Annotated in this window: 38 protein-coding genes and 2 tRNA genes (2 of these 40 only partly in view); 19 read left to right on the top strand and 21 right to left on the bottom strand. The window is 42.8% G+C overall.

Annotation, left to right across the window (positions count from 1 at the left end):
* Positions 1-566, bottom strand: the beginning of a protein-coding gene (locus EO130_RS04745; RefSeq protein ID WP_127140377.1) for a DUF4175 family protein. It extends 2,860 nt beyond the left edge of the window; only the first 566 of its 3,426 coding nucleotides appear in the window; its start codon is at positions 564-566; the stop codon falls past the left edge of the window.
* Positions 567-707: 141 nt separating this feature from the next.
* Here EO130_RS04745 and gltX point away from each other — a divergent pair, with 141 nt between their 5' ends.
* Together gltX and EO130_RS04735 are read left to right on the top strand one after the other, a co-directional pair.
* Positions 708-2,204, top strand: a complete 1,497-nt coding sequence (gene gltX, locus EO130_RS04740) for a glutamate--tRNA ligase (protein WP_127140376.1) — start codon at positions 708-710, stop codon at positions 2,202-2,204.
* A 92-nt stretch (positions 2,205-2,296) separates the two neighbouring features.
* Complete coding sequence (locus EO130_RS04735) at positions 2,297-3,235, top strand: SPFH domain-containing protein (protein WP_127140375.1); 939 nt, start codon at positions 2,297-2,299, stop codon at positions 3,233-3,235.
* Between the two features lie 69 nt (positions 3,236-3,304).
* On the opposite strand, the gene EO130_RS04730 is transcribed toward EO130_RS04735, so the two are convergent.
* The 4 genes from EO130_RS04730 to EO130_RS04715 all read right to left on the bottom strand — a co-directional run bounded on the left by EO130_RS04730 (position 3,305) and on the right by EO130_RS04715 (position 6,202).
* Positions 3,305-3,520: a DUF6327 family protein gene (locus EO130_RS04730; protein ID WP_127140374.1), complete on the bottom strand. Its 216-nt coding sequence runs from the start codon at positions 3,518-3,520 to the stop codon at positions 3,305-3,307.
* Positions 3,517-3,867, bottom strand: a complete 351-nt coding sequence (locus EO130_RS04725; protein ID WP_127140373.1) for a phage holin family protein — start codon at positions 3,865-3,867, stop codon at positions 3,517-3,519. Before EO130_RS04725 ends, EO130_RS04730 begins: the two co-directional genes overlap by 4 nt.
* Before the next feature lie 3 nt (positions 3,868-3,870).
* The gene (locus EO130_RS04720; RefSeq protein WP_127140372.1) at positions 3,871-4,200 is read right to left on the bottom strand and encodes a YtxH domain-containing protein; all 330 of its coding nucleotides are present in this window, start codon (positions 4,198-4,200) and stop codon (positions 3,871-3,873) included.
* A 316-nt stretch (positions 4,201-4,516) separates the two neighbouring features.
* Entirely contained in the window at positions 4,517-6,202 is a 1,686-nt protein-coding gene (locus EO130_RS04715) for a glutamine--tRNA ligase/YqeY domain fusion protein (RefSeq protein ID WP_127140371.1), read from the bottom strand.
* Between the two features lie 275 nt (positions 6,203-6,477).
* Between EO130_RS04715 and EO130_RS04710 the strand changes: the two genes are divergently transcribed.
* The 6 genes from EO130_RS04710 (at position 6,478) to EO130_RS04685 (ending at position 26,588) form a co-directional block, all read left to right on the top strand.
* Complete coding sequence (locus tag EO130_RS04710; RefSeq protein WP_127140370.1) at positions 6,478-8,736, top strand: T9SS type B sorting domain-containing protein; 2,259 nt, start codon at positions 6,478-6,480, stop codon at positions 8,734-8,736.
* Between the two features lie 6 nt (positions 8,737-8,742).
* The gene (locus EO130_RS04705) at positions 8,743-10,818 is read left to right on the top strand and encodes a PorP/SprF family type IX secretion system membrane protein (protein ID WP_127140369.1); all 2,076 of its coding nucleotides are present in this window, start codon (positions 8,743-8,745) and stop codon (positions 10,816-10,818) included.
* A gap of 2 nt (positions 10,819-10,820) precedes the next feature.
* Positions 10,821-25,070: a T9SS type B sorting domain-containing protein gene (locus EO130_RS04700; protein WP_127140368.1), complete on the top strand. Its 14,250-nt coding sequence runs from the start codon at positions 10,821-10,823 to the stop codon at positions 25,068-25,070.
* Positions 25,071-25,094: 24 nt separating this feature from the next.
* Positions 25,095-26,054 (top strand): PorP/SprF family type IX secretion system membrane protein, encoded by a 960-nt coding sequence (locus EO130_RS04695; RefSeq protein ID WP_127140367.1) that lies wholly within the window; start codon positions 25,095-25,097, stop codon positions 26,052-26,054.
* Positions 26,055-26,099: 45 nt separating this feature from the next.
* Positions 26,100-26,456, top strand: coding sequence for a dihydroneopterin aldolase (folB, locus tag EO130_RS04690; RefSeq protein WP_127140366.1), 357 nt, complete (start codon positions 26,100-26,102; stop codon positions 26,454-26,456).
* Positions 26,457-26,517: 61 nt separating this feature from the next.
* A tRNA-Cys gene (locus tag EO130_RS04685) sits at positions 26,518-26,588 on the top strand.
* Between the two features lie 33 nt (positions 26,589-26,621).
* On the opposite strand, the gene EO130_RS04680 is transcribed toward EO130_RS04685, so the two are convergent.
* The 3 genes from EO130_RS04680 to rnr are packed head-to-tail and all read right to left on the bottom strand — an operon-like array spanning position 26,622 to position 30,204.
* Positions 26,622-27,284, bottom strand: a complete 663-nt coding sequence (locus EO130_RS04680; RefSeq protein ID WP_127140365.1) for a LysE family translocator — start codon at positions 27,282-27,284, stop codon at positions 26,622-26,624.
* 3 nt (positions 27,285-27,287) lie between these two features.
* On the bottom strand, positions 27,288-27,968 hold the full coding sequence (locus EO130_RS04675; RefSeq protein ID WP_127140364.1) for a head GIN domain-containing protein: 681 nt from the start codon (positions 27,966-27,968) through the stop codon (positions 27,288-27,290).
* 52 nt (positions 27,969-28,020) lie between these two features.
* Complete coding sequence (gene rnr / locus EO130_RS04670; RefSeq protein ID WP_127140363.1) at positions 28,021-30,204, bottom strand: ribonuclease R; 2,184 nt, start codon at positions 30,202-30,204, stop codon at positions 28,021-28,023.
* 595 nt (positions 30,205-30,799) lie between these two features.
* On the opposite strand from rnr, the gene rpiB reads away from it, so the two are divergent.
* The 3 genes from rpiB to EO130_RS04655 are packed head-to-tail and all read left to right on the top strand — an operon-like array spanning position 30,800 to position 32,600.
* Complete coding sequence (rpiB, locus tag EO130_RS04665; protein WP_127140362.1) at positions 30,800-31,231, top strand: ribose 5-phosphate isomerase B; 432 nt, start codon at positions 30,800-30,802, stop codon at positions 31,229-31,231.
* Positions 31,232-31,236: 5 nt separating this feature from the next.
* Positions 31,237-32,160: a cation diffusion facilitator family transporter gene (locus EO130_RS04660; protein ID WP_127140361.1), complete on the top strand. Its 924-nt coding sequence runs from the start codon at positions 31,237-31,239 to the stop codon at positions 32,158-32,160.
* Complete coding sequence (locus EO130_RS04655; RefSeq protein WP_127140360.1) at positions 32,160-32,600, top strand: GNAT family N-acetyltransferase; 441 nt, start codon at positions 32,160-32,162, stop codon at positions 32,598-32,600. Before EO130_RS04660 ends, EO130_RS04655 begins: the two co-directional genes overlap by 1 nt.
* An 81-nt stretch (positions 32,601-32,681) precedes the next feature.
* Here EO130_RS04655 and EO130_RS04650 read toward each other — a convergent pair whose 3' ends face one another.
* The 9 genes from EO130_RS04650 to EO130_RS04610 form a co-directional block, all read right to left on the bottom strand.
* Positions 32,682-33,548, bottom strand: coding sequence for a hypothetical protein (locus EO130_RS04650; protein ID WP_241244297.1), 867 nt, complete (start codon positions 33,546-33,548; stop codon positions 32,682-32,684).
* A gap of 25 nt (positions 33,549-33,573) precedes the next feature.
* Entirely contained in the window at positions 33,574-34,182 is a 609-nt protein-coding gene (locus EO130_RS04645) for a hypothetical protein (RefSeq protein ID WP_127140359.1), read from the bottom strand.
* Complete coding sequence (dcm, locus tag EO130_RS04640) at positions 34,160-35,407, bottom strand: DNA (cytosine-5-)-methyltransferase (RefSeq protein ID WP_127140358.1); 1,248 nt, start codon at positions 35,405-35,407, stop codon at positions 34,160-34,162. The genes EO130_RS04645 and dcm overlap by 23 nt, the downstream gene beginning before the upstream one ends.
* Before the next feature lie 29 nt (positions 35,408-35,436).
* Positions 35,437-36,402 carry a hypothetical protein gene (locus EO130_RS04635; RefSeq protein WP_127140357.1) on the bottom strand — a complete coding sequence of 322 codons (966 nt, stop codon included), beginning with the start codon at positions 36,400-36,402 and terminating at the stop codon, positions 35,437-35,439.
* Positions 36,403-36,538: 136 nt separating this feature from the next.
* Positions 36,539-38,164, bottom strand: coding sequence for a S41 family peptidase (locus EO130_RS04630; protein WP_127140356.1), 1,626 nt, complete (start codon positions 38,162-38,164; stop codon positions 36,539-36,541).
* Positions 38,148-38,945 (bottom strand): ribonuclease P protein component, encoded by a 798-nt coding sequence (rnpA, locus tag EO130_RS04625; protein WP_127140355.1) that lies wholly within the window; start codon positions 38,943-38,945, stop codon positions 38,148-38,150. Before rnpA ends, EO130_RS04630 begins: the two co-directional genes overlap by 17 nt.
* A 141-nt stretch (positions 38,946-39,086) precedes the next feature.
* Entirely contained in the window at positions 39,087-40,940 is a 1,854-nt protein-coding gene (locus tag EO130_RS04620) for a M1 family metallopeptidase (RefSeq protein ID WP_127140354.1), read from the bottom strand.
* Between the two features lie 3 nt (positions 40,941-40,943).
* Positions 40,944-42,593: a S8 family peptidase gene (locus tag EO130_RS04615; protein WP_127140353.1), complete on the bottom strand. Its 1,650-nt coding sequence runs from the start codon at positions 42,591-42,593 to the stop codon at positions 40,944-40,946.
* Positions 42,594-42,617: 24 nt separating this feature from the next.
* Positions 42,618-43,484: an MBL fold metallo-hydrolase gene (locus EO130_RS04610; RefSeq protein ID WP_127140352.1), complete on the bottom strand. Its 867-nt coding sequence runs from the start codon at positions 43,482-43,484 to the stop codon at positions 42,618-42,620.
* A gap of 218 nt (positions 43,485-43,702) precedes the next feature.
* On the opposite strand from EO130_RS04610, the gene EO130_RS04605 reads away from it, so the two are divergent.
* On the top strand, positions 43,703-45,559 hold the full coding sequence (locus EO130_RS04605) for a cation:proton antiporter (RefSeq protein WP_127140351.1): 1,857 nt from the start codon (positions 43,703-43,705) through the stop codon (positions 45,557-45,559).
* Here EO130_RS04605 and lepA read toward each other — a convergent pair.
* Entirely contained in the window at positions 45,556-47,352 is a 1,797-nt protein-coding gene (gene lepA / locus EO130_RS04600; RefSeq protein WP_127140350.1) for a translation elongation factor 4, read from the bottom strand. The two genes, EO130_RS04605 and lepA, sit on opposite strands and share 4 nt — an antisense overlap.
* Before the next feature lie 151 nt (positions 47,353-47,503).
* Between lepA and EO130_RS04595 the strand changes: the two genes are divergently transcribed.
* Positions 47,504-49,924 (top strand): TonB-dependent receptor, encoded by a 2,421-nt coding sequence (locus EO130_RS04595; protein WP_127140349.1) that lies wholly within the window; start codon positions 47,504-47,506, stop codon positions 49,922-49,924.
* A gap of 51 nt (positions 49,925-49,975) precedes the next feature.
* Positions 49,976-50,968 (top strand): tRNA dihydrouridine synthase DusB, encoded by a 993-nt coding sequence (gene dusB / locus EO130_RS04590; RefSeq protein ID WP_127140348.1) that lies wholly within the window; start codon positions 49,976-49,978, stop codon positions 50,966-50,968.
* On the opposite strand, the gene EO130_RS04585 is transcribed toward dusB, so the two are convergent.
* Together EO130_RS04585 and rbfA are read right to left on the bottom strand one after the other, a co-directional pair.
* Entirely contained in the window at positions 50,965-52,170 is a 1,206-nt protein-coding gene (locus EO130_RS04585; protein WP_127140347.1) for an ABC transporter permease, read from the bottom strand. The genes dusB and EO130_RS04585 overlap by 4 nt on opposite strands.
* A gap of 2 nt (positions 52,171-52,172) precedes the next feature.
* A complete protein-coding gene (gene rbfA, locus EO130_RS04580; protein ID WP_127140346.1) occupies positions 52,173-52,568 on the bottom strand; it encodes a 30S ribosome-binding factor RbfA in 396 nt (131 codons plus the stop codon).
* A 101-nt stretch (positions 52,569-52,669) separates the two neighbouring features.
* Here rbfA and mce point away from each other — a divergent pair, with 101 nt between their 5' ends.
* Both mce and EO130_RS04570 read left to right on the top strand, forming a co-directional pair.
* Entirely contained in the window at positions 52,670-53,077 is a 408-nt protein-coding gene (gene mce / locus EO130_RS04575; protein WP_127140345.1) for a methylmalonyl-CoA epimerase, read from the top strand.
* Between the two features lie 56 nt (positions 53,078-53,133).
* Positions 53,134-53,207 (top strand) — tRNA-Ile (locus EO130_RS04570).
* 321 nt (positions 53,208-53,528) lie between these two features.
* Here EO130_RS04570 and EO130_RS04565 read toward each other — a convergent pair.
* Positions 53,529-54,659 carry an XRE family transcriptional regulator gene (locus EO130_RS04565; RefSeq protein WP_127140344.1) on the bottom strand — a complete coding sequence of 377 codons (1,131 nt, stop codon included), beginning with the start codon at positions 54,657-54,659 and terminating at the stop codon, positions 53,529-53,531.
* 587 nt (positions 54,660-55,246) lie between these two features.
* On the opposite strand from EO130_RS04565, the gene EO130_RS04560 reads away from it, so the two are divergent.
* The 3 genes in view from EO130_RS04560 to EO130_RS15715 are tightly spaced (at most 5 nt apart) and all read left to right on the top strand, a layout consistent with a single transcriptional unit that may run on beyond the window.
* The gene (locus tag EO130_RS04560; RefSeq protein WP_127140343.1) at positions 55,247-56,209 is read left to right on the top strand and encodes a multiubiquitin domain-containing protein; all 963 of its coding nucleotides are present in this window, start codon (positions 55,247-55,249) and stop codon (positions 56,207-56,209) included.
* 5 nt (positions 56,210-56,214) lie between these two features.
* Positions 56,215-57,609, top strand: coding sequence for a HesA/MoeB/ThiF family protein (locus tag EO130_RS04555; protein ID WP_127140342.1), 1,395 nt, complete (start codon positions 56,215-56,217; stop codon positions 57,607-57,609).
* Positions 57,575-57,671 carry the start of a ubiquitination-like system serine protease family protein gene (locus EO130_RS15715; RefSeq protein WP_417935510.1) on the top strand. The gene runs 239 nt beyond the window's last position, so only the first 97 of its 336 coding nucleotides appear in the window; the start codon lies at positions 57,575-57,577; its stop codon lies beyond the right edge, outside the window. Before EO130_RS04555 ends, EO130_RS15715 begins: the two co-directional genes overlap by 35 nt.

The following is a 57,671-nucleotide window of genomic DNA, read 5'->3' as shown; positions in this document are numbered from 1 at the left end:
TAGGCAATATCGTAATTCATTACCCTTTTATGGGAATTAAAAAAGGAAACTACATCTCCGGTAACCCAAATCACCAAAAACAAACCGATTGGTATCAAAATGTATTTTGCGTACCGATAACTCTCCTTTATGTTTACCGCATCCACGAAAGAAACGCCTTGTAAATTACGGGATCGCTGTTCAATACTGGCCACTAACAAATCCGATTTCACCGGATGTTCGGACAACTCCAACAAGTTGAGTAATTGATCATCCACGTCAGGAAAATGTTTCCCAATCAACCGCGAAGCCAACTTGTGGTCCATCCCACCTCGAATCTTAAAAAGATATAGCAACGGTATGACGATATACCTGTACAACAAAAATAGCTCTACGGCCACGAAAAGCATAAAAAGTGCCAATCGCCATGACTCATTGAGCCAAAGCAGGTATTCGAAATACATAATCCCTATCCATAAAACAGAGCCGAGGGTCAAAAACAAGAACATCCCTTTGATCAATTGCTTCGTATAGAAGCGCCTGATAAAATGCTCCAGTTTGTCCAAAATGTTATCGTACGTGCTCACAAGTTCTTGTAATTACCACCAAATTACCCGATCCATGTCAATTGGAAAGAAAAAATTTGTTAAACCTTGGCGTAAGCTGGCAGCCCTTTCTTTTCTCTTCTTTTACATCCATGTATCTTTGCAGCCTAATCAACAAGGATTATGAGTCAGAAAGTACGAGTTCGATTTGCGCCCAGCCCCACAGGTCCATTACATATTGGTGGATTGCGAACAGCGCTTTTCAACTATTTGTTTGCTAAGAAACATGGGGGCGACTTCGTGTTGCGTGTAGAAGATACCGACCAAAACCGCTTTGTGGACGGAGCTGAGGATTACATTATTGCGGCATTGAACTGGAGCGGCATCCCATTTGATGAAGGTCCCGGCAAAGAAGGTGACTTTGGGCCTTACCGCCAAAGTGAGCGCAAACAATTGTATCAGGCCTATGCACAAGAACTCGTAGAAAAAGGAAAGGCCTATTATGCCTTTGATACTCCTGAAATATTGGAGCACCATAGAAAAGACCATGAGTCCAAGGGAAAAACCTTTATCTACAATTGGCATAACCGACTAAAGTTGACGAATTCCCTATCGCTTTCCAACGAGGAGGTTCGGGCCAAAATTGATGCAGGTGAAGACTATGTTATTAGATTCAGATCACCAGAAAATGAGAAAATCGTATTGAACGATATTATCCGAGGTGAAATTCATATTGACACCAATGTTTTGGATGATAAGGTTTTGTTCAAAAGTGATGGAATGCCTACTTATCATTTAGCCAATATCGTTGATGATCACCTAATGCAAATTACCCACGTTATCCGAGGTGAAGAGTGGTTGCCCTCCTTAGCATTACATACTCTGTTGTACGATGCATTTGGGTGGGAAGCCCCGGCATTTGCACACCTTCCACTCATTATGAAGCCCGTTGGCAAAGGAAAATTGAGCAAAAGGGACGGCGAAAAAGGGGGATTCCCCATATTTCCGCTCACATGGAACCAATCCCAAGGGTATCGTGAAGCTGGATTCTTTCCAGAAGCAGTTGTCAATTTCTTGGCACTATTAGGTTGGAACCCTGGTACCGAACAGGAGATTTTTACACTAGATGAACTCATCGAAAGCTTTACCTTGGAGCGGGTGAACAAATCAGGGGCGCGCTTTGACCCAGAAAAAAACAACTGGTACAATCAACAGTGGCTTCAGAAAAAAAGTGATGCCGAGTTGGCCCACCTGTTTGCTTCCGAGCTAACCCAAAAAGGGATAGCGACCGAAACCGATTATATCGAAAAAGTGGTCTCTTCCATCAAAGAACGCGCTTCATTTGTAACCGATTTTTGGGAACTTTCAGATTACTTCTTTCAAGCCCCTTCCTCTTATAACGACAAAGCCGTTAAAAAACAATGGAAGGAGGACACCCCCGAAATTATGCAGCAGGTAATCACCTTCCTTGAAACTTTGGAAGATTTTGAATCGGCGAACATTGAGGAACTGGTAAAAACATGGATTTCAGAGCAAGGGCTATCATTTGGAAAGGTTATGCCCCCATTGCGTCTGGTCATTGTTGGGGATATGAAGGGACCCCATTTGTTCGATATCATGGAACTTATTGGCAAAAACGAAAGTATTTCCCGTATAAAAACTGCCATAGATAAGCTTTAAGTCTGTTGGAGGTGTAACATAATTTGACACTTGGCTACTAATTATGTAGTCAAGTTTTGTAATTTCCATTTCTAACATAAATTCTAAACACTATGGGCAACTATTATCTAATACCGATTGCGTTTATAGCGCTGATTATCCTATTTAAGTTCTTTTTTATTGTAAAGCAACAAACCGCAGTAGCGGTAGAACGTTTTGGTCGTTTTCACAGCATCCGTAACTCAGGGCTACAAATGAAAATCCCGATTGTGGACCGTATTGCGGGCCGATTGAGCTTAAAAATCCAACAGTTGGATGTAATTGTTGAAACCAAGACTAAAGATGATGTTTTTGTAAAACTAAAAGTTTCTGTACAGTACGTAGTAATAAGGGATAAGGTCTATGATGCGTTTTACAAGCTGGAATATCCCCACGACCAAATCACTTCTTACGTATTTGATGTGGTTCGTGCCGAGGTTCCGAAAATGAAATTGGACGATGTCTTCGTTAAAAAAGACGACATTGCCATTGCTGTTAAGGCAGAACTCCAAGATGCCATGCTGGATTATGGATTCGATATCATCAAAACTTTGGTGACGGATATTGACCCCGATGCCCAGGTAAAAGCGGCAATGAACCGTATCAATGCATCAGAACGTGAAAAAATCGCTGCACAGTTTGAAGGTGATGCCCAACGAATCCTCATCGTGGAAAAAGCGAAGGCCGAAGCGGAGAGCAAGCGTTTGCAGGGACAAGGTATTGCGGACCAACGGCGGGAAATTGCCCGTGGTTTGGAAGAATCCGTGGAGGTCTTGAACAAGGTGGGAATCAATTCCCAAGAAGCTTCTGCCCTCATTGTGGTTACCCAGCACTACGATACATTGCAGGCCATTGGGGAGGAAACCAATACCAACCTGATTTTGTTGCCGAACTCACCACAGGCGGGTAGCGACATGCTCAACAATATGGTAGCCTCCTTCACGGCAAGTAATCAAATTGGGGAAGCTATGAAGCGCAGTAAAAACGAAAAGGGCTCTGACCAAGACTCATAACCCTTTATGGTATAAACTAAAAAAAGGCTCCGGGTTCGGAGCCTTTCTCTTTAATGTTGCTATGCAACCTTAATCCAATTTTTTCAATAGCTTTTTGGCGACCAAGGATATCGCCACTTTCTGTAGCAAAGGGGCCAAGCCTCCCAAAATATTGGTCGGGTAAAGTTCATTCTTGGTGTTTTGTACAGCAAGCTTCACCTTTTCTTCCTCAATTTGCCTTTGCAATTTGAGAATTTTTAAGTCTCTGTCTATTTCGTCAAATGATGTATAAATTCCTTGTATCATATCTCGTCAAAATAAAATTTAGAAAAACTCTTCAGTAGTGGCTTTTCAAACTTTTTGCGAATGAACCATAGCACTAATCCTATCACTACATAAATTCCACCGACCAATAAAAAACCTTGGGCCGTGTTGTTTAACAGCGTCGCAAACCAAAAGGCCAAACTTATTGAAAGAAATAAAAGAGCCATTGAGACTACCCCTCCGATGACCAATACTTTGGTGGCCATCGTTATTCCCTTCATCATAGACTTGAAACTCTGGAGCCGGTAAAAGTCCAAACTGTTCTTTACATAGGACTTGACACCGTCCTCCACGTCGCCTATCTGTTCTTTAATTTCTTCAAATGCCATGGATTACTTCTGCAATTGGGCGTTCTTACTTCTCAAGTCTTCCAATTTTTTTTCTAGAGCCACCAAAATGTCATCGGCCTTATAGCTCATATTCGATAAGGTGTCTTCCAACTTTTCCTCAAATTCCTCTTTTTTGGCATCGGCTGTTTTGGTAAATTCCTCTTTTGCATTGCTCAGACTTTGCGATATATCATCTTTCGCCTTTACTGCACTCTTCTTTATTTTCTTTCTGGTTTTTTTTCCTTTGTCCGGAGCATACAGAATTCCAATTCCTGCTCCTACTAAAGCTCCGGTTAACAATGCGGTTAATACGTTTCCAGTGTTATTTGACATAATGTTATTGATTTTTGATTAAACTTCAGTTACCTCTGATTGGATTGTGTTTTCATTATTAGGTAAGCACCTTCCCTTTTCAGATTTAACCAAATGTAAGGTCACTGTGTTGTATAGATCAATGCAAACGGTGGAAACGTTAACGCGTTAGCTAAATTTTCAACAAATTAAGAATAAGGCTCCCTATTAGCATTTTGAAGCCTTTACCATAAGATTGATTGGTCAAAAAAAATTAAGCAAAAGAAACCCGCCTAATGATGTCGTTTTTAATAAGGACAATCAATGGCGGGAACGTATTTAATAAGAAAATACTATACTACTCTTTCTGCTCTAATTTGGCCCAAGTGTCACGCAAAGTCGCTGTCCGATTGAACACCAATTGCTCGGGAGTAGAATCTTTGTCCACATTAAAATAGCCCATTCGCTGGAACTGCATTTGGTCACCTATTTTGGCATCTTTCAAACTCGGCTCCAAATAACCAGTTACCTTTTCCAAAGAATCTGGATTTATGAAATCCAAAAAGTCCTTGTCCTTATGACTGTCAGGTGTTGCATCGGTAAACAACCTATCGTACAATCGGACTTCGGCCGTAATCGCGTGCGCAATGGAAACCCAGTGCAAGGTCCCCTTTACTTTTCGCAAACTTTCCTCAGTACCAGAACCGCTCTTACTTATTGGGTCATAGGTACACTGTACCTCTGTAATCCTTCCGTCCGCATCTTTAGTACAGCTCTCGGCTTTAATAATGTAACCATTTTTTAGTCGGACCTCTCCACCAAGCTTTAACCTAAAGAATTTACGGTTGGCCTCTTCTCGAAAGTCCTCTTGCTCTATGTACAGTTCTCGTGAAAAAGGCACTTTTCGGCTTCCTGCTAAAGGATCTTCTGGATTATTCTCTGCCTCCAACCATTCTTCTTTTCCTTCTTCATAATTGGTAATGACCAATTTTAAAGGATTCAGTACCGCCATCACCCTCGGCGCAATTTTGTTCAAATGTTCCCTTACGTGAAAATCCAACAAGGACACATCGACCACATTGTCACGCTTTGCAATTCCGATGGTATCGGCAAAATTTCTGATGGATTCGGGCGTAAACCCTCTTCTTCGCAACCCAGAAATGGTGGGCATACGGGGATCGTCCCATCCCGTAACAATTCCATTTTGTACCAGTTGAAGTAGCTTGCGTTTGCTCACCACGGTATGGCTTAGGTTTCTCCTCGCAAACTCCCGCTGTTTAGGACGTAATTTATCTGAAGATACCACTTGGTCTAAAAACCAATCATATAGTTCGCGATGGGGTAAAAACTCCAGTGTACATAATGAATGCGACACTTGTTCGATATAATCGCTTTCCCCATGAGTCCAATCGTACATAGGATAAATACACCAATCGGTATTTGTGCGGTGGTGTGCTTTGTGCAAAATTCGATACATAACAGGATCACGCATAAGCATGTTCGAGGAAGCCATGTTGATCTTGGCCCTAAGCACATGGGCTCCATCCTTAAACTCCCCATTTTTCATACCCTCAAAAAGGCGCAAATTCTCTTCCACGGACCGATTCCGGTAAGGGCTTTCCTTCCCAGGTTCCGTTGGTGTCCCTTTTTGGCTGGCAATCTCTTCGGACGATTGACTGTCCACATAGGCCTTTCCATCTTTAATGAGCTGCACCGCCCAATCGTATAATTGTTGGAAGTAATCGGATGCATAGCATTCGGTAGCCCATTCAAAGCCAAGCCAACGAACATCTTCCTTGATGGCCTCCACATACTCCTTCTCCTCCTTGGCCGGGTTTGTATCATCAAAACGGAGGTTCACCGGGGCATTATAACGCAGTCCTAGTCCAAAATTTAAGCAAATGGAACTGGCATGACCTATGTGTAGGTAGCCGTTTGGCTCCGGTGGAAAACGGAACCGAAGGTCGTTTTTGGAATAATCCTTTTTGAGGTCATCCTCAATAATGTGTTCTATAAAGTTGAGCGATCTAGCTTCTTCTGCCATACCAATAATTTGATGCGCAAATGTAGTAAAATCCCCTGTTGATAGCTATTTTTCCTGCTCCCGTGTATACAAAGTAGGCCATTTCACAACAGATTTCCTATGGGCTACAACAATATCTTTCCGTTCGTCGAAAATAGCGACATATTTGTTATTGGAATACTATATGAAAAGGAGACGCCTGAACACCGTCTCTCCGAAGGAATTACGATTATTACAATTAAGGGGCACAAACTAACAGGGCTATATGGCCCATAACCTCTTAAATACTAACGGTGATGAGAAAAAGTAATTCAACCTATAGCGTTCTTGTTCTGGCCTTGGCTTTTGTGCTACTTGGTACCCTTACTTCGCAAGCCCAGATTCTTCACAAGCCCGTGCCCGCTGACAACCCCAACCTTGCTGGTAATTCAGCGTGGACCGCTGTCTGTGCCTCTGCTGGCTTCAATGAATATTTCGTAAACTTTACGTGGGACCCGCCTTTAGTGAATAGCAACAACGAGTTTGTTTTGGAGTTATCGGACGCCAATGGCTTTTTCTCCGACCCCACCGAACTGGCCCGGGTGAGTGACAAAAACACAACTTTCGATTTTGAGTTTCAATTCGCCCTTCCTTCAGATATGCGCGGAAACAGCTATAAAATGCGGGTTCGAAGCACGAGCCCCGCAAAGACCAGCCCTGCTTCCGATGCATTTTCCATGTACTTTATCGATTATAATTCACCTTTGTTGATTAGCGAAAACGGTAGTGGAACCATTCCTTCCGGGGGTCTTATTCAAATTTGTGGTGGGGGGTCAGTTACCCTAAAACCTCACAATATCCCAAGTGCCTCAACGTACATTTATAATTGGTACCGCAGTGGTACATTGCTCTCTACCAAATCAGAAAGCATCACCGTTTCTGAGCCTGGCATGTACTACGTGGAACTGGATTATGGAGATTGTTCAGGGTCGGCCAACACCTTGTCCAACACCATTGAAATATCCACTGGGACCAGTACAGGATTGGCGATTAATGGGCCGAACAGTATTGCCATTTGTCCAGGAGAATCACAAATACTGGAAGCCAGTATTTCTGGAATGGGACTAAAATACACATGGTACAAAGATGGAGTCGTTGTAAATGGCCCAACCATTGATGCCAGCAGCTATACCGTAAATTCAAGCATCTCTGGTTTTGAGGGGTCGTATGAGGTCGAAATCTCGGGAACAGGAGTCTGTACCGAACGTTCGGCCCCGGTTTCCATTACCAGGACCGGTTCGTTTGACATCACGGTGAACAACAGCGAAAACATTGTACTGCTTCCTTCGCAGACGAAAACCCTGTCCGTGTCAACCTCAGCCACAAGTGCCAATTATCAATGGTATAGAAATGGAGTTGCCCTTGCAGACGCAACCAGCAACAGTCTACTCATCAGTGAGGTGGGCGAATACTACGTGGAAGTAACGGACAATGGCGGTCCATGTACCCCCGAACCTATTGCCTCCACGACAACTACAGTAGTATCGCCAGATTCTTTTGAGTTTGTGGTTGATTATGTTGGTAATTATACTTCCTGTGAGAGCGTTGACGCTACATTGACCTTGACCGCTATCAATGCGGTAAGTGACAATGGTGCCAAAACCGATGTAACCGCAGACCTGCAAAACTCATTTGATTACCAATGGAAGTTAAATGGAGTCGACGTTTCAGGGGAAACTTCAAAGACCATTACCATATCCGATCAAGAGGATAATGGCGAATATACCTTAATGGGAACGGTCGACGCTTTTGAGGCCTTATCAAACAGTCTAGATATTACCTTGACTTCCAATGAAACCTTGCAAATTACAACCAACGGCAACGTTCTTTGTGAAGGAGGGGAAGCCATTGTTTTGGAAACTTCAACAGATTTAACGGACAAGTCATTCCAGTGGAAAAAAGACGGCGCCGTTGTTGATGCCTCTTCAGAAAACTTTACGGTAAGTGAAACTGGTGTCTATCAACTTGTTATCACCTCCAACGCATGTCCGTTGGTATCCAACGATATTACCATTAGCGCTTTTGACGAATCGCTTTTGGTGCTCGATAAACCCAAAGACCTCATCTTAATTGAGGGAGAAACCCAAACCCTTACCGCTAGCGGTGCAGATTCCTATGAATGGTACGATGCGGGGAACAACCTTATTTCTTCAGGAAGCTTTTACGACTTTACCGAAGAAGGGGAGTACCTCCTTGTAGCCTATTTTGGTACCTGTACTGTGAGCAAAGTCATTACTGTAACCTACAGGGATATGTTCAACATACCTAACGTTATTACCACCAATGGCGACGGTATTAACGATTTATGGGTATTGCCCAACACCTATTCCAGAGATCCGAACGTGCTTGTGACCATCTTTAACGAAAGAGGGGAACAGGTATTTAGCCAAGCCGGCTACGAAAACAATTGGCCGCAGTCCACCACAACCTTCAACAAGCAAAATATGATTTTCTATTACAAGATTACCCGTGGTGGCAGAAGCCTGAAACAAGGAACCATCACTGTTATTAAATAAGCAGCAATGCAAACCAAAAAACCTCTACTATTACTTGCCTTCTTGCTACTTGCCCTTTCCGGAATACGCGGACAGGAAGAAGAAGCCTATGTACCCTATAACGTACCATCACAGAACCTTTTAAAGTTCAACAGGTTTCTGCTCAACCCTACCTTTTCGACGGTGAGGGAAGACAAATCTTACATTAACCTGTTTCACAGAAACCAGTCGGTATCTTTTGATGACAACAACCAAGTGTACTTCTTGAGTTATAGTGGTAGAGTAAGCGATAGAAGTGGCGTTGGTCTTAGTTTGTTCACTAACCGTGAAGGCTTGTTCAATAATTTCGGAGTACATGCCAACTACGCTTATGGCGTGCGCTTGAGTCCTAAAAGCACTTTTACCTTTGGTGCCAATGTGAGCTACTATCAAAGTGCCTTTAATCAGGATAGGGTAAATTCCGTAGAGGTAGATCCTCTTTTGAATACACTGGAAAGCAGCTCCTTGGTTAGTTTTCAACCAGGATTCAACTTCTCTATTGGCAAGTTTGATATTGGAGGTTTTGCCGAAAACTTGTTCGATTACAACCTAAAAACCAGTGAATCCGTCACTGATTTTAATGAAAAGACCTATTCTGGTCACTTACAATATACCCATCAGTTTGAAAACGGAACTGGAATCATGGAAAAAGCCCGTTTGATGCCATTGGCACGAGTCCGTAAAGTTGGGGAAGAAAATCTCACATTGGGAGGAAACCTTATTCTTGACCTCCCAAAATTGGGGTGGGTACAAGCAGGTTACGACGATTTTTACGGTGCTTCCGCAGGACTTGGTTTTAACCTTACCAAGAACATCTCTTTGGGATATACCGTCGAGAAAGGATTGTCCAACCAATTTGAAAACTTTGGGGTAACCCATGAAATCTCATTGGCCTACTCCTTTACGCCCAACCTCACGGAAGACAGGGTAATGTTGGAAAAAGAAGGTGAAGAACTGGTTTCCAACGAGGATGATGTACCACAAGATAGTTTGAGTCTTACCGATAAAGACTTGGAAATAGCCCGCTTACAAGACAAATTGGCCGAAAACGATGCCATTTTGGATGAGTTGCTGATGCGCCAAGACTCCATTGAATCCACACGAAAAAAAGACCTTGAAAGACGCTTCGAAACAGTAATGAAAATGGTTCAGCGGGAAACACGCGGTCAGAACCCAGCGTTGGAACAAAAAGCCAAAGAAGTCTATTTCGCCAACATGGATAGTGCAGACATTGTAACCCGCAAAACACAGCCATTGGCCAACCATGGGCTATCCAACAGCACGGCGACCAAAAAGGTTATCAAAATCAACGAAACTAAAGCGAATACAGGCACTGCCTACGCTTCCAATACTTCCTCAAAAAAGGACAACACCTACAGGTCGGTTAAAAGCAAAAAAACAACAGGGTTTAAATCCCATGCTGTTCCAAATGTAGAGAGCGGTCACTATTTGATTGCCAATGTATTTAGAGATACCAAAAACCTAAACGCTTTTATTGAAAAACTACGTGCCCAAGGCATTCAAGCTGATTATTTTGAAAATCCTAAAAACGGCCTCAACTACGTCTATATAGGTGATTTCAACAACAAAAATGAAGCTCTGGAAGCTTACCGTACCAAAATGAACGGCACCTACCAAGGCGACGCTTGGGTCATGAACGTCAACAATAGCGGTTCACCCATTGCGGGCTACGATGCAACTTTGGCCGCAAAGTCCAAGTACAACAATAATGTGCTCTCAAAAAATGTCTCGAAAAATACCATTGCAAAAGGCAACAAGCATGTAGTGCTTAGAACACAATCCGGCGAAGGATTGCCAGAAGGCTATTACATCATTGCCAATGTTTTTGACAACTCGGCCAGCGCAAAAGCCTTTGTAAAAGAGCTGAACGCCAAAGGGTTGCACGCGAGCTACTTCGTAAGCCCTGCCGACAAAAACCGATATGTCTACTTGAAAAAGCATGAAACTTGGAACAATGCTTTGACCTCTTATTACACCAAACTAAACGCTTCGTATGATGACGATATGTGGATCATGCGCATCAAACCAAACACTAATAGCTAACCATGACCAAAGTCTTATTCAAATCCATTGTTTGCCTTTTAGGCATAGGGCTTCTAGGCTCCACACTTAATGCTCAAGTGGAGGTGCCTTTTACCCCAAGGCTGGACAATTCCTATATAAACATCAAGGGTGATTATACCTTTTTGGCCAACTCTATTTTAAATAGAGTGGATGGTAGCAATACGGCCAATGATCCCTATAACGGCAATAACAACAACAATGGTTTTCACCGTGATTATATTGATATTGATGGTGATCCATCAACCTTTAGTTCCAGTAGCTCCACTCTAACGTTGCCTGATTGTTCCAGAATTTATTGGGCCGGACTGTACTGGTCGGCCAATTACCAACAAGAAGTGTTGAACAATAGCCAAATTTCAAGTCTTCCTTCAAACGATTCGAGAAGACTGGATTTTAGGGAAATAAAGTTTAAGGTTCCTGGTGGTAGTTATATTGATATTGTCGCCGACAACAATCCTGATCCCGTAGGGGAGGAGGATGCCGTAATCCACGATGATGTCAACTTTAAGGATTCCCCCTATACCTGTTTTGCCAACGTTACGAACCAGCTTCAAGCCTTGGCCAATCCTGCTGGGGAATACACGGTGGCCAATGTTAGGGCGACCAGAGGTAGAAGTGTTGGCGGCGCTGGTGGATGGACATTGGTTGTTATCTATGAAAACCCAACCTTGACCGGTAAATACATCTCCGTTTTTGATGGTTATGCGGGTGTTTCCGGTACATCAAGTGCAGATATCAATGTGTCTGGATTCAATACCATTCCATCCGGACCGGTAAGGGCCCGTTTGGGGGCAAGTGTCGTAGAGGGAGATAGAAGCATCACTGGTGATGCCTTCCGCATCCAAACTCCAATGAACCCCGGTTTTACCAACCTATCCAACGGTTCCAACCCTGCGAATAACTTCTTTAATTCAAACATTACCATTGATGGTGCAGATGTTACCAACAGGAACATATATGCGACAAACACCCTTGGTTACGATGCGGATATTTTCGAAATCAGTAACCCCTCCAACAGTATTATTGACAATGGAGAAACCGATGCCACCTTGCGTCTTTACACGCAAGGAGATGGCTTTGGCGCTTTCTTGGTAACTTTTGGTGTCGAAGTAATCGAACCCAACATTGTCCTTGAAAAAACCGTAGAGGATATCGGAGGAAATGATATTACTGGGGCCGGGGTAAACCTTGGCCAAACCTTGGATTATGTGCTTTCTTTCCAAAATACAGGAAACGACGATGGCACCAATTATACCATAAGGGACATATTGCCCGTCAACGTTACGCTGGATGAATCTTCCATCACTATGCCAGCAGGGGTTACTTATACCTACGACGCTGCTACAAGAGAGGTGATGTTCAACATTCCCGATAACCTAATTGAAATCGGAGACCCCTTCTCCCAGATCAGAATGCGGGTACAGGTGGCCCAAAACTGTTTCGATTTTATTGATGCCTGTACGGATGTCATCCAAAACTTGGCCTATTCCACCTATCAGGGAGTTATAAATCCCAACCAAATTACGGACGACCCCAGCGTTTATGATTTTGATGATTGTGGTTTTGGTACACCGGGTGCCACCAACTTTCTGTTGGATGACCTAAGTGCGTGTAACTTTACCAGAACCGTACAATTGTGTGGTGATGACGTATTACTGGATGCAGGTGACAATTTTGATAATTATGTTTGGTACCGCGATGAAAATGGGAACAATACCATTGATGTTGGCACCGACACCGTAATCACTGATGGGGATGGGGACAATGACCCAAGTACCCTTTTGGTAAGCGAAATCGGCACATATTTGGTAGACAAGCAGGTAGCAGACCCCTGTAAGGATTTTCAAGAAATTATTGTGGTGGAACTGTTTGGCTCTGTGCAGTCCAACCCCATAACTGCTTTGATCAACGACACCTCAAACACCATTGATGGTGACATAGAAATATGCCCAAATGACGGTAGCGAACTTCCCGAGATTTTCCTTTGTGGTCTAAACGACACAGAACTTATCCAAATCAATATTCCCGATGCCACGAGCATTGTTTGGGAGCAATTGGATGAGGCCAGCTGTGGTGCTTCCGTAGATGGTTGTGCCAACACCAATACTGGCTGTACCTGGAACACCGTGGACACCGGAAACGACTTTTTGGCCGAAAACACAGGCCAATATCGATTGGTCATCAACTATCAAAATGGATGTTTTAGTCGCTTTTACTTCAATATTTACAAAAACCCGTTAGACCCTCAGTATACTTCCAGTGATATTATTTGTGACACGCCCGGTAATATTACCGTGACCAATATGCCGTTAACTTATGAGTTCCAACTTGTAAACCAGGCCACAGGTAACGTTATTGTGCCCTATCAGTCCAGCCCAAGCTTTGACATCACCAACAACGGCGCCTACATGGTAGAAATGAGACAACAAGGCGTAACCGATGGTTGTGTTTTTGTGTTGGATAACATTGGTATACTCGATAGGGATTTCCAAGTGGATGTAGTTCCCCAAGACACCGATTGTAATGGTCTGGGCGAGATAGCTATCTCTGTGCTCAATGTAGAAGCTCAGTATTATTATGAAATATCCCAAGGAGGAACCGTAGTCGATACACATGGCCCTACGAACGACAACAATTATACTTTTGTAAACCTGAACGATGGCATTTACGACGTATCCGTAACCACTGACGATGGTTGTGATTACACCGAACAAGTAACCATACAAGATCTTACAGACCTAGAACTTACTGCCAGGATTTCTCAACATATTACTTGTAGAGAAGGTAATATTCTTATGGAGTCGTCAGGAGGAAGAACACCACACACCTATGCCATTTGGTCCTTTGTAGATGAAAGCGGGGTTACCCAAATTTCATATCCTACTGTTAACGACGTCCCTGCTTCTGCCTATCAAACCAGTCAAATATTTGATATCTACGATCCCGGAGAATATACTTTCGTGGTCGTGGACAGAAACAACTGTTACGATATTTCCAATACGGTTACTATCGAATTTAGACCTGCTGCAGATTTCGACCCGACCACCGTGACCGATGTACTGTGCTATGGTGATGCTACTGGCGCCATAACTTTTAACCTCATCAGCAGTAATGGATATCAACTTACCTACTATTTGTTTGATGCAACGGGTTTTGATGAGGACAATTATGATTTAAATAATGCCTTGGCCACTAATTCATCGGGAAACTTTCCTGGTTTGACCGATGGAGACTACGTAGTGGTCATCAATCAACGTAAAGGTAGTGCCTCATGTGATTATTTTGAGTATTCCACTATCTCCGCTCCATCCTTTGCTTTGGATGCTGACGCTATGTTGACCCAAGATTATACCTGTTTACAAGAAGGTATCATCGAAGTTCAAAATGTAACAGGAGGAACCGCTCCTTATGAGTACAGCATTGATGGGGTGAATTTTGGAAGTGCTTCAACGTTCAACAACCTTACCGATGGAACCTATACGGTGACCGTTCGTGATGCCGTTGGATGTGTCTTCACAACCGCTCCTATCACAATCGACCCGCTAGATCCACCAACGGATATCGATTTTGCGGCTACCAATCCGCTTTGTCCTGCATTTACTTCTGATGTAACCCTAACCGTAACCGGAGGGGAACCCAGTTTGATATACGAAATCATCTCTCCTGTGGGAAGCGCTGTAAACAATGGCAACAATAATACCTTCACAGGTTTGACCCCGGGAACTTACCTTTTCCGTGTAACCGACAACGCAGGATGTACTTATGATGAAAGCCACACCATTGCCCCTGTCACGGAAATCTCCGTTACTGGTCAGCTGATTAGCAACATCACCTGTTTGGGTGATAGCGATGGTGAAATCCAATATACTGTTAACAACTTCAATACGGATTATGATTACACGGTAACAGGTCCTGCCAACTTCTCTGGAGCAGGGGAGACCAGCGGAACCATTTCATTGAACGGATTGGCCGAAGGAACCTATACCATTACCGTAACCGATAACTTTACCAACTGTACCGACACAGCCAACGTAACCATAGCTGCTCCTACAGCAGCCATTACAGCACCGGTTACCATTACACAGCCTACCTGTTTGGCCAATGGCTCTGTTTCCATTGCCGCTACTGGAGGATGGGGAAGCTTTACCTATGAAATCACTGCCGGTCCAGCAGGCTATACACTCCCAGCGCCTCAGACCAATGGCCTGTTTGCTGGTTTGAACATTGGCGGCACCTACACTTTTACCATTACCGATGCCAACGGATGTGTGTACACCGATGACTTTGTCATTAACGAAGCCGTAGCACCTGTTTTGGATATCGTGCCCAATGATATTTGTTATGATGATGCCACGGGCCTCACGCTTACAGCCAATGTAACCTCTGGAGGGGACGGAAATTATGAATACAGCCTAAATGGAGGTCCTTTTGGAACCAGTAACGTATTTACAGGATTGGGCCCAGGAACCTATACCATCGATGTAAGGGACGGAAATGATTGTACCGACTCGGCAACCATTACGATAGATCCCGAACTCAGCGTCGTAGCTTCCGCTCCGAATATTTCCGCATGTGCTGCAGATACGGACATAACCATTACCGCTGCCGGTGGCGATGGAAACTATGTGTACGCCGTTGTTGCAGACGGAGTAACTCCAACCGCTGGAGATTTTTCACCTACAAATCCTGTTACCGTTACCAGTGCTGGAGATTACGATGTGTATGTTCGCGATAATGGCGGTGCTTCAGGTTATTGTGAGGCAAATTATGATATCACCATTGCCCAAGATCCTCCTTTGACCATTAATGTCACCAACACAGATATTCTTTGTAGTGGTGAATCACAAGCTCAAATCACGATTGCAGCATCTGGTGGAGAAGGACCGTATACCTACAGTATCAACAATGGATCTACCTATCAAACCTCGAACACCTTTGTCAACCTTCCCGCGGGAAGCTACAATATCCGAGTTAGGGATGCCAACAACTGTGAGGTAACCGAAATCTATACGATAACAGAGCCTCTAACGCTATCCGCGTCCGCCGCAGTGACCGCTTTGGCCGAATGCTACCCCGGTATGGGTGCAGAGGTTCGGATTACCAACGCAATTGGAGGTACGGCACCCTACGAATACAGCTTTGATGGTGGTTCCAATTATGGTGCAAGTTCCATTGGATACCTATTGCCAGGAACCCATACCCTTTACATTAGGGATGCCAATTTGTGCACCTATCCAATGACGGTGACGATTGACCCAGAACCAACGCCTCCTACGGCAACACCAGCCATAGATTATGAGTGTGATGGAGAAGGAACGATTACCATCACCACGAGCAGTACGGATTTTGATTATACCTACGAAATCAACGGTAATCCAAATACACCCAACACTTCCAATGTGTTCAGTAATGTTCCTGTTGGAAATCATACCATAACTGTTAATTATACCAGTAACATTCCCCCTTCACCAAGTATTCTGCTTACCGAAAACTTTGGAACGGGACCCAACACCAGTATTCCCGAAGTGGACCCGGCGTACTGTTACGAGCCTCAAAACGGCACTGTAAATTCCTGTGGATGGGCCATTAACAATAGGATCCAAGATGGGGAATACTCTGTGACGCAAAACATCGTGAACCCTTATGGCTCTTGGTTGAGTCCAAATGACCACTCAGGTTTGCCTAATGGTCGCTTCTTGGCCATGAACGTTGGTGGTGCTGTAGGACCCAATGGCATCATTTATGCCAAAAGAGGCATTGAAGTAGTGCCCAACAGGGACATTACCATTTCGCTTTGGGCATTTAACCTGTTGAGAAACGGAACTGGAGGTGCCGACCCTGATATTGATATTCAATTGGTAGATGGCGGTGGAACCGTAATTGCAAGTACGACCACAGGAAACGTTCCCAAAAACAACGGGGCCAACGATTGGCAAAATTATTCCGTGACCCTAAACCCGGGAGGAAATACCAATCTAGATATCGTAATCCGTACCAACTCAGCAGTAACAGGAGGAAACGATATCGCCATTGACGACATTGAAGCCTTCCAAACACCTGAGGTATGTTCAGAATCACTGACCATCAATGTAAATGTGGAGGACGGACGTGCCTTTGACGGTGCGATTACAGCATATACCGACCTTACTTGTAACGGAGCTGCCGATGGAACCATCACTTTTGAAGCTGAAAACTTTGATCCAGCCATCGGTTTTACCTATCAAGTGGATGGTGGAGCTGTTTCTGCCGCTCAATTTGCAAGTCCTATCACAGTAACTGGTCTGTCTGCAGGAGCACATACTATCGATATTGTAGACTTAAGAGACCCTGCCTGTTCAGTGGTGCTTAATCAAACATTGACACAGCCAGATGTGTTAGATGTTAGCGCATCCATTACCAACGAGCTCACTTGTACAAATGGCGGTGCAACCATAACGGCAACCGCTATCGGTGGAACACCAGTATATCAATATCAATTGGAAGATGACTTAGGCGCCATAATAACTCCGTATCAATCTTCCAATGTATTCACAGGTTTGGCTGCCGGCAACTACATTGTTAGAGCAAGAGATACCAATTCCTGCGAGGACACCTCTGCGGTGGTAACTGTCAATCCTGCAGCAATTATTGCTTTTGACTTAACCCCAACAGCATGCTACAGCGGAAACAACGACGGTAGTATTCAGGTGGATGTCACCGATGGAAATGGCAATTATCAATTTAGCTTGAACGGTGGGGCGTGGATTACACCTTCCCCTTCAACGGCTACCACCTATACATTTAATAATCTCGTAGCTGGAACCTATACTGTTGATGTGCGAGATCAATACGGTTGCTCGTTACAGGACACGGTGACCATAAATCCAGCATTAACGGCTTCTGCCTTCCTTAATAATGATTTGACTTGTTTGGCAGATGCTACCATCACCATCAATGCAAATGGAGGTTCAGGATCATATACATATGAATGGTCCAATGACGGAGGAACCAATTACAATTCAACTGGATTTACTGGAAATGTATTCAACACTAATGTGGATGGTACCTATGTATTCAGAGTAACTGATACTTCCACCCCAGCTTGTAGTGTAGTTACCAATAGCGTTGTAATTACTCCTGCTGTACCTCCAGTAATCAGTAACGTTACACCCACAGATATTTTATGTAACGGAGAGAGCACAGGTAGTTTGGATATTACCATAGATACTACCGTTGGAGTACCTCCTTACACCATAAATGTAGTGGAAACCATCAGCGGCACCATTTATGGAACCCAAACAACAGGGTTGCCAGCTGGTTCATACGAAGTTACGATCACTGATGACAAAGGTTGTGTTTCAGCACCATTTCCTGTTGTAATCTCAGAACCCAATCCAATCACATACACCACATCTGATGTGCCGATTACCTGTGATTCCGGTTCGGGAGTTACCAATCCAGGTTCTATAACCGTTTCCGGTGTTTCTGGTGGAACAGCAGAATATACATACATTCTTACGGCCAATAATGGTATCGCGCCTCAAACCTATACCACCACTTCTGGTGCAAGGGACCATACCTTTACCGTACTAGAATTTGGTATCTATCAAATTGATGTAGTGGATGCCAATGGATGTGCATCGTTCACCACAGAAATTATTGCCTCCCCACCAAACGATTTGGATATTGATGTGAGCACCGCTACCGCAGATTGTGTATCTGGAGGTACCGCTATAGTTACTGTGGGTTCCGCTGTGGGAAGTGGGAATTATGAGTTTGCCGTTTTGGAAAACTATACTGCCCCTTATTCAACGACATATCAAGCACCCGATACCGTGGGTGGAGATACTGCAACTTTTACCGGGCTTACTCCCGGTATCACGTACACCTTCGTGGTATACGACCTTACCACCAACTGTTATTATTTTGAAGAAGCCGCAGCACCCATCAATACGCCTTCTGTGATGACGGCTACCTTGGATGCTGTGAACAATGTGAGCTGTACAGGGTCTGCAGATGGAAATATCTCATTTACCTTCACTGGGTTTGATGTGGGGGCAACCGCTGTAGATTACGAAATATTCAATAGACAATCCAATGTCTCTACAGGGCATAGTGGAACAGCCACAGTAAACACACCTACCACGGTGACCGTTAACAATTTTGCCACGCTACCTCCTGGAGAGTATTACTTGCTTCTGACAGAAGTAGGTGGCCCCATCAACGGATGTTCTGTGAACGGAGGTGAGTTTACCATCCGGGAATCTGTCAATCCATTGGATTTGGATGTGGCAAGTCCCCAAAACGACAATTGTAACCCCAATGCCGGTATAATTACAGCAACAGGTAGGTTTGGTACCGCACCGTACACGTATCAATATTTGTTGGATACTGATCCCGCACCTACTGCCGCAAGTGCAGGTTGGACCAACAATACCTCTGCCAACGTGGAAGGAGGGGATTACATGGTTTATGTAATGGATGCTTACGGATGTATCTTCCAAAGACCTATTACGGTTCATGAAGACCCAAGACCAGAAATCACCTTGTCAACTGTGGATGAATGTGTAGAAGAAGGTATGTTTCAAGTCTTGATTACCTTGGATAACCCCGGGGTGGCCATGTCACCGTTCCAAATAAGTGTTAATGGATCGGCCTACCAAAACTTTACTTTTGATGGAAGCAATCAATATATCGTTTCTGGATTGAGCTCGGGCAGCGGCCAAACCATTGCCGTAAGAGATTTGAACGGTTGTGCCGACACGGACACCTTCAATATTTCCCCACCACTAGAATTCACGGTTACGCAAACCGTTGCCCTGGACTGTGAACCGGGAGCTGCGGCCAATGCAGAAATATTGATAGAGGTCATTTCAGGCTCTGGAAACTATGAATACATGATTGATGGTCCAGGATCTAATGATGTAGCACGAAGTGTGCTTACTTTGGATGCTTCCGATCAGTTTACGTGGACTGGTGCTGCCGCTGCTGGAAGTTATGATGTTATTGTGTTCGATATGGGAACAGCTCCGCCAAACTGTCCACAGACCATTACAATAGATGTGCCTGATGCCCCAATTCCTGATTATACAGAGACCCATGTTGATGTGTCTTGTTTTGGAGGAAATGATGGAAGCATAACCTTGACTGCTACTGACAATGGCATATTACCGTTGACCTACACACTTACCCCAATGCCCGTTGGTGCCGTATTGAATGGCAACACCTTTGAAAACCTACCGGCAGGAACTTATGACGTTCGTGCTGTAGGGTCAAACAACTGTCCATTTGATATCACAGGAATCGTAATTGACGAACCTGCGCCCATTTCCGTGCCAGTTCCTAGCGTAGTCGAATTTGCGTGTACCGCAGGAAATAATACAAACAATGCCACCATTACGGTTGATACAGCCTCCATAACCGGGGGTAGTGGAAACTATGTGCGCTATGAATTTATCAACGATGCAGGTTCCGTAGTAGTCCAATCCGGAAGCAATCCTGTGTATACCTCAACCGATATTAATGGTGGAAACTATACCATCAATGTGTATGATTCCAATGGTTGTTTGGGAACTACAACAGCTGTAATTGCTCCATTCGATAGTTTGGACTCAGCAACAGTAACCGTAGATGCAGTGGCCACTTGTGTAACAGGTGAGGATATTACGATTACCGCAGTCGGCTCCATCACCAATTCCAATACACATCCGGCCAATTATGAGTTCAGGGAGTTGCCTTCAGGTACCTTCCAGGCTTCTGGAAGTTTCACTGGATTAAGTGTTGGCACCCATAATTTTGAAGTTAGAAATACCATCACTGGATGTATCATCACCGTTTCGCACGAAGTGGCCGATCCAGAGGTATTGGATTTAAATATCGTAAATACAACAGATATCACCTGCTTTGGTGATACCAATGGTGCTGTTGAATTGAATTTGGTAGACAGCTCCTCTGTTTCCTATGCCAGTGCAACTAGCTATACCCTTTACTACGATACCAATAACACGCCTACAGATACTTCTGATGATACTGTGACAACAGGTTCCGATGCCGATGGCAACTTTACCATCACAGGACTGGCAGCTGGTACGTATTACATTGAAGTAACCGATACCAATCCTCCAGGAGCAGCATGTTTGTATAGTGAATCCTTCACGATTGCAGGCCCCGCTGCCGCCATTACAGGAGCCACCGTGGTAACCGATATCACTTGTTTAGGTAATGATGGTGCCATTCAAATTACCAATGTTGCCGGTGGATGGGGTGGATACTCCTATTATGTAGGAAACACTTCTCCAACAGGACCTGGTGATTATGTGGCCAGCCCTAACTTTACCGGACTGAGTGCTGGCAGTTATGAGGCTTGGGTCATCGATTCCAGTGGTTGTGAACAATTGGTAGATACCGTTGTACTCGCCGATCCAACACCTATTACTGCAACCTTGCAGGTTAATGTGGAAAACTGTACCAACCTACAAGGGGAAATTCAAGTGGTTGGAACAGCTGGTGGTCAAGGAAGCAACTACACCTATCAATTGATCAGAAACGGGACTAATGTAGGTTCTCCACAGACCAGTACCTTATTTTCTGGGCTTGGCGCAGGTTCCTACGAGGTACTTGTGGCCGATCAGTGGTCATGTACCACAACGGTTGGACCTGTAGTGCTTACAGATGCCATGACGGCAACCACCACTGTGGACAAACCTATTGACTGTACCTTGAACTCAGGAGGTGAAATTACGGTGAATGTATCAGGAGGGTCTTCGAACCTAACATTTGAAGTCGTTTATCCTGATGGAATAACCACCGACACCAACGCAACAGGGGTCTTCACTGGACTTACACAGCATGGTATTTACACCTTCACAGTAACGGATAATGATACAGCTACGCCTTGTACGTATGTAGTGACACAAGAGCTTGATGACAAAGTTGACCCGGTCATTGACAATGTCTTGGTAGATAATGTCAACTGTTTTGGAGGTTCCGATGGAAGTTTGACCGTAGTACTAGATCCTTCAACTGTTGTGGATCCTGTCTACACCTACGAGCTATATCAAATCTCCGACTTAGTGAATCCATACCGATTTGCACAATCAAGTCCAGTTTTTGATAACCTTCCCGCTGATGATTATCGTGTACGGGTAATTTCATCTAGAGAATGTGATGATACCTTCGATGTAACTGTTGGTCAGCCTACAATTCTGGACGCAACCGCAACTGCTACACCATTTGTTTGTTCACCAAGTAACTCTGTAAATGAATCAACTATCACCGTTACGGCAACAGGGGGAACTGCTCCGTACGTGTACAGTTTCAATGGAAATAGTTTTACATCCAATGCCACTTTTGATATTGTGGACAATGCATCTGCTCAAACCATTAACTATGTGGTACGAGATGCCAATGGTTGTGAATATCCAGATAGCATTACCGTTCAACCGTTGAACACCTTTACCCTAAGTGCCAATCAGGATGTGGCCATTACCTGTGCAAACCCGGAAACGGTAACATTGACCGTTACGGAAAGCATGGGTGGGGATACCTATACCTTTGCATTGTTGCCGACAGGAAATCCCTATGGATCTATGACGGGTTCAACAGCTACAACGGCCACTTTTGATTTGACCCAACCCGGAAGCTATACTTTTAGGGCTACCAATGATACCACAGGATGTTATGTGGAAACAACACATACCATTGCGCCTTATGACACCATTGACGTGGTGGCCACCGCAACTGCACCAGCCATATGTTTTGGTGATGCTGGAACCATTGAAATTGATGTAACTGGATATGTTGGTCCTTATGATTACGAAGTATTCAATGCAAATGGAACAACAACAGGAGTTACCGGAAGTGGCAATACAAGTACCAATCCGTTCCAAATTCCAGATCCTATCGCTGCTTTGGTCGGAGGAAACTACTATGTGGAAATCGTTGGAACCAATGCCCCTTTCTGTCCAACAGTATCGGGCACGGTAACCATTGTCTCCCCAAGTTCTGCGTTGGATTACACCCCTCAGGAAGTAGCGAATGTAACCTGTACCAATGACCAAGGTGAAATTTTGATAGCCCCAACAGGAGGTTATGCACCTTATGATATTGTTATGACCAATACTACCACATCCCAAGTGTATACCATGAACAATGTACCTAGCTATGTGTTCACAGGTTTATCTGCGGGAGATTATACGGTAAGCGTTACGGATAACGGAGGTTGTACTGAAGATAGGACAATCACCTTAATAGAACCTACTCCAATTACTGCGGACATTGATGCTGCTCCTATCGATTTATTGTGTTATGGAGAAGAAAGCGCATCCGTATGGGCAGATAATGTTGCCGGAGGAAGTGGTTCCTATGTATATCAACTAAACTATTATGACGCATCGGGTACCAATATTGTATTCACCACAGGTGAGCAGAGCAATAATACCTTTAATGGATTAGGTGCTGGTATTTATAGCATTACCGTTTCCGATGGATGGAACTGCGGTATGGAAACGCCTCAAGTTACCGTAACAGAACCTACAGAAGTGATGGCCAGCCTTATTGAAGTAAGCGCCATGACCTGTAACAACGATGCTGAAATCATGTTGAGTACCGTAGGAGGAACTGCTCCTTATTTCTATAGTACCGATGGTATCAACTTTACGGCAATGAGTGGTGGCGATACCCATACGTTCAATGTGGGCCCAGGTGCTTATCAATATTATGTAAGGGATGCCAATGGTTGTGATGCATTAATCTCGAACCAGGTTACCGTTGATGCGGTTCCACCTCTTACTTTGAATATTGATGACTCCGCTGCGATGATCAATTGTATGGGAGAGGCATCTGCGACTATCAAGGCTCAGGCTACGGGTGGACTTGGCAACTACAGCTACGAATTGTTTAGCGATGCTGCTTTGACCAATTTGGTCAATGGTCCACGACCCAATGGCACGTTTAATGGGCTTATGGCAGGCGATTACTACGTAAGGGTAACCAGCGACGATTGTGTTGAGGTTTCTCCAGTAATTACCATTGTTGACCCAGAACCATTGGTGGTAGAAAGAGAAGAATTTACACATATTACTTGTTCAGGTGAGAACGACGGAACTATTACTGTTGAAGTGTCGGGCGGTACAGGTGAAATCCTTTACGCTATTTCACCTAATCTAGATCAGTTTGATACGACGAACACATTTACTGATCTAGAGCCCGGCATATATGACGTAATTGCTCAAGATGTGAACGGATGCTTCATCACGTTCCAGTTTGAAATTACACAACCAGATCCCGTCGTAGCAGAAGCTATCAACATAATGGATGAGGTGTGTTTTGAAAGTGGTGACGGTTCCTTCGAACTACAAATCTCCGGAGGTACTGCACCTTACGAAACAAGTTTGAATTCCAGTGCCGATTCCAACTTTGTACAAGATCAGTTCTTGTTCCAAAACGTACCAGCCGGAACACATGTAGTCTTTGTAAGGGATGCCCAAGGTTGTGAAACCAACGTAATCGTGGAAATAAACCCAGGGGTAAACCTTGCTGCTACCGTAACGCCAGTATATGAATGTACTGGAAACATTCCAGATAATTATTTGGACATTGTGATGGAGGATGAATCCATTGCCAACGACTTGATGTACGCGTTGGATTCCACCGATCCTGCAGATATGCAACTGGAGGCCAACTTTACCAACATGGCACCTGGTGACCATTACATTACCATTGCACACGCAAATGGATGTATGACGACCTACGACTTTACCATCGATTCCTTTGAACCTTTGACATTGACGTTGGAAAACAATACCATCAACCAGATTACGGCCGTAGCCGAAGGAGGTGTGGAGGATTATACGTTCTATTTCAATGGAGTGGATAATGGAACTGATAACACCTATTTTATCAATAGGACAGATACCTATACCGTAACTGTCGTAGATGAAAATGGTTGTGAGACCACCGCAGAAATCTTTATGGAGTTCATAGATGTTGAATTCCCTAATTTCTTCACTCCAGATGGTGACGGTCGCAACGATTTATGGCTTCCAGACAACATTGAAGGCTTCCCCGACGTACTAATCAAGATTTATGATCGTTATGGTAGAGTAGTAGAAGTAATGGCCCGAAATGTTAAGGGATGGGATGGAAATTATGATGGAAAACCACTACCAACAGGTGACTACTGGTACGTTGTTCAATTACAAGGTGAACAGGATAACAGAGAATTTGTAGGGCATTTTACCCTATACCGATAATAACGCTTAACCTACTTTAACCCCATGTTAAGAAAAGTATACGTAACCATCTTATTTGTCCTTTTGGCAAGCTTTGCCAAAGCACAAGAGTTGACCGTACCCCAACTATCCCAGTATATTGCGGACAACCCCTTTCTGATGTCCCCAACCTATGCAGGAATAGGTGATCACATCAAGGTAAGGCTCAATGGACTTACCCAATGGGTGGGTATTGAAGATGCACCGGATACCCAAACCTTGGCCGCGGATGCACGGATAGGGAACAGGTCGGGAGTAGGCATGTTATTGTACAACGATAGTAATGGTTTTACCCGGCAGCGCGGGGCCCGAGTCTCCTTTGCCCACCATTTGACCTTGGATAGATATGACGATATCTTCCTTTCCTTTGGTATTTCCTATAACTTCAACCAATTTCGAATCGATGTTGAGCAGTTTGAGGAGCGTAATGGACAGCTACCCGCCGACGACAAAGCCACCACCAACCATAATTTTGATCTCGGTGTATTGTACCGCTACGATAAATTCTTTTTTAGCCTCAACGCAGGTAATGTTTTGAACAAAGACCTGACCAATTTTAATACAGACGTTATTACCATTGAGCCAAACAAGCTGAGAAACTATTATGTGTATTCGGGTTATAGTTTTTCCAAAAGCAAAAACAGTAAATTGGAGATAGAACCCTCCGTATTCTTTCAGTGGTTCGAGAGCGATGGCCGTTCCGTTACCGATTTGAACACCAAGTTCCGTTTCCGAGATTTTGAGGACTATTATTATTTAGGGGTTACCTACCGTTTTTTGAACGATCAGTTGGGCAAGCCGCTTTATATTGCACCCATCGCAGGATTTAAAAAGAGTAACTTCTATTTTGGTTATTCCTATCAGGTCATAACCAACGAAATTTTAGGTTACAGCACGGGAACTCACGTATTAACGGTAGGAATGGACTTGTTCCAAGGAATAAGTAACTGTAGATGTATGTATTAAATTCTACTCATTTCCCTTACTTTTGCCCTTTCTTAATTAAAGGCTTTGGGAAAAATCAATTTAAAGAACGTTCGAATACATTCCAATCACGGATGCTTGAAGGAAGAAATGCTCATTGGGAGCGATTATAGGGTAGACCTGGAAATTTCTGCCGACCTTTCCCAACCAGCTGTTTCCGACCAGCTTAGTGAAACTGTGGATTATGTACACTTGAACAACATCATAAAAGAAGAAATGACCGTGCGTTCCAACCTGTTGGAACATGTGGCCAAACGTATCATTGATCGCATTTTCAATGAAATCAAGGAAGTAACAGAAGTGGAAGTGGAAGTGGCCAAGATAAATCCGCCCATTGGTGGGGATGTAGAAAGTGTTTCGGTGAAACTAAGTTCCAGCCGATAAGTTTATTTAGAGGAATACTGGACAAAAATTCGTAAAATATTTTTAGCTTTGCGGTCCAATTGGCATCGTGGCCGAGTGGCTAGGCAGAGCTCTGCAAAAGCTTGTACAGCGGTTCGAATCCGCTCGATGCCTCAAAACCCAGTACATAGTGCTGGGTTTTTTTGTTTACAGGTTCTCGATTCTTTCGATTTCTTCCTGTATATCAAATCTATCCTTGGGCAAAAATCCTTTGGTGATCAACACGATTCCACAAATGATGAGTACTATACCCAATCCCTTTTTTATCAGCACGATACGTTCTTGGGTCAGATAGCGTTTTAACTGCTTGGCCAAAAGTATTTTAAGTAAATCTATTCCGAAATATACCATCAGTACCGTTCCAAAAAAGACCATCATTCTTTTGGGACTGTTTTCCAGACTGGGTCCCACCACTATAATCAGTCCTAACCAAAAGGCCAATACCCCAATATTGATAAAGTTCAAGAGAAAACCTTTTACGAACAGACCTAGATAGTTCCCTTTGGAGGCTTTGACATTCGTCTTCTTTTTGGGTTTTTTCACAAATAGAAAAATACCATATACCAACAAAATCATCCCACCAAACACAAACAGCCCAGGCTCGTTGCTCAAATTCTCCAGTAATTGAAAACTACTAAAATAGGCTATCAATAAAAAAACGATGTCCGCCAAGATTACCCCTAAATCCAAACTTACCCCAGCCCTAAAGCCCTTTGTGGCACTGGTTTCCAATAAAACAAAGAAAACAGGGCCGATCATAAAGCTCAACAGAAGCCCTAAAGGGATTGCAGCTTGGATGTCGTCAATCATTTTTTAATCTACTCTTTTTATTTTTCCGCCAAAGAGGGTTCGCTTATCCATGGTCTTTGGATCTCCATACACCAGCACTTCGCCTCCCGCTTTTACATTGGCCTTTACATAATCTGTGGCATGAATCTCAGCGTTTCCCCCGGCGTTCACGCTTATCGTGGTAAATTTGGTTTTAAATGTTCGTCCATTGTAAGTTCCTCCCGTATTGATGATTACATCTTGCGTATTGGAAAATCCTGCGGTGAATATTTTACCTCCAGATATGGACTTGATCAATAATTGGTCTACCTCACAATTGATTTCCAATTCGCCACCCTCCTGTGCCTTAAGCTCTAAAACATCTTGCACATAGGTGTGGTCCGATGCTATTCTGGCATCTTCATTCACATCGATCACCACAAGTTCTTCCGAATGGTACAAATCTACATAGGTTCTATATCCACTGAATATTTTGACGATTTCCATACGGATTTTCAAAACACCATCATTATTGACAATGGCCACGTTAGTAGTGTTGGCACCGGTAATCACCGCTTTATTTTCGTTGGACTTGATCAAATTAATGGAAATTCCATCAAATCCCTTGACTTCGGTAAACTTTTCTAGGCTTTGGGTAATGGTAGCATCCTGGGCCTCACTGTATTGAAGTGAAAGGAACAACATAACAATCGTACATATTCTCATGTTATAAAAATTTGGTTCTCAATAGGATAACAAACTTTGTTCCAAAATAGTATTATTTCTTTTTACCGATCAACGAAAAGTCCAAATGTCTTTTGATCAAATCGGTACTCTTCACCATCACGTACACTTCATCTCCCAACTGATACATTCGTTTGGTTCGTTCCCCAATAATGGCATATTGACGGTCATCAAAAACATAATAATCATCTTTGATATCCCTGATCCGCACCATGCCCTCACATTTGTTCTCCACAATTTCCACATAAATGCCCCACTCGGTAACGCCAGAGATTACCCCCAAGAATTCTTGATCCTTGTGGTCTTCCATAAACTTAATCTGCATGTACTTGATGGAATCCCTTTCTGCATTGGAAGCCAAGAGCTCCATATCGGACGAATGCTTGCATTTTTCTTCGTAAAAGGTAGCCTTTGGTGTCTTTTCCTTATCCAGATAATGCTGCAGCAATCGGTGCACCATTACGTCCGGGTACCGCCTAATGGGTGAGGTAAAATGCGTGTAATATTCAAAACCAAGACCGTAATGCCCAATATTTTCCGTGGTGTAAATAGCCTTGCTCATACTTCGTATGGCCAAAGTGTCCACCAAATTCTGTTCTTTTTTGCCCTTAACTTCCTCCAATAGCTTATTTAGGGATTGATTAATGGTCTTTCTATCCTTTAGGTTGATACTATGTCCAAACCTTGAAATAACACCGTTCAGGGCCATTAATTTGTCATCATCGGGCTTATCGTGCACCCGGTACACAAAGGTCTTCTTTTGCTTGCCGATAAACTCGGCCACCTTTCTATTGGCCAAGAGCATAAATTCCTCTATTAATTTATTGGCATCCTTGGATTCTTTGAAAAATACGCCCACAGGTTCATTGTCTTCCGAAAGGTTGAACTTCACCTCAATTTTATCAAAGGAGATGGCACCTGCGTCCATACGAGCCTTTCGCATGATTTTTGCCAACCGGTCAAATGTGAGAACAGCTTCTACAATGTCATCAGAAACAACATAAGCATTTTCACGAATGGAAATCTCCTTCGGGATACTGTTTTGTTTTGTTTCAATAATATGCTGGGCTTCCTCATAAGCAAAACGCTCATTGGAATTGATGGCCGTTCTACCGAACCATTGATTGATCAACTGGGCCTTATCGTTCATTTCAAAAACAGCTGAGAAGGTGTATTTTTCCTCATTGGGCCGCAACGAACAGGCTTGGTTGGACAACACTTCGGGGAGCATGGGAACCACCCGGTCCACCAGATATACCGAAGTAGCTCTATCATAAGCTTCTTCTTCCAAAATGGTATCGGGCTGCACATAATGGGAAACATCCGCAATGTGGATGCCTATTTCATAATTGCCATTATCCAATTTTTGAAAAGAAAGCGCATCGTCAAAATCCTTGGCATCCTTGGGGTCTATGGTAAAGGTCAGCACATCACGCATATCCCTTCGCTTGGCTATTTCAGATTCTTTTATACTCGTATCCAATGTTTTGGCATACTGTTCCACCTCATAAGGGAACTCATGGGGTAAACCATACTCTGCCAAAATGGAATGGATTTCCGTATTATGTTCGCCGGGTCTACCCAAAACCTCCACAATTTCACCATAAGGGGAATCGGCATCATCTGGCCAATCGCCTAAATTCACCAATACTTTGTCCCCATCGTTTGCCTTTTTCAGTTTTTCTGGTGGAATAAAAATATCGGTATACATTCTGGAATCGGTGGGGCGAACAAAAGCAAAACGTTTTTGCTTGTCCACAATACCCACGTAGGAGGTTTTCTTTCTTTCGATTACCTTGGAGATTTCACCCTCCATTTTCTTGCTCTTGCGCCTTGGTTTTATGAATACTTCTACCGTATCGCCATGGAACGCTCTGTTCAAATTATTGTTGGAGACAAAAATGTCATCTTCCAATTCATCCACCACGATATAGGCATTACCACTAGTAGTAAGGTCTACCCTACCAGTAAAATAGGTGTGTAACGATGGTTTCTTTTGGTATTTGCCCTTTTCGGGTTCCACAATACGATCACTGGCCCTTAATTGTCCCAATCGTTGGATCAAAAGGTTTCTATCCTGGGTATCTGTGATCCCTAATTTAGAAGCTATCTGCTTGTAATTGAAGGTCTTGGAAGGTTCTTTTTCCAATACGGTGAAAATGCCCTTGGTTATCTCATTCTTTCGCTGACTGCTTGCCCTCTTCTTTTTCTTTGACATTAACGTCCTTATTTTTTTGAAAAATACGAATTATAATTCTTGAGCAACAAATAAAGGAAGAGTAATCCAAAACAAAGTGAACTTTATCAACAATATTAAATAACATCACTTTTCTTCTTTTTTAAAATTTATAAAAATAATGATGATGATGGATCGTTGATATGTGGAATAAAAATTCGACTAAAAAGTTGCTTTGAACGATCTAAAGTTTTTGTTCACAATTTATCAGAACACAAGAAAATTAAGAATCAAGGGATTAGATTTTTTGTACACCATTTTTAATAACCGTTATCAACATGAATTTATTGAAAAGTTAATGTGTTTTTAATGTTAATTACCCACCAAAAAAGGTTCATTTAGGTTGATTAATTTTTAATGGAATATTACCCGAACATTAATTTATAATTCTTACTGGCTTATTTTTTCGAAACTGCAAAATTTCCTTACCATTAGTTTTCTGCAACTAATTAACAAAACCTTGTTTTTTTTAAGAGATTGTTTTTTAGCGGAATGCAAAAATCCGGATGAACTTATAAACAACCAAACAGGAAAAGAAATTGTACCTTTGTAGGGTACCCATTTTTAATTGAACACCATGAAAATAGCTATTGGAAACGACCACGCTGGTACCGATTATAAGCTAGCGATCATAGGTCTCCTAAAATCCAAGGGAATTGAAGTTGTCAACTATGGTACCGACGGCACCGATAGTGTGGATTATCCAGATTTTGTGCATCCTGTTGCCCAGGATGTAGAAGAGGGCAATGTGGACTTTGGAATTGTCATCTGTGGTAGTGGTAATGGGGCCACTATGACCATTAACAAACACCAAGGCGTTAGAGGAGCCTTATGCTGGAACAAGGAAATTACGGAACTGGCCCGAGAACATAACGATGCCAACATACTAAGTCTTCCAGCTCGGTTTATCGCACTTCCACAGGCATTGGATATGGTAGAAACATTTTTGAACACCGAATTCCAGGGAGGCAGGCACGAACGAAGAATCGAAAAAATTCCATGTAGATAAACTTTATGGGTCACCATCACCATCATGGACACGCTCATTCGCATGCTCACCCTGATCTAAGGGGTAGAAACCTGCTTATTTCCATTTTTTTGAACATTGCCATTACCTTGGCACAAATTGTCGGCGGATTACTTTCGGGGAGTCTGGCATTATTGTCCGATGCGCTCCATAATTTTAGTGATGTTCTAAGTCTGGTCATCAGTTATGGTGCCCGTAGATTAGGGCAGCGTCAAGCATCCAGCCTAAAAACCTTTGGTTATAAGCGAGCTGAAATTTTGGCCGCTTTCATTAATGCCGCGACCTTGGTGGTCGTAGCCATCATTTTGATGAAAGAAGCCGTTGAACGTTTGATGCAACCACAAGAGATTGAATCCAATTTGGTTATTTGGTTGGCATTGATTGCCATAGTTGGAAATGGTTTTAGTGTATTGTTGTTGAAAAAGGATTCCAACCACAATATGAACATGAAATCCGCTTATTTACATCTATTGACGGATATGATGGCATCCGTTGCCGTTTTGATTGGAGGTATACTGATGAAATATTTCCAAGTGTATTGGGTGGATGCCATCCTTACCATGATTATAGGGGCCTATTTGATTTACATGGGCTATGATTTATTGAAGGAATCCACCAAAGTGTTGATGCTCTTTACGCCTAAATCAGTGGTTATTCAAGATATAGTGGAGTCCATTTGTACCATAGAACCAGTAAAGAATGTGCACCATGTCCATATTTGGCAGCTCAACGAGGAAGAAGTGCACATGGAAGCCCATATTGATTTTAAAGAAGATATAAGGCTATCGGAGTTTGATGCCATTCTGGAAAAAATAGAAGAACATGTATATCACAAGCACGGTATCAACCATGTGAACATACAGCCAGAGTTCGATAAATGTGATTCTAAAAGTGTAATAGTCCAAGATTGATGCAAGTATTCATAAAAACATTCGATGAATTGAACATTCATCAGCTCTATCAAATTCTACGCCTCCGCAGTGAGGTCTTTGTGGTGGAGCAGGACTGTGTGTACCAAGATGTGGACAATAAAGACCAAAAAGCACTTCACATCATGGGGATGAAAGATGGCCAAGTTGTTGCCTACACTAGGGTTTTTAAACCAGGCGATTATTTTGACAACGTGAGTATTGGCAGGGTAGTGGTTAGCCAAGAACAACGACAATACGGTTTGGGCAAACAAATTATGTTGGCCTCTTTGGCGGCTATTGACCAAAGGTTTCCCGACAAACCCATCGAGATTTCAGCACAATCCTATTTATTAAAGTTTTACACAGACCTAGGTTTTTCTGCCTTTGGCGAAGAATATTTGGAAGATGGCATTCCGCATCGAAGAATGTTGAAGAAGTAATTTAAGGATGTCATGCCGTACCTGATACGGCATCTATGATTCAATTACAATGGATTTTGACTACCTCAGAAAGAATAAGATTTATTTTGAACCGCCATCAAGACGTATGACATCTTCCAATTCTAAAACAGTTCTACTTCCATCAATGTTGACGTAATCCAAGCGTACAAAACCATATTTTCTATTGAAATAAGATAGGAGTTCCGTTTTTCCTAGTCTACTGGTTGCTTCTGATTTGATTATGTAACACCTTAATTTTCCTATGCTAGTTTTTAGGGTTGATATTTTCACTATTTCATAGGTATACGTATTATTTACAAGACCATTCCACGCTAACCATCGTGGGTCAGACCAAGGATCTCCTATTGTAAGTTTCCAAGTCCAATGGTTTCCAATCTTATAAGGAGCTTTTATATAAGGAAACGGGTTTATTTCCAAGATTTTGAAGTATTTATCCCGGGGCGGGTGCATCCAAACATTTTTCTCATTTTCAATTACGCCCGATGTACTTCCAAATGGAGCGAAGTCATTATGGGTGAGATATGAGTAAGACAAAACGGTTTGGTTGTAATCAGGATTAAATCTTGTGTTATATCCCAAACCCTCCAATACGGTTATGCTTACTTTTTCAAATAGCCCTTCTTTGTCTTTGGAGTAAGGTTCAAATTTCCAATCCGATATGCTATCAACATATTTAAAAGAAAGTCTTTGATTATCTTTTGTGAAATGCTTAAAAGAGTAAATAAAAGAGGTTTTCTCCTGGTAGATGGTGTTATTGTGATTGTATCTGCTGTCATCTACATTGGCCCTATCAAATTGTTCCACCCAAATCCCATCGTCATCTAAAACCAACCTATAGTCGGTACCACTGGAATCTAAAGATTTACAACCGAATAAAAATAGAATTGTAAGCAGCGCTAAATAGCTAATTAAACGTAAGGTGTTCATATAGGGAAAGATAGCTATTATGAATTCAAATTAACCTCTTCGCCACTCCAATTCGATTCAAAAATTCTAGTCTTAGAATAAGATTCACTGGCTTTTCCACTTTGTTTGTACTGGAAAAATATAGATAGCCTTCTTTCTTGGGATCAAGACCCTCCAGCACCAACTTTCCATGCACCTCTTTGTGATCAAGGGCCAATTCCTCTAAGAAAGATTGGTTTAGACCCAGTTCATGTAAACGCAAAATTAGTTTTTCCCGATTTACAAAAGTGATGTTACAACTGGTGAATACATCCGCTTCGTCTGAATAAATGTTGGTCACCAAGGCATAAAAATGGGTCTTTTTGGAAACATCGAACAGCCAACCCTGTTTTTGCATCCCGTTTTTCGTGTAAAATAGCTCAAAGGCAAAAGTGGGCAAACTTTCGTTAATATAGTCCAACTGGGCTTTTTCGTCCACAAAATAGGTGTTCCCCGATTGGTTGTCCTTAAGGATCAAATCGATTCCTTGCCGTTGTTTTTTAAGATTTGAAACACGCTCAAATTCATAATTTTTGAGGTGTTTTTGATAATAGGTATCCAGTAATGGGGTTAATCGTTGTTCTTTGGATAGGTCAGCTTTGAAGTTGCTTTTCAAGTTGGTCAATTTTCCGGAACAGGGAAGCACCTATCTTTTCCACAATGCCCACCACCAATGCATTGCCCATAAAAAAGGCCCGTTTGGCATCAGAAATGCCCTCCAATTGGGTATGATGGTCCGGAAACATGTTCAACCGTTCCAATTCAACAGGTAAGAGTCTTCGTAGTCCCTTGGAGGTTTGGACCACGTGCTTAAACCGGGAAGGGGATTTACCGCCTTCGCCGGTTACTATAGTTCTGGAAGGTTGATCAAGAGCGTCTGGGAAGACCATGCTTCCCTCGCTGTAATGGTATTCAAAACCAGCTTTGGTCTTGCGTATTTCTTTTTTGGAGCCTTTTAAATAGTCCCACTTGGGAAGGTCGGCTTCGTCAATATAATATTCGGAAGGGATGGTATCTTGCTCCAAAATATCGGAGAGCACTGTTCTTTTTCCATCGTATGAAGGAGAAGAAGTTAAGGTAGACACCTTTCCATCCACGCAGATACCAGTGTTCAAAAAGGGAGATAAACCTCCTTCACTGTTGAAATTTGAGGACAGTTCCACCAAATTCTCGTCCAAATCGAACCCAACAGGTTTTTGATGGCTTGTAGCAACAGGAAAGGCCTCCGATAAAACACCATCGTGGAGCATCCAATCGGAAGGATGCGAATTTTTCAGTTTTTTAAAGATTTCGGTACCCTTAAAATATGCCATAAAAAAAACGCGCCTTCGGCGCTGAGGCATTCCATACTCTGCCGCATTGATTACGCGCCATTCCACGGCGTATCCCAAATCCGAAAGGCTACGCAACATCACCGCGAAATCCCTGCCTCGTTGGCTAGAAGGCGATTTAAGAAGACGGTCCACATTTTCCAAAAACAGATAACTCGGTTTGTTTTTCTTTTCGGAAAGAATACGGTGAATGGACCACCACAGAACACCCTTTTTACCGATGAGCCCTTTGGAGTTTTTCAAGGAAGTGGCCACCGAATAGTCTTGACAGGGAAAACCGCCCACCAACATGTCGTGGTCTGGAATTTCTTCGGTTTTTACGGTCTCAATATTGGCGTTGCAATGATTTTTATTGCCAAACCGTGCTTCGTAAACCAAGGAGGCATGCTGCGTTTTGGTGGAAGGCTCCCATTGGTTGCTCCAGACCACCTTGAAGCGTTTGGTGCGTTCCAGACCAAGGCGAAAACCGCCCACCCCAGCAAAAAGTTCACACACGTTAAGTTGTTGCATGATCAAAAATAGAATTTATTCCATCTTTTTCAGCCATTGATGGTAGAATGAAACACAGTTTGGTAAAAAGAAATCAAAAAAACGAGGGAAAAAATAAAAACAGCAACCATAAAGATAGTATGCAAAAACCGGGAAAAATCTTGGTTTTCCAAATTTTCCGTGATTCGTGAAACATAGGGGCTCCCCGGAAGGTACATTACCTCCACCTGATCTATTTCTTGGGCAGATTGGTTGTTCTCCGCTATTTTTTTGTCTGTTCCTTTGATTTTCTCCCCATTTTGGGACCTAAACAAATATGAAAAATCGAAAACAGGTTCTGCCCGTACTAGGGTACCGGTATTTTTTCTGTCCGACACGGTTGCTGTGGTCCCTATGCCGTAAAATAATAAGTTCCAGTTGTGTTCCAAGGATTTTTTGTCGACCAAAACCCCAATTTTTTGCAATAACAGATAGAGGAGGACACTCACACCGATCAGTGTCAGTCCAATTTGCCAAGTGTACGAAGTTGCAAAGACTTGCTCGTACGTATTTGGGGCGGAGAATATACGTTCCAAGGCCTCGCCCATCAAAATATAACTGCCTATCACATAAACGATAATTTTTAAACTGCAGATAATGACCATGACAAAGGAAAACCGACAAGGCTTTTGGGATAGGAATATGGGGTTTTTAGGTTTTCGGGCGATGTTAAGCCCAATTTCGATGGTTTTGTCCATTTCAAATCGTCTCAAATGGGGCTTGGTGTCCCATACGCGGATTTTTCGATGGATGTGGTGACCAGAAAAATTTTCGAACAACAACAGTAGTTCAAGCAATGGCTTTTTACCTCCTCTAATGGTGTTTACGGCTATGATTGATGCCTCTTTGGTAACCGAACCACTTTTTCTATTTCGCACTATGCAAAAAGCGCGCGAAAAACAATTGCTCATCAAATTGTAAAGCCAATAAAAAAGAACAATTGCGATAAGGGACAAGGTGAGTACAGTGTAGGTCATATGCAAAATTTTCAGTTAAGATATGACGCATGGAAATAAGTTTGCCCCCCTAATTGACGGTTGATGCTTTTGAATTGACGGATGACGGTTTTGAATTGACGGATGGCATTTTAAGAGCTGCCATTTCCCTAAAAATCTACCTCAAAATACTCGCATATTTTTGGGAGTCGGACAAAAGCTCTTTGGCTGTTAAGATGGCATCGTCGTGGTCAAGATAATATTTGTAGAGACCTTCGCGATAAAAATATCGGGTGATGATTTCATCCTCCAGCTTTTTGGTGATTTCTTTTTGATAGCTGTCCAAGGCCGAAATTTTACCACGGTTAACCGCTATGAGTAGATCTTTGTATTTTTCCTGGACTTCGGACCCCAATAACGTATCGTCGGTATTGATGGATTCTTCCAAAATCTTTTCCGTTTCGGTCTGGAAAGTAAAGTTTTCCGATTTTACAAAGCTTTTGAATTCCGAATAATCACTATCTGAGAAACGGAAATTGTCCACAGAACTAAAATCGTGGCTATAGAAATAGTCCGTAGCAAAATCAAAAACAAGCTGGTTTTGCTCCAAAGCATCAATAAGGGAATTGGTTTTTAGGGACTCTATGGTCACATCGGGCATGATGCCCCCACCATCCCAAACTTTACGGCCGTTCCTAGTGGTAAATTCATTGAATTCCGTGTTACGAACGGCATTGCCCTCTTTATCACGGTTCCAATAATCCAAGGACTGTATGCATCTTCCGGAAGGTGTGTAGTATCTGGAGATGGTCACTTTTAACTGTGTTCCGTAGGTCAGTTTCAATGGGCGTTGTACCAATCCTTTTCCAAAGCTTTGGGCTCCCACGATTACGGCCCGGTCCAAATCCTGTAGTCCGCCCGAAACAATTTCACTGGCCGAGGCACTTTTACCATCCACGAGCACTACTAGTGGAATTTCCTCATCCTCTGGCTGGTTTTTGGTTCGGTATTCTTGATTGAATTTTTTGACCTTGGATTTGGTGGTCACGATGAGTTCGCCCTTGGGCACAAAAAGATTGGTCACATTAATGGCTTCCGAAAGCAGGCCACCGGGATTTCCCCTGAGGTCTAAGATTAGGCGCTCCGCTCCTCTCCCCTTAAGGTCTTGCATGGCGGATTGTGTTTGTTTGGATGCCTTACGATTGAATCGGGACAACACAATATACCCTGTTTTTTCGTCGATCATATCATAAAAGGGAACCGCATCGACCTCTACTCCTTCGCGGGTAATGGTGGCCGTTTGCGTTTGTCCTTGTCTAAGAAAAGTAACATCGACCGTGGAGTTGTTGGCGCCTTTGAGCAGTTCGCCAGCATTGTCGTCGAAATCGGCAACGTTCGTCTCGCCAATTTTAATTATTTCATCTCCAGCTTTTAGCCCAGCTTTGTCTGCTGCGTACCCTTTGTAGGTTTCAACAATGACCAATTTCCGATCACTGGTCCGCACCAAGGCCCCAATACCGGAATATTCCCCAGCATTATTGATTCGGTAGGACTCCACATCCTGTTCGTTCAAAAACTGGGTATAGGGATCTAGCTCTTCCAGCATATTCTTTATGGCGGAATCCATCAGCGCAGCTGGATTGGTCTCGTCCACATAGTTCATGTTGAGTTCCTTAAAGAGCGTGGTAAAGATTTCTATTTGTTTGGCAATTTCAAAAAAGTCGCTCTTAAAACTGCTGGCACCCACCAAAACGACTACGGCCAACACGGGAATCAACAGCTGCTTCTTAATCAATCTTTTCATGGAATTCTTTGTTTACAAATGCCTTTAATAGCGTTTTCATAGCAGTTTCGACCTGCTCAAAATCGGGGTCTTTCCTGCCAAGGTATAAAAATATGAACGCATAATTTCCCTCAATGTTGTTAAAAATGAGGGGTTTGTTGAGCCTGTAAGCCTCTCGTAACAGCCGTTTGATACGGTTGCGTTCCATGGCTTTTTTAAATTTTTTCTTTGGGGCGACCACGGCCACTTTTATGGGCACGTTATCGGTAAAAGATGTGTTGAGATATATCAGTTTGATGGGAAACGCTCGCAAAGTTTTTCCTTCGGAAAAAAGCTTTTCAAAAACGGTTCTATTGGTGAGCTTTTCCTTTTTGGGGAAGGAATTGTCCCCTTGAGGGGACTTTAGGGGTGTTTTTTCTGCATTCAAATTAGGGTCTTTGTATTGCATTTGAGCTATCGTTTCTTTTATGCTCATCAAAACACTGAACATATTGTTTTTAACTTCCTGATCCTGCAACCTGAGCAAATGTACGCCGACTTTTTCTAGTTGATGCTCTCTTTGTTGGTCCTTGTCATATTTGAAATCGTGCGATACCCCGTCAATTTCTATGGCAAGCTGTAATTCATGGCAATAAAAATCAACAATATACTCAAGTAAAGGAACCTGTCGATGAAATTGAACCCCCATTGAACGTTGCTTTAGTTTTTCCCAAAGAAGAACCTCGGAGAGCGTACTGTTTTTACGCAGTTGCCTTGCAAATTCTTTTAACGCAGGGTTATATGGAATAATCTTGTTTTTCATACGAAGTAACCTAAATATATCAAGAATAATTGGTCAAGTAACACCCCTAAGGTCCCCTCGAGGGGACAGTTTTTCATGATAATTCAAAAAAAAAGGGCGGCACAATGGCCGCCCTTTGCAAATCTTATCTTCGAGAGCCCCTTACTCCTCTGCTTGGTAAACGTTGTTTTCTCCATTAACATCGGCCATCAGTTGGGATGGGTCGATCATAATGGCCTGTACGTTGTCCAATGGCATGTCCAAGGTAAACTCATAGGTAGGATATGCCCATGGCCAATCCTCCAAAACAGTGCGCTTTAAGTTAGGGTATGGGTTGTCCTTTTCTCCAAACATCATACGCAACGGAACATAAAGAGTCTGTTGGGTTCCGTCCTTGCCCACCACCAAAATATCCAACGGCATGGGCATTTCGCCAATGCGTTCCATGGTCACTTTGGTGCCTTCACCATCGGCTTCCACACTTTTGATTCCATAATCAATGGTATTGGTAGTCTGCGTCCAATCTTTAAGGTACCAATTGAGCTCCATTCCCGATACTTTTTCTGCGGTCCTTTTGATGTCGTTGGGCACAGGGTGCTTGAACTTGAAGTCCTCAAAGTATTTTTGAATGGTCTCCATGAGCTTGTCTTGACCGATTACATAGCCTAACTGAGAAAGGAAGATAGATCCTTTGCTATAAGCCGAAACGCCATAGGCAAAATTAGTGGTATATCTGTCCGCGTGTGTGGCTTGAGGCATTTCGAGGCCAGAGTTTACCAAAGCGTAATACCCTCTATAAGAACCTTCAAACGGATTTTCCTTGTTCTGTTCCATTATCTGGTTCATACACAAACTACTGATGAACGAAGTGAAACCTTCATCCATCCATTCGTGTTCAGACTCATTGGTAGCTAGTACGTGCTGGAACCAAGAGTGCGCCATTTCGTGCACCATTACCCCAACCAAGCTGCCAAATTCACGTTCACCGGTAATCAAGGTGCTCATGGCATATTCCATACCGCCATCGCCTCCTTGCACCACCGAGTACTGTTCGTAGGGGTATTTCCCAACGTTGTCGCTAAAAAACTTCATGGCCGCAGCAGTTTTGGGCTGAAGGTTTTTCCAGTTTTCATTGAACTCTGGATTGTCCTTATAAAAGAAATGTAAGGTAGGACCATCTTCCATTTCATAAGTATCGTGAATGTACTCTGGGTCGGCCCCCCACATAAAGTCATGGACATTTGGGGCTTTAAAGTGCCAGGTCAATGTTTTTCCTTTGGTCTTCACCTTGGTACCGGGGGCTTCATAGCCGTGACCGATTTCTTGGGGATTTTGAAGATAGCCCGTACCTCCTACAGTATAGTCCTTGTCCAAGGTAATTTTGACATCAAAATCGCCCCAAACCCCATGGAACTCACGGGCAATGTAAGGGTTGGGATGCCACCCCTCAAAATCATATTCGGAAAGTTTGGGATACCATTGGCTCATGGATAGCGCTACATTTTCCCTGCTGTTTCTTCCAGAACGTCTGATTTGCAACGGAACCTGACCTTCAAAAGTCATATCAAAAGTAGTTTTTCCGCCGGGAGGGATGGGTTGTGCCAAATCCACCACCAAAATGGTCCCTTCTTCCATAAAAGTAACGGGTTTTCCGTCTTGGGTGAGGGATGTAGCGTGCAGATAGCCCATTTCACTTTCGGAAAGCGAAGCAATTCGGCTCTTGCCATCTTCCATCATTCTTTTATCGGGGTCTTTGATGTTTTGCAGCCTAATGTCCATTTCGCTACCAGGCTGAAAGGCATTGTAGTACAAATGATAGAAAACACGGTCCAGCTGATCGGGGGAGTTATTGGTGTAGACCAATTTTTGGGTCCCTTTGTACTGGTAGGTTTCCACATCCATTTCCACATCCATGGTGTAATCTACGTGTTGTTGCCAGTAGCCCACATTTTGGGCACTTAAAAAAAGACTGCTACCTAAAAAGGCTGAAAAAAAGAATAATCGTAAACGTTTCATATACTATTTTGAATTACTGTCCAAGGTCATTTTTCCGTTTGACACGTTGTTCGCTAAAATTAAGGCATTGTAGGCATTCACCATTTTGCCCGATCTGGAGATTTTATCAAAAATCGTGGCTTTGGTTTCGTCACCGGCAACAATCACAGATGTTTTGGTCCTTAGACCGGATTCCATGATAATGTTTTTTACTTGTGAAGCCGATAGGTCTGGATAATAGGAGCGAATCAACGCAGCTACACCGGCCACAGCAGGTGCTGCCATGGAAGTTCCTCCCTGAAATTCATATGCACTATTGGGCATGGTGGAATAAATCTCTGCGCCAGGAGCAAAAACGTCCACACGTTGACTTCCATAGTTGGAAAAAGAAGCGATCATTTCGGAACCATAACTACTGGTCAAGGCACCTACGGTAATCAAATTGTCCACAAACTCCGTTTCCGTGTCCATATCGTCATTGGGATAATTTCTGTTTTCTGGCAGTTCCAAGTCCTCACCATCGTTACCGGCAGCATGAACAATCAATACATCCTTGGAGGCGGCGTATTTTATGGCCTCATAGACCCATTCTGCTTTTGGGGAAAAGGATTTTCCAAAACTACAGTTGATGATGGAAGCACCATTGTCCACCGCGTATCGGATACCCAAAGCAATGTCCTTATCGTATTCGTCACCGTTTGGTACCGCACGGATGCTCATAAGCTCTACATTTTTGGCTACACCATCCACACCGATTCCGTTGTTGCGCTGTGCGGCAATGATTCCAGCCACATGCGTTCCATGGCTTTCGGTCTCCACCATATTGTTTGGGTTCCCATTTCCATAAGGCACATCGGTAATATCGTAGGGATCATCGCCAACAGGGGTCCTACCATTAAAGTCTTTATTGAGATTATAATTGACTTGCTCCGTAAAATAGGTAATCCCTTCTTCAAGCTCGTCCAACACCTCGGAAATACTATCTCCGTAGGTGAACATCTGCGTCAACACGGCAACACTTTGTTCCATTTGGGCCGTTTTGGGCTCTATGGAAAGCAAATCCTCCTTGGTATAGGTGTCTTTGCCCAGTTCGTCCTTGACGAGTTGGTCGGCTCCTTTTACCACTTGGAAAATTTGTTCGTACTGTTGTTTGTTCTGAACGGCTTCTGGATATTTTTTGTCCAAAAGAAGTCTGGCCTCTGCTCTCTGTGAAGCATCCCCAATATTCAAGCGAAGCATCCGAACATATTCCAATTGCTCGTTATAGGAGTCGCCAAGAAAATTGTATCCGTGAATGTCATCTACATAACCATTGCCGTCATCGTCTTTTCCGTTGTTGGGAATTTCATCGGAATTGGTCCAAAGGACAGTTTTTAGGTCTTCGTGATCCAGATCCATTCCAGAGTCCAAAACGGCGACCACCACGGTTTTTCCTTTTTTGTTTTTGATGATTTCACTGTAGGCCCGGTCTACGCTCATGCCGGGAATGGTATCTTGGATAAGATCGAGGTGCCCCCAATGTTTTTTCTCTGCTTCGGTAAGCTCTGAAATCTTTAGCGGAACGGCATCGATGTTCTCCACAGGCGTGGATACCAGGGTGGTAGATCCACAACCCACCAAAAAAAGAGCTGCGGAAAGCGTAAGGATCGATAGTTTGTTATATGTGCAATTCATAAATGTTTTTGAAATAAATGAGTGTTATGGTGTATTGAATAATTCTTGGTAAGTATAGATCTGGTCCAAACGCGCACCTTTTTCTGTTTGCTTCAAGGAGCAGATTTGATTATGGGCATCGTGCTCAAAAAGCAACAACCAGTCATTTTCAACCGCTTGATTCAAAAATTGGTTTTTCTCCTCTAATGTCAACAACGGACGGGTATCGTATCCCATGACATAGGGCAGCGGGATATGTCCGACGGTTGGAATCAAATCGGCGACAAAAACAAGGGATTTACCCTGATATTGGAGGTGCGGTAACATTTGCTTGTCCGTATGCCCATCCACAAAGTGAATGCCAAATCCGAGTTCGGATTTTTCTACGAATGAACTATCATTTCGGTCCACAAAATGGAGCTGTCCGCTCTCCTGTATGGGCAAAAGGTTCTCTTTTAAAAAAGAGGCCTTTTCACGTGCATTGGGTTTTGTGGCCCATTCCCAGTGGTCCTTATTGGTCCAAAATTTGGCATTTTTAAAGGCGGGCTCATAACCCGTTCGGTCCTTGTTCCATTGGATACTGCCTCCACAGTGATCAAAATGCAGGTGGGTCAAAAAAACATCGGTAACATCATCGCGGTGGAACCCTGCTTTTTCCAAAGATTTGTCCAAAGTATGATCTCCCCAGAGATAGTAATAGCTAAAAAACTTTTCCGATTGTTTGTTGCCAAGGCCATTATCGATCAAAATTAGCCGATCGCCATCCTCAATCAAAAGGCATCGGGCAGCAAGATCGATCATATTGTTTTGGTCGGCAGGATTGGTCCTGTTCCAAATGGATTTGGGCACAACACCGAACATGGCCCCGCCATCCAACTTAAAATTACCGGTCTCAATGGGATAAATTGTCATTCTGAAAGTAAAATGGGCTGCAAAATAAGAAAAGCACGCCCCAAATGCCGAAAAAATAAGGAGATATTGGCCGTAATTTAACAAAAAAGCGACCAGCAAAGTGTAAAAACGGTATAGCGTTTAAATTGTTTACACGATTGGCAGTTCGAAATACTTGAGCGTAGCCGAAAGGGGGAATATCTAAAAGAAAAGCAGTAAATTTCCACAAAACTAAGACCATGCTCGAACTTGCAGGAATCATAATTCTTGGTATTATTGCACAATGGGTGGCTTGGCGATTCAAATTGCCGGCAATTTTACCCTTGATATTGATAGGGTTGTTGGTGGGACCCATTGCCACACTATATACGGAAGACGGATCAAAACTAATAGAACCTATCTGGAACGGCGAAAAAGGGTTGTTCCCGGGAGAAGGGCTTTATTCTTTTGTCTCGCTGGCGATTAGTGTTATCCTTTTTGAAGGGGGCCTAACGCTCAAGAGAGCTGAAATATCCAATGTGGGCCCGGTAATCACCAAATTGATTACTGTTGGCACCATTGTCACCTTTTTTGGGGCAGGTGTTGCGGCACATTACACATTTGGGCTCTCTTGGCAGATTTCCTTTTTGTTCTCGGGGTTGATCATTGTGACAGGCCCGACCGTAATCACACCCATTTTAAGGAACATTCCCTTAAAAAAAGATGTCTCAGCCGTTTTAAAATGGGAGGGAATCCTGATCGACCCCATAGGTGCCTTGGTTGCCGTATTGGTGTTCGAGTTTATCAGTGTGGGAGAGGGGCAAGCTTTTACCCAGACCGCTTTGATCGAGTTTGGAAAGATTATCCTTTTTGGGACCACCTTCGGGTTCACCTTTGCACACGCACTGGCCTTCGCTATAAAAAGGGATTTTATTCCACATTATTTGTTGAACGTGGTCTCCTTGTCCACAGTGCTTTTGGTGTATGTGGAATCGGATTTATTTGCACATGAATCGGGATTGTTGGCCGTTGTGGTCATGGGTATGGTCATGGGCAACATGAACCTACCAAACCTTAAAGAGCTGCTCTACTTTAAGGAATCATTGAGCGTACTTTTAATTTCCATACTTTTTATCCTGTTGGCGGCCAACATCAATGTCAGCGATATGGAGTTGATCTACAATTGGAACACGGTCATCCTTTTTGCAATCATCGTTTTTCTCATAAGGCCGATAGGGGTGTTCCTGAGTTCACAGGGGTCCAATTTAAAATTCAACGAAAAACTTTTTATCGGTTGGGTGGGACCTCGAGGAATCGTCGCTGCCGGTATCGCTTCACTTTTTGGTTCAAAACTGATGCTACGCGGAGAGCCTGGTGCTGAGTATATTACCCCATTGGTGTTTATGATCGTGTTGGGAACAGTATTGTTGAATGCAACCACGGCACGTGTATTTGCCAAATTAGTAGGGGTATTTTTGAAGAAATCCGAAGGTATATTGATTATCGGGGCCTCTAGATTATCCCGATTGATAGGGAACTATCTCAGAAAGAACAACAGGCACGTCGTTTTGATCGATAACAACCAAAACAATGTGGACAAGGCCAAAAAACTAGGATTGGAAGCCATAACGGCCAATATTTTTTCCGATAGCCTAACGGACAACATCGAATTGAACGACATGGGCTATTTGATGGCATTGACCGGCAATTCGGACATCAACAAATTTGCCATCAAAAAATTCCAAAAACAATTTGGTGAGAACGGAGCTTTCCGTTTGGTCAACACCGAGGAGGTGAACGACCCTGACAACAATCCCAAGGAAGGGCTGTTTTCGCACACGGATGACTTTATCCAATTAATGGACACGGTTCGCAAACATCCTACCATCCATGAAATCGAATTGGAGGATAAGGAACATTACGACAAGCTTATCGATATTACCTATGAAGAACGGGATATTGTGCCCTTATTTACCAAATCACCTGATGGCAGCATAGAAATCATCCCTGCAAACAGCAAGGATTTTACGCCAAAAGGAGATGGGTACAAGCTGGTATACCTGGGTAAAATATTGGAAACCGAGGAAGAAGATGTAGAAGAACCTACAGAGGACTAATCGTTCAATTTAAGAACGGCCATAAAGGCTTGCTGTGGTATTTCCACATTGCCCACTTGGCGCATCCGCTTTTTACCCTTTTTCTGCTTTTCCAAAAGCTTACGTTTCCGCGAAATATCCCCTCCGTAACACTTTGCGGTCACGTCCTTTCTCAAGGCTTTGATGGTTTCCCTAGAAATGATCTTGGAGCCGATGGCGGCCTGGATCGGGATATCGAACTGTTGTCTCGGAATCAGTTCCTTCAGTTTTTCGCACATTTTTTTACCAATGTGGTAGGCGTTGTCAAAGTGAACCAAGGCAGAAAGTGCATCAACAGGTTGTGCATTCAACAGGATGTCCACACGAACCAATTTGGAGGTGCGCATGCCAATGGGCGAATAGTCAAAAGAGGCATATCCTTTGGAAACCGTCTTTAAACGGTCATAAAAATCAAAAACGATTTCAGCCAAAGGCATATCAAAAATCAACTCGACCCGCTCGGTGGTCAAATAGGTTTGGTTAACGATTTGCCCTCGTTTTTCGATACAGAGCGACATCACATTACCCACAAAATCGGCCTTGGTGATAATGGTCGCCTTAATATAGGGTTCCTCCACCCGATCAATGGTCGACGGGTCGGGAAGGTCGGATGGGTTGTTTACGATAATGGGCTTTTCATCACCTTTGGTGGTGTAGGCGTGGTAGCTTACGTTGGGCACCGTGGTGATCACGGTCATATCGAACTCACGCTCCAAACGCTCTTGAATGATTTCCATGTGCAACATGCCCAAGAAACCGCATCTAAAACCGAAGCCCAGAGCAGCACTGCTTTCTGGGGTAAAGACCAGCGAAGCATCATTCAGCTGCAATTTTTCCATAGAGGATCGCAAGTCTTCAAAATCTTCCGTATCCACGGGGTAGATACCGGCAAATACCATCGGCTTTACATCCTCAAAACCACTGATCGGGTTTTTGGTGGGGTTGGCCGAATCGGTAATGGTATCGCCCACTTTTACCTCGCGTGCATCTTTTATTCCGGTGATTAGATAACCTACATCTCCCGTAGAAATCTTGTTTTTGGGGTGCTGGGTGAGTTTAAGAGTGCCTATTTCGTCTGCTTCGTAGGATTTTCCCGTTGCCACAAACTTGATTTTTTGTCCCTTTGTGATTTCCCCGTTCATTATCCTAAAGTAGGTCTCAACCCCTCGAAATGGATTATAAACGGAATCAAAAACAAGCGCTTGTAAAGGCTCGTCACGGTTTCCTTTCGGAGGCGGAATACGATCTATGATCGCTGTTAGGATTTCTTGAATACCCAATCCTGTTTTTGCACTAGCGGGAATGACCTCTTCGGGCTTACAGCCCAATAGGTCCACAATATCATCGGTAACTTCTTCTGGGTTTGCGCTGGGAAGGTCCACTTTATTGAGCACAGGGATAATCTCCAAGTCGTTTTCCAGCGCCAAATATAGGTTGGAAATCGTCTGTGCTTGAATGCTCTGAGCGGCGTCAACCACCAAAAGCGCTCCTTCGCAGGCAGCAATGGATCGTGAAACTTCGTATGAGAAATCGACGTGTCCGGGAGTATCGATCAGATTGAGCACATATTTTTCGCCATTATGGACATAATCCATTTGAATGGCGTGACTTTTAATGGTAATACCGCGCTCACGCTCTAGGTCCATGCTGTCCAGCAACTGGTCTTGCTTTTCGCGTTCGGTCACCGAACCGGTAAAGTCCAACAAGCGATCTGCCAAGGTACTTTTACCGTGATCAATATGTGCAATGATGCAAAAATTCCTAATCTTCTCCATAACAACAATAACATACCCTAAAAAAGGGACTTTATCAACTGCAAATATAATTGTTTTAAATACCCATAAAGTGTTTTTTATCAATAAGAAAATCAGCAGCTATTTCGCTCAAAAATAATTTCTTAGATTTGAGGTTCAACCCAAACCTCTAATGAAGAACCTCGCCACCATTCTTTTATTGGTGCTTTTACCCATAAGTGGCACATACGGCCAAACCTTTAAGATTACAGGAAAGGTGGTGGACGAGCAGAATCAGGTGATTCCTTATGCCAATATTTTGCTGTTGAAGGCCACAGATTCCACCTTTGTTCAGGGAAGTTCAGCCAATGAGGAAGGCTTTTTTGAACTTTTGGAAGTGGAGCCGAATCTATATCTTTTGCAAGCAAGTTATGTAGGTCGGGGTTCCGAACCCAGAGCATTGGACATTAAAAAGGACTTATCCCTTGGAGCCCTGATCATTCCCATGGAGAGCAATGAATTGGATGAGGTGGTGGTCACGGCACAGCGGCCAAAACTCCAACGGTTACCGGACAGACTGGTCTTTTCTGTGGAAAACACCGTGGTTTCGCAAGGAACCTCGTGGGATATTCTTAAAAATACGCCGGGCGTTATCGTCAATCAGGATAATTTAATGATACGGGGCCAAAATGCCACCGTGTACCTCAACGACAGAAAAGTACAGCTTTCGGGACAGGAAGTGCAGGATTTGCTACAGGGGCTTTCGGGAAACAACATCAAATCGGTGGAAGTAATTTCCAACCCCCCTGCCCGTTATGATGCCGAGGGTGGGCCAATTCTGAATATCGTCACCAGCAAGAACATTATCCCAGGCTACAAGGGCAGTGTGAACGGAACCTTCACACAGGCGGTATTCCCCAAGTACAGTATCGGGACCAGTCATTATTATAAAACGGACAAGCTCAATCTGTTTGCCAACTATACCATCAACCCGCAAAAAAGAGTCAATAAAACCAAAAAGGGCATCAATTTTATTGATGATACCAATTCGATATTTTCCGTTTGGGATACGGATTACAATCAAACGGACCGGTCGCAATCCCAAAATGCCAGTTTTATCCTGGATTATGATTTTGATGACCGCAATAGTCTCAATGTGACCTCCAATCTATTGTTCAATCTGGACCAAGAGCAGCAAACCTTGCTTTCCAACGAAATTAGAAACGCACAGGCCCAATTGGATTCCACCTTTACCACACAGAACAATGCCAATATGGACCATACCAACTTGGCCTTTGACCTTACCTATGTGCACAAATTAAAAAAGCCCGGCGCCCAAATCCTCGCCAATGGGCACTACACCTATTTTAACGGGGAGACGTTCCAGCGATTGGCCTCCGATTATTTTGATGCGGACGGCAATTTTTTAAGGGATTTTGGCTTTGATTCGGAAACCGACCAAAACATTCAAATCTTTACGGGGCAAGTAGACTACTCCACACCCATTGGAAATGCATCTTTTGAATCTGGGGTGAAATATTCGTCCATATATTCCGAAAACAATCTCGATTTTTTCAATTTCAACGGTTCGAGCAATACAGTTGATGCGTCCCTATCGGACGAGTATACCTACGACGAGAAAGTTTATGCGGCCTACATGAGCTTTGTGAAGAATTGGGAAAAATGGTCCATGAAGTTGGGAGTACGCGGAGAGTTGACAAAAGCCAAAGGTATTTCGGAGACCTTAGATCAGGTGAACACACAGGACTTTTTTGAGCCCTTCCCTTCCCTGTACGTCCTCTATTCGCCTTCGGACAAGCATAGCTTTTCGTTTGATTACGGACGAAATATCAACCGACCCAAATACGACGATCTGAACCCCTTCCGGTTTTTTTACAACGAAAACGACTTTGAGGAAGGAAATCCAGGGCTGAGGCCAAGTTTTAGCAATAACTTTAACTTCAACTACACGCTCAACAGCGAGTATTTCTTTGATGTGTATTATCGTGATAATGGCCGGAACATCGCCTATTTGGTGTTTCAGGACAATGACAATCAAACTTTGGTAGAGCTGAAGCAGAACGTGCTGGAAAGTAAATCCTACGGGCTGGACTTCACCTTGAGCAAGTCCATTTTGAATCCGTGGTTCTTGTATGCCTATACTTCCCTGTTCCATGAAGAGGAAACGTTCTTGGCCGAGGAAAGCGGCAATGTACCCTTTACCAACGAGGTCAACGGGGTCTATGCCTATTTGGGCAACTACTTGACCCTCTCCAAGGACGGAACGTTTACCGGAGAAGTCGCTGCCACCTACGTATCACAATTTCTCTTTGGCTCTTACGTGTCCGACGAACAATTTAATTTGACACTTGGCCTTCGCAAAACCTTGTTCGACAATAAGATAGTACTTTCACTTGCCGCGGAAGATATCTTGGAGCAGTATGTGCCCACCTATCGTTCGCAATACCTCAATCAGGACAATTTTTACCGCAGACGCCCCGAAACGCAGTTTATCCGCTTTGGATTTACCTATAATTTTGGGAACTTTAGATTAGAGGACAACGAAAGGGGCATTGATAAAAATGAACGTGACCGACTACAATCGCAGAACTAGCTTTGGTTTTGTCAGCTATTTTGTACTTTTGCAGTCCAAAAAACAACGGATTTGCCAAAAATTGGAAACATAGAACTTCCTGATTTTCCGCTTCTTCTAGCTCCGATGGAAGATGTGAGTGACCCTCCTTTTCGAAAATTGTGCAAGGAGCAGGGTGCCGATGTGGTCTATACGGAGTTTATCTCTTCGGAAGGATTGATCAGGGATGCTGCCAAAAGTGTCATCAAACTGGACATTTACGAAAAAGAGCGGCCGGTAGGTATCCAAATTTTTGGTGCTGAATTGGATTCGATGCTTCAGGCGGTGGATATTGTGGAAAAATCAAACCCCGACATCATCGACATCAATTTTGGCTGTCCCGTAAAAAAGGTGGTCTGCAAAAATGCAGGAGCCGGTATTTTGCGCGACATTCCTTTGATGGTCAAGCTCACCGAAGAAATTGTGAAGCGCACCCAATTGCCCGTTACCGTGAAAACACGCTTGGGTTGGGACAACAATTCCATCAAAATTGTTGAGGTGGCAGAGCGCTTACAGGATGTTGGGATAAAGGCCATTTCCATTCACGGACGTACCCGTGTGCAGATGTACAAGGGCGAAGCTGATTGGAAACCCATTGCCGATGTAAAGAACAACCAACGGATGCATATTCCGGTATTTGGCAACGGGGACGTGGATACGCCCGAAGCCGCAGTGAAAATGCGCGACGAATTTGGATTGGATGGAGCCATGATCGGCAGGGCAAGCATTGGCTATCCTTGGTTCTTCAATGAGGTGAAACACTACTTTAAAACAGGGGAGCATTTGGCACCTCCCTCCATGCAGGAACGGGTGGATGCCGCCCGCAGGCACTTACAAATGGCCATAGATTGGAAAGGGGAAAAACTAGGTGTTTTTGAAACCCGAAGGCACTACACCAATTATTTTAAGGGCATTCCACACTTTAAGGAATACCGCATGAAAATGGTGACCAGTGATGATGCTGCCGATGTTTTTGCCGCTTTTGATGAGGTAGAGGAGAAGTTCGGCGATTTCCAGTTTGCTTAAGCGGAAATCAATTTTTCGTTGATTCGGCTGCTCGCGATTTTTGAGGAGATAAAGCCCAATACCATAATCGTTCCGATAACAATCAACACGTTAACGACATTGAACTCTACGGGATAAGCCAGGGTCGGTGTAATCTTTAACCATCCGAATGCCAATTGGGAACCGATCAGCAACATACCGATCAACACCCCGATGAATCCACCAAACGACGTGACCAATATCCCTTGGATAAAATAGATACGGCGTAATTCTTTTATGGTAGTACCCAAACTGTACAGCGTTTTGGAGTTCTGTTGTTTGTCCAAAATCATCATGATAATGGCTCCGACCACATTGAACAGGGCTATGATTAGTACAAGCGTAAAAATCAAATAGGTGGCTAAATTTTCGGTGTTCAACATCCGGTAGAGCGAGGTGTTCTGCTCCCTACGCGTTAAAATGGACACTTTATCGCCCAACACATCCGCAATGGCATTTCGGACATCGTCGGCAGAGGCTTTTTCCATCAATTTAAAATTGATGCCGGAAACCTCTGCACTGTCCTTTTGCAATAGTTGTTGTACGATGGGGAGTTGGGCAAACACATATTTTTTATCTAGGCTTTCCTCTACGGCATATACGCCGCTCACCACCAGGGCCAGATCATCATACGGCTTGGCATTGAGGCCTTGTTGAGAAAAGGAGCCCTCGCCCGGTTTGGGCACTAGGACCTCCATGGCCGTTCGGTTGTTCATGGGAACGCCAAGCAAATTATAGATACCAATACCGATAACACCGTTGTAGAGATCTGAACCCCAATTCCCAAAAATCAAGGTGCTATCGACCCCCGTAACAGCTCGGTAGTTTTCATCCACTCCCTTAATATAGGCAATGGTACTTTTCTCTTTATAGGTAAGGTAGGCCCGCTCCTCCAATTCTTTGGCATAGTTGGCCAGTCCCTCGATTTTGGCAAGGGCCAATTCTTCATCTGCGGAAACGGTAAAATGTTTCCCGAGGGTCGGCGAAGCTTTTAGGTCGGGATCAAAGGTGTTAGAAAAAGAAAGGCTGAATGTTCGGAGTCCTGCAAATGCGGAAAGCACGATAAAAAGTGCCGCGGAACCGATCACAATCACCAAAAAAGTGATGAAATTGATAATGTTTACCGCATTTTGGCTGCTTTTGGAACGTAAGTAACGCTTTGCGATATAAAAGGGAAAGTTCAAAATCAGGATTTCTTGCGTTTGTCGAGCAAGTCCCTGTTCTCGATAGGGTTCTCTTCTCGCTTAAGGGATTTCTCGATTTTTTCGATGTACTCCAGCGAATCGTCCAGATAAAAATTCAGTTCCGGCACGCGCCGTAGTTGGTGTTTGGTACGTTGCGCCAGTTCATAACGGATGGCCACCTGGCTTTCTTTGATACCTGCCAACAGCTCTTTTGCGCCTTTGTTCGGAAAAATGCTCACATATACTTTGGCCAAGGACAAGTCTACGGTGACGGAAACCTTGGACACAGAGATCAAAGTTCCCTTAAGACCACCATCGGTAGCGGCACGTTGCAGGATATCGGCCAAATCTTTTTGAATGATTCCCGCTATTTTTTTCTGTCTTTGTGTTTCCTCCATACTGCAAAAATAAGCGAATTAATGACTAACGTCACAGGATTAACCATTTACAGTGCGTAATTTTGAAAAAAGCTGCGTATTTTAAAGATATGGATACTTGTATGGACAAAATTGAACACATCGGAATCGCTGTAAAGGATTTGGAGGCTTCCAACGCCCTGTTTGCCAAACTTTTTGGTGTACCGCACTATAAAGTGGAAGAAGTGGTCTCGGAAGGGGTAAAGACCTCTTTTTTTAAATCGGGCCCCAATAAAATTGAATTGTTGGAGGCCACAAAACCCGATAGTCCCATTGCCAAGTTTGTGGAGAAAAAAGGGGAAGGCATTCATCATATTGCTTTTGCGGTGGAAGATATTGTATCGGAACTGGAGCGATTGAAGGGAGAAGGCTTTGTGGTTTTGAACGAAACGCCCAAGAAAGGGGCTGACAACAAGCTGGTGGCTTTTTTGCACCCCAAGGGTACGAATGGCGTTTTGGTGGAGCTATGCCAAGAAATAAAAGAGGGCTAGCGGGGAAAATCTTGCGCTGTAGAAAAATAAACACTAATATTGCATCCGCAAAATGCGGTCCTATAGCTCAGTTGGTTAGAGCACCTGACTCATAATCAGGGGGTCCCTGGTTCGAGCCCAGGTGGGACCACCTCAACAAAGATAAACCTTTCAAGCAATTGGGAGGTTTTTCTTTTTTATATGGGTACAACATAGGTACAACATTTCAAAACAGCTATTTAATTCCTTGTCAGCTACACTTTACCATTATAAAATCTAGAAGTATAAGTTAAAACCTCTTAATCCATTGGTTGAGTATTTTTGTGATTAAAGCATAAGAACTTTTCCTCAAAACCTATAATTCTTAATGATAGCTTTACGATTATAGTGATGTTCTAAAGGGGGTAGGCTACAACACAGGTTTTGTATGGTAGTACATGTATGTAAATTTTGAGGAGGTTCATTAAAACACCTACGCTTTTTCGGCCCTGTATTTATTGGGTATTTTATCTCTAACAGACTCTTTAAATCTATGCAGTGTAGAATAAGATACTTTTTCATTAAAGGCTAAGATACCTACTACTATTGATGGATGAATTTTTTTTGAAAGAGAAAACTCCGTGACCTTTTCTTCTGTTATGTATCCAATATACTCATCAAAAAACTCTAAAATCTCATCTTGCAATAAAACCTTTTCAGCCATTTCATTTGCCTCTTTTTCTTTTTTTGAAGTTATGCTACTTGTGGAATCATCCATGAAAACCATATTATTATGGTTCTTTTTAGGTAAATGAAGTAGCACGTGAGATGCTTCATGGGCCATATTAAACCAAAAATTATCAACTCGGTCATACCTTCCTGTCAAAGTAATAACTGGTCCAGTTTCTGATGCAAAAGCAGCACCATCCAAGTAAGTTTTTGATAAGTGAGAAAGAAAAACAAATTTAACTCCAACTTTTCCTAGGTCATTCAAGAATTTGCTAATTCCATTTTTCAAAATGGTATAAGTGTGAAGTTTGGACAGTAGTTCTTCCAAACCATTCTTATCATATGGGCAAACATTTAGCCTTTGTGAATGATTAAGGGCCATTTGATACCAAGCCCTAGCATTTATTTCATTAGTTGGATTTTTGTAAGCATCAGATTTCCTATATTCTATATTAATCTTATTGGACTCTAAAATAGAGAAATCTAGTTGTTTGTTTTTTGGAACATTCCAAAATGAGTGTAATTGTTTGTTTAAACCTTCAATACTATCGTATGGCTTTAACCAACCTTTTTTCAACAATTCATTAATTGGAAGATATTTATATACTTCAACTTGGCGTTCAACTAATTGCTCCTTAGTTTCTTCAATCTTTTTTGAAAGCTGATAATTCGTGTCTAACATTATCCACTCATAAGCTTTCCAGTCAAATACCTTTTCAAGTAACCTTGCAATATCAATTGATATGGGCTTTTTGTCCTTAATTATTTCGTTGGTGTGTTTTAATGAAATGGTTAATATGTGGGCTAAATCATCCTGAGTCCACTCGTAAGAAGACAAAAAATATTTTAAAGCTTGACCTGGGGTTTGAAAATCATCAATGGTCTTGTTAGTCATAAAGCTTGTTTGAAGTATGTTGCAAGTATTCACATCATTACAATAGATAATAATCTATTGAAAATTATATCGTCAGAAATCTTTGCTTTGGGATATGGAATCTATATTGTAAATATAACCTTTTTGGTAAAATTCGCAAATAATTTTATGTTTTTTACTTATATGGTTAAATATGATTTTTATGTTTTACCATTTTGGTTATATTCAATTTTCACATTTAATTATATTTGTTATCTTTGACAAAGTTCAGGTTGTCTGAAACAAAAAAATCAGGCAGAAAACTACCTGATTTTGGTCTTAAAAGTTTGAATTTACAAGGGCTGCGAACCCGAGTAAACCTTTGATTTTGTTCACTGCAAAGGTATGCATTCTTCTTTAAAATACCAAATGGTTGCTTTTTCTGCCTGATTATTCAATAATTTTTAAAGTATTTAAGTCGCCTTACTATTTGTTTTTCATTCGGATAAACGGGTAATCTATAGCTACTAGATTGCCAAATCCCTCTAACAACAAACAAGATGTTTGGAGTGTGAATGGGTCTTCATTATCGTAGCTAAAAAATGTTTTTAACTTAAAACGATAGTAAAATGACTCTAAAAAATAAAAAAGTCGATTTACATGAGTGCTATTGTAATGGTGTAAAGCCAGAAATAGCCTACGAGTATTCCTTCAGAATCAATGAAAAAGAATACTCAACAAGAAAGCAAGTAATAACAGGCAACGACTTGCATGAACTTGCAGGAACCTCTTCTGAAACCCATTTTATTAGAATGGTTGTAAAAAAGGGTAAAGTTGAAATTGGCCCCTTAATCAAAGTTGATTTAACCGATTGCGGTATTGAAAGATTTATCATTCTACCATACGAACAAGAGGTTATTGATTTAGAGAATTGCTTCTGCGAGGGGTCCACTCCAATTATTACCTTTCAGTATCTCTTGAAAATAAACGGGGATAAATATAAGGTGGAAAAGGAGAAGCTTACCGGTGCTGAAATCCTTGCCTTAGCAAATAAAAATCCAAAGTCTCACAGATTAAGGATGTTTACTAAGAAAGGAAAGGTAATTATAAAGCCAGACCAAATAATTGACCTTACCGAATGTGGGGTAGAAAGGTTTGTTGCTGAACCCTTAGATTGCACCGAGGGCTTTATCTCTGATAATCCATTTAAGTTGCCAGAGGAGGATTTCCAATATTTAAAATCATCTCCGTATATCATTGACACCATTGTTGAAGGTAATAAAAGATGGATAATCTTTAGAGAGTTCAAGATTCCTAAAGGATATAATGTAGAAACGGCTGATTTGGCCATCCTATTGCCACCCCATTACCCTACCACTAGGTTGGACATGATGTACTTTTATCCACCGTTGGCAAGAAAAGATAGCGCTCCAATTGGAGCGCTATCTAATCAATCAATTGAAGGTAAAAGGTATCAACGATGGTCTAGGCACCGTACGGCGGCCAACAAATGGAATCCAGAAATTGACAATATTGAATCTCATGTTGATTTAATGGTAAGTTGTTTAATTGCGGAATTTGATAAACGTTGATTGATATGGTACATTTTAAAATAACAGATAAGATGTGCCAAGAGTTGAAGAACCATCTCCATTGTGGAGATGGTTTGGAAGCTCTTGCATTTGTAGTTTGTGGCCGCTTAAACCACAATGAAGATAATTTGCTGCTTGCCCACGAGGTTTTTCTTATGCCCTATGAAAATTGTGAAAGAGATGTAAATTATGTTAGTTGGAAAACTGAACATATTGAACATCTTCTTGAGAAAGCGGAAAAAGGTTTTGCAATTGTTAAGATACATTCCCATTTTGTTGCTAACTCCGACTTTTCTGAACTGGATGATGTCTCTGACAAGTCTTTTTTTGAAGCCGTATATGGTTGGTCAAATACTGATTTGCCTCATGCAAGTATCGTCATGTATCCAGACGGTTCGATGAAAGGCCGAGTAATTGGGGGTAACCTTGATTTTTTTGACTTACCTAGAATTTCTGTGATAGGGAGTACGCTGAAAGAATACCGCAGGAATGTTCAAATAGGCGAAACTAATGAAGCTTTCGTAAGAAATCAACAAGCGTTTGGTTCTAAGACGACAGAATTGCTCAAAGGTTTAAAGGTTGGAGTTGTTGGCTGTTCGGGAACCGGGAGTCCAGTAATTGAGCAATTGGCAAGATTGGGTGTTGGAGCACTTGTACTGATTGATTCGGATTCAGTGGAGAGCAAAAATCTCAACAGGATATTGGGTTCCACTTCTGCTGATGCGGATTTGAAAAAGCTCAAAGTAGATGTTCTCAAAGAGCATATTCAAGCTATGGGGTTAGAAACTAAGGTTATAACTCATCCTGTATTGCTTCAAGAAAGCAGAGCAGCTATAGATTCTTTAGCTAGTTGTGATTTTGTATTTGGTTGCGTTGATTCTGTTGAAGGCAGGCACTATTTGAATATGATTTCTACATACTACTTAGTGCCGTTGATTGATATAGGTGTAAAATTAGTAGCAGATGGGCTAGGAGGAATAGATTCCATTAACGGAAATATTCACTATGTTTCCCCCGGGTCAGAAACGCTCTTAGAAAGAAAGGTCTTTACATCGGAACAATTAGCGGCGGAAAGTATGAAGAGGGTTTCGCCTAGTGAATATGAAAAGAGAAGAGCGTATTTCAACAATATAGAAGTTGAAAGCCCCGCGGTCATTAGCATCAATATGGCCTGTGCTTCTTTTGGTGTAAATGAGATGTTAGGAAGAATACATCCTTTTAGATATAAAGACAATCGTAGTTTTTCTCAAACCTCGATAAATTTTTCTGACTGGGATATAAACACATGGCCCGAGAAACAAAGTAACTCCAAATCTGTAATCAATAATATAGGCATGGGAAATATCGAACCTGAATTAATAATTTATGTCAATGAGGAAGATGATAAATTGGTTTCTTAACCTGTTTGGGTTTGGGCATAAGATTTTTTCATACAGAATTGTTTCTGAGCTGCCAAAGAATC

Source organism: Flagellimonas marinaquae (assembly GCF_003992675.1).
In the GTDB taxonomy this organism is placed as follows: Bacteria; Bacteroidota; Bacteroidia; order Flavobacteriales; family Flavobacteriaceae; genus Flagellimonas; species Flagellimonas marinaquae.
This window is presented reverse-complemented; position numbering and strand designations above follow the sequence as displayed.

What these genes read in the sequence shown, in the direction of transcription:
- gltX (WP_127140376.1), top strand. Translation starts at nt 708, where the DNA reads ATGAGTCAGAAAGTACGAGTTCGATTTGCGCCCAGCCCCACAGGTCCA.
- EO130_RS04735 (WP_127140375.1), top strand. Translation starts at nt 2,297, where the DNA reads ATGGGCAACTATTATCTAATACCGATTGCGTTTATAGCGCTGATTATC.
- EO130_RS04730 (WP_127140374.1), bottom strand. Translation starts at nt 3,520, where the DNA reads ATGATACAAGGAATTTATACATCATTTGACGAAATAGACAGAGACTTA.
- EO130_RS04725 (WP_127140373.1), bottom strand. Translation starts at nt 3,867, where the DNA reads ATGGCATTTGAAGAAATTAAAGAACAGATAGGCGACGTGGAGGACGGT.
- EO130_RS04720 (WP_127140372.1), bottom strand. Translation starts at nt 4,200, where the DNA reads ATGTCAAATAACACTGGAAACGTATTAACCGCATTGTTAACCGGAGCT.
- EO130_RS04715 (WP_127140371.1), bottom strand. Translation starts at nt 6,202, where the DNA reads ATGGCAGAAGAAGCTAGATCGCTCAACTTTATAGAACACATTATTGAG.
- EO130_RS04710 (WP_127140370.1), top strand. Translation starts at nt 6,478, where the DNA reads ATGAGAAAAAGTAATTCAACCTATAGCGTTCTTGTTCTGGCCTTGGCT.
- EO130_RS04705 (WP_127140369.1), top strand. Translation starts at nt 8,743, where the DNA reads ATGCAAACCAAAAAACCTCTACTATTACTTGCCTTCTTGCTACTTGCC.
- EO130_RS04700 (WP_127140368.1), top strand. Translation starts at nt 10,821, where the DNA reads ATGACCAAAGTCTTATTCAAATCCATTGTTTGCCTTTTAGGCATAGGG.
- EO130_RS04695 (WP_127140367.1), top strand. Translation starts at nt 25,095, where the DNA reads ATGTTAAGAAAAGTATACGTAACCATCTTATTTGTCCTTTTGGCAAGC.
- EO130_RS04680 (WP_127140365.1), bottom strand. Translation starts at nt 27,284, where the DNA reads ATGATTGACGACATCCAAGCTGCAATCCCTTTAGGGCTTCTGTTGAGC.
- EO130_RS04675 (WP_127140364.1), bottom strand. Translation starts at nt 27,968, where the DNA reads ATGAGAATATGTACGATTGTTATGTTGTTCCTTTCACTTCAATACAGT.
- rnr (WP_127140363.1), bottom strand. Translation starts at nt 30,204, where the DNA reads ATGTCAAAGAAAAAGAAGAGGGCAAGCAGTCAGCGAAAGAATGAGATA.
- rpiB (WP_127140362.1), top strand. Translation starts at nt 30,800, where the DNA reads ATGAAAATAGCTATTGGAAACGACCACGCTGGTACCGATTATAAGCTA.
- EO130_RS04660 (WP_127140361.1), top strand. Translation starts at nt 31,237, where the DNA reads ATGGGTCACCATCACCATCATGGACACGCTCATTCGCATGCTCACCCT.
- EO130_RS04655 (WP_127140360.1), top strand. Translation starts at nt 32,160, where the DNA reads ATGCAAGTATTCATAAAAACATTCGATGAATTGAACATTCATCAGCTC.
- EO130_RS04650 (WP_241244297.1), bottom strand. Translation starts at nt 33,548, where the DNA reads ATGAACACCTTACGTTTAATTAGCTATTTAGCGCTGCTTACAATTCTA.
- dcm (WP_127140358.1), bottom strand. Translation starts at nt 35,407, where the DNA reads ATGCAACAACTTAACGTGTGTGAACTTTTTGCTGGGGTGGGCGGTTTT.
- EO130_RS04635 (WP_127140357.1), bottom strand. Translation starts at nt 36,402, where the DNA reads ATGACCTACACTGTACTCACCTTGTCCCTTATCGCAATTGTTCTTTTT.
- EO130_RS04630 (WP_127140356.1), bottom strand. Translation starts at nt 38,164, where the DNA reads ATGAAAAGATTGATTAAGAAGCAGCTGTTGATTCCCGTGTTGGCCGTA.
- rnpA (WP_127140355.1), bottom strand. Translation starts at nt 38,945, where the DNA reads ATGAAAAACAAGATTATTCCATATAACCCTGCGTTAAAAGAATTTGCA.
- EO130_RS04620 (WP_127140354.1), bottom strand. Translation starts at nt 40,940, where the DNA reads ATGAAACGTTTACGATTATTCTTTTTTTCAGCCTTTTTAGGTAGCAGT.
- EO130_RS04615 (WP_127140353.1), bottom strand. Translation starts at nt 42,593, where the DNA reads ATGAATTGCACATATAACAAACTATCGATCCTTACGCTTTCCGCAGCT.
- EO130_RS04610 (WP_127140352.1), bottom strand. Translation starts at nt 43,484, where the DNA reads ATGACAATTTATCCCATTGAGACCGGTAATTTTAAGTTGGATGGCGGG.
- EO130_RS04605 (WP_127140351.1), top strand. Translation starts at nt 43,703, where the DNA reads ATGCTCGAACTTGCAGGAATCATAATTCTTGGTATTATTGCACAATGG.
- lepA (WP_127140350.1), bottom strand. Translation starts at nt 47,352, where the DNA reads ATGGAGAAGATTAGGAATTTTTGCATCATTGCACATATTGATCACGGT.
- EO130_RS04595 (WP_127140349.1), top strand. Translation starts at nt 47,504, where the DNA reads ATGAAGAACCTCGCCACCATTCTTTTATTGGTGCTTTTACCCATAAGT.
- rbfA (WP_127140346.1), bottom strand. Translation starts at nt 52,568, where the DNA reads ATGGAGGAAACACAAAGACAGAAAAAAATAGCGGGAATCATTCAAAAA.
- mce (WP_127140345.1), top strand. Translation starts at nt 52,670, where the DNA reads ATGGACAAAATTGAACACATCGGAATCGCTGTAAAGGATTTGGAGGCT.
- EO130_RS04565 (WP_127140344.1), bottom strand. Translation starts at nt 54,659, where the DNA reads ATGACTAACAAGACCATTGATGATTTTCAAACCCCAGGTCAAGCTTTA.
- EO130_RS04560 (WP_127140343.1), top strand. Translation starts at nt 55,247, where the DNA reads ATGACTCTAAAAAATAAAAAAGTCGATTTACATGAGTGCTATTGTAAT.
- EO130_RS04555 (WP_127140342.1), top strand. Translation starts at nt 56,215, where the DNA reads ATGGTACATTTTAAAATAACAGATAAGATGTGCCAAGAGTTGAAGAAC.